Below are 56,849 nucleotides of genomic sequence, written 5' to 3' on the forward strand. Positions count from 1 at the left end.
TATGAGATATGTCAAAGGCACAGTGTTATTATCAGATATATGGAAACGGATAAAGGCCATATTCATTACATGATAGAGACAGAACCGACAATGTCTATTAGTAAGATTGTAAACCTGATGAAGAGCTATACAACATACCATATGTGGAAAAGATATCCCCAATATTTACGAAAACAATTTTGGAAAGAACATACCTTTTGGACAGATGGATATTTTGCATGTAGTGTAGGAAATGTATCGGAAGAAATGCTGAAAAGATATATAGAAAATCAAGGTTGAGAAAGGGGGTGCCAGTGGATGTTAAAGGCATATAAATACAGAATATACCCTAATAATGAGCAGAAAATACAAATTGCAAAAACATTTGGCTGTTGCCGTTTTGTATATAATCAGACACTGGCATACCGGAAAGAAGTATATGAGAAAGAGAAAAAATCGGTTAGTAAAACTGACTGTAACAATTACTGCAACAGACAATTAAAGAAAGAATATGAATGGCTGAAAGAAGTGGATAAATTCGCTTTGACAAATGCGATTTACAACATGGATGCTGCATATCAGAAATTTTTTAAGGAACATGCAGGTTATCCGAAGTTTAGGAGTAAACACGATAATCATAAGTCATATACAACAAATTTTACGAATGGCAATATAGCAGTAGATTTCGAGGGCAATAGAGTAAAACTGCCTAAATTAAAAAATGTAAAAGCAAAACTGCATAGAAATTTTAGCGGGCAGATAAAATCGGCAACGATATCACAAGTCCCGAGTGGAAAGTATTATGTATCCATTTTAGTGGAAACAGAACACGTGGAACTGCCGCATACAAATCAAAATACAGGAATAGATTTGGGCGTTAAGGAGTTATGTATTACTTCTGATGGAAAGAAATACGAAAATCCAAAAATTATCAGAAAATACGAAAAGAAACTGAAAAAACTGCAAAGACAGTTAGCGCACAAAGAAAAAAGAAGCCAAAACTACTACAAAGTAAAGAAAAAGATAGCATTATGTCATGAAAAAATAACAAATACCAGAAAAGATTATCTGCACAAGATGTCCCATGAGATTATCAGCGAAAACCAAGTGATAGTTTCGGAAAATTTGCAGATAAAAAACATGGTAAAAAATCATCATTTGGCAAAGTCCATAAGTGATGTATCATGGTATGAGCTGACAAGACAGTTAGAATATAAGGCAAAGTGGAATGGCAGAAAATATATCAAGATAAATACATTTTATGCCAGCAGTCAGTTGTGTTCAGCCTGTGGATACCAAAATACAGAGACGAAAAATCTATCCGTAAGGGAATGGATATGTCCTGTCTGTGGAACAAATCATGACAGAGATATCAATGCGGCAAAGAATATACTGGAAGAAGGATTAAGAGAAATAGCATAAAAATAATAATATAGGGCAGGGACTGCCCGAATTAACGCCTGTGGAGATAGTAGGGAGCAAAACATCCAGTGGATGTTTGTTCTGCTCCGACCGGAGTGGAACGTAGAAACGAGGTCTGCGAAGCAGGAAGCCCATTGGCTTTAGACAATGGGTAGTTCACAACAATACATTCCGCAGGATAAGCGGTTTAAGAACGGAGGAGTTATGAGAATTACGGATTTGCTCGATAAAAGAAGCGTGATGCTGGGGGCTGCGCCTTCGGACAAAAAGCAGGCGCTTGAACAGGCAATTTCTCTCATGGTACAGAGCGGCAAGATCGCTGACGAAGAAGCTTACAGGCAGCAGGCTTTTTTGCAGGCTATATTATTCTGCTGTTAAAGAAGGTTTGCGATAAGCTTCCGGAAAGCCTGAAAAAGCTTGCACCGGTTTTGTTTTACCCGGTATTGGGTATCCTGCTTATGGGCGGACCGTTCAACAAAGCGGCATATGTATTTGGAACCGCTTCGATTGCGGCAGGCAACTACGATATTATGGCAGCAGTTATGATCGGCGGAATGGTTCCTCCCTGTGCAATCGCCCTTGCTACCTTACTTTTTAAAGATAAGTTTACAAAAGAAGAAAGACAGTCCGGTCCGGTCAACTTCATTATGGGTCTGGCATTTATCACAGAGGGCGCAATCCCGTATGCAGCGTCCGATCCGCTTCACGTACTGCCTGCCTGCATCATCGGCGCAGGAATTTCCGGCGCACTCTCCGAGGTATTTCAATGTACTTTGATGGCGCCCCACGGCGGAATCTTTGTATTCCCGGTTGTTGGAAACGCGATGATGTATCTGGTAGCGCTCGTGATCGGAACGATTGTATCAACCGCACTCCTTGGATTACTGAAAAAGAAAGTTGCCTGAAACGGTTCCGATGGATAAAAAAGAATAGCTTTTTAGTTACAGTTCACTCGTACCGTTTGGGTGCAGATTTCATGCTCGCATGAAAATCTGCTTACAAAAAGGTATGAGTGAACTGTAATGTTTTTTAGGCTCAAAGGAAAAGAAGACGTCACATTGGATGGACATCACATGATGTTGTATGCTAACATAGGAAGCACCGGGGATCCTGCGATGGTGTGAAAACGGCGCGATCAGCCCGCGTACACAAACGTGATCGAAATGGAGATATTATGTTAACAGAAAAACGCCAGGAAGAAATTGTACGGCTGGTATATGAGCGGGAGAGCATCACAGCAGCGGAGCTGAAAGAAATTCTCCACAGTTCGGAATCGACGATCCGGCGTGATATCATTGCGCTCGATCAGGAGGGCAGGCTGACAAAGGTGTTCGGCGGGGCGATTGCACTGCGTACAGCCCAGATTGTCAACAAAGAACTTTCGATGGTGCAGAAAAAAGATCTCCAGATTGCAGAAAAACAGGCGATCGCGCGTTATGCCGCGTCGCTGATCGAGCGGGATGACTGCGTTTATCTGGACGCCGGAACATCGACCGGTTGGATGATCGAATATATCCGCGAAGCACAGGCAACCTATGTGACGAACGCGCTGTCCCATGCAAAGCGGCTTGCGGACAAGGGCTTCCATGTGATTTTGATCGGAGGGGAGCCAAAAAGCTCAACGGATACGATCGTTGGCGCAGAAGCGGTTGTGAATCTCCAGAAATACCATTTCAGCAAGGGATTTTTCGGGACGAACGGCGTAGAACAAAACGGCGGCTTTACGACGCCGGACGCGAGGGAAGCGATGGTCAAGCAGACTGCGGTGAAAAATACGCAGCTCGCAAACCGCTATTTCCTGGCGACGTCTTCCAAATTCGGGAAAGTGTACGCCGTGACCTTCGCAGGCTTCGAGGGCGGAGTGATCCTGACGGAAGCGCTCGTGCAGGAAAGTCTGCCGAAGAGCGTCAGGGTTGTCAATGTGAACCAACCGGAACAATAAAGTCCTGTCTGCGCAGGCACAGAGCAATAGAAGGGAGATTTTATCGCATGAAGGTTATGTTTGTAAATGGAAGCAGCCACCTCCACGGAACCACCATGGCAGCGATTGAAGAGATGGAAAAGGTATTCCGTGCAGAGGGGATTGAAACGGAGGTCATTCAGGTCGGCGGTAAGCCGATCGCGGATTGCTTGCAGTGCAATGTCTGTGGAAAGACCGGAAAATGTGTGTTTACAGACGACGGTGTGAATGAATTTGTGGAAAAGGCAAAGGATGCGGACGGCTTTGTGTTCGCAACGCCAGTCTATTTTGCACACCCGAGCGGACGCATTTTCGATTTCCTGGATCGCGCATTTTACAGCAGCAACGGTTATGAAAACTTCAAATTCAAGCCCGGCGCAGCAGTCGCAATCGCAAGAAGAGGCGGGACGACGGCTTCGCTGGACGCGCTGAACAAATATTTCGGAATCGCACAGATGCCGACCGCAGGATCGACTTACTGGAATATGGTGCACGGGCTGACGGCGGAGGACGCGCCGAAGGACGAAGAAGGGATGCAGACGATGCGCAACCTTGCAAAAAATATGATCTGGATGATGCGTTGCTTTGAAGCAGGTAAAAAAGCAGGCGTTCCGTATCCCGATATCGAGAAACAGTTTTGCACGAATTTTATCCGCTAAAAAAGACATACGCCGGAGCAGACAAAAAGAAAAGCTTTGCATAATTCCTCCTGTTTTCCACATACTACCCACATCACACAAATTATGGAAAGTATGTAGGAAGCAGGAGGAACTTTTTTATATGAAAGCAACAGGAATTGTCCGTCGGATTGATGACCTCGGACGCATCGTAATCCCGAAGGAAATTCGCAGAACGCTGCGGATTCGGGAAGCGGATCCGCTGGAAATCTTCACCGACCGGGAGGGAGAAATCATCCTGAAAAAATATTCTCCGATCGGGGAAATGACGACCTTTGCCAGGCAATATGCAGAAAGCCTTGCACAGGTCTCTGGGCATACGGTTTTGATTGCGGATCGGGATCAATTTATCGCGGCGGCAGGAGGCTGCCGAAATCTGATTGGAAAACCGCTGAGCCGGGAAATGGAGCAGCAGATCGAAAGCCGCCAGATTGTTCTTGCGACACGTGGAGACCACACATTTGTGCAGATCGCGCCGGAAGGCGTGGAGGAATATGTCTGCGAAGCAATCAGCCCGATTAACTGTGAGGGAGACGTGATTGGCGCGGTGGTTTTGCTGGGGCAGAGCAAAACGCCCGGTATGGGGGAAGTGGAACGAAAGCTGATTCAGTCTGCGTCCGGATTTCTTGGGCGGCAGATGGGGCAGTGACGCCGGGCAGCAGAGCCGTGGGTTGAAACCGGATCAAAAATGAGAACAGTGAGAATGACCTCGCCGCACCGGTGCGATTTTGTCACCGGTGCGGCGGGTTTTAGAATAGGAAGATACAGCAGAATTTTCAGACATGCTGCTTATATATCCTGCCGGGGTGTCAAATGGTTACATAAAATTTGAAAAAAATATAAAAAATTTTGAAATTCCGGAAAAATTTATCTGCATTCTACAATTGTCCCCACTGCAATCGTCAACGCCTGTACCATAAGTTCAAGACTCATACTGGGAGCATTGGAAACGGCGGCAGCAGCCTGATCTGGAAGATAGGGAACGTGGATAAAACCGCAGCGTGCAGAGTTTCTTTTTTCTGCCTGCGAGCTTTCATATAACGCAGCATAGAGCAGGTTGTTGCATACATAAGTCCCGGCGGAGTAGGAGAGCGCAGCGGGAATCCCAGCTGCGCGGAGCCGATCTGTGATCTGCCTGGTCGGAATCGTCGAAAAAAAGGCGTCAGGCGCGCTGCCAACAACCGGCTGGTCGTGCGGCTGGAAGCCTGCGTTATCGGGGGTGCGTGCGTCCCGCAGATTGATGGCGACGCGTTCGACCTGAATGGATGGACTGCCGCCGAACTGTCCGACACAGAGGATGGCATTCGGCTGATGTGCGTTGATTGCAGCCTTGAGCGCATCAATGGAAGCTTCAAATTCGGTCGGGATTTCGCATTTGATGATATCTGCGCCTGCGATCGAATCGTCCAGAGCGCGGACGGCTTCCCAGGAGGGATTGATGGTTTCCCCGCCGAACGGAGTAAAACCGGTTACGAGAATTTTCATGAGTGTGGGATTCCTTTTCTGTAATTATTTTATTTATATTATAAATCAAACCGCCCGGGCTTGCAAACCGCGGCGAAAGCGCCGCTGCAGGATTCCGTGTGCATTTGTTTGCATCCCTGTATCCTCTGTGCTATACTGTATACGGGTTTTTACGAGAAAACGAGGAAATTAACATGAAAACAATCGTAGTTACACTGGATAAAGAACATCCGGATGGGGAAGCGATTCTTCGGGCAGGCGAGATCATCAAAGCCGGCGGGCTGGTGGCGTTTCCGACAGAGACGGTCTACGGACTGGGCGGAGATGCGCTGAATCCGGAATCGTCACGGAAAATATATGCGGCGAAGGGGCGTCCGTCTGACAACCCGCTGATCGTGCACATCTGCCGGTGGGAAGATATTTACAAAATCGCGGATCCGGTTCCGGAAATCGCGCAGCGTCTGGCAGCGCGCTTTTGGCCGGGACCCCTGACGATGATTTTGAATAAAACCGCGCTTGTACCCAAAGAAACGACAGGCGGTCTGGATACGGTAGCGGTGCGGTTCCCGTCCGATTCCATTGCGCAGCGCTTTATCTGCGCGGCGGGTGGATTTGTTGCAGCGCCGAGCGCCAATACGTCCGGCAGACCGAGCCCGACGCTGGCGCAGTATGTAAAAGAGGACATGGACGGCAGGATCGAGATGATCTTAGACGGCGGCGAGGAAGTCGGCATTGGTCTGGAATCTACGATCGTAGACCTGACTGGAGACATTCCGATGATCCTGCGCCCGGGTTATGTGACGCAAAAGATGCTGGAAGAGGTTGCAAATCAGGTGGACGTTGACAAGACGATTTTGGATGCAAACTGCCATTTAAGACCTAAGGCACCCGGAATGCGTTACCGTCACTATGCACCGAAGGGAGACCTGACCATTATCGAGGGTGCGCAGGACGCGGTGAAGGAAGCCATCTGTGAAAAAAGCCGTCAGGCGACGGCAGACGGGCACCGCGTTGGTATCATCGCAACGGACGAGACGATGGAAGCCTACCGTCAAAACAGCAATGCGGCGAGTATCAAAAGCGTTGGGAGCCGTCTGGACGAAGCGGCGGTCGGCAGAAGCCTTTACCGGATTCTGCGGGAATTCGATGATGAAAATCTGGACATCCTGTTTTCGGAATCTTTTGCGGAAAGCGGCTTTGGACAGGCAATTATGAACCGGCTGCTAAAGGCGGCAGGTCATCATGTAGAACAGGTATGAGGAGGAAGATTGAAAAATTAAATTTTTCAATCTCGAGATTTGTGTCTGCGCGCACTTGACACAAACTCGGCATGCGCAAAAAGCGTGCGCAGAAATGAGAGGAAGAAAAATGATAGCATTGGCAAGTGACCACGGTGGATACGAACTGAAACAGAAGGTGATCGGATATCTGGAGGCAAATGGCTATACGTGCCATGATTTCGGCTGCTACAGTCTGGAATCCTGCGATTATCCGGAGTTTGGACGCGCTGCAGCAGAAGCAGTTGCAAAGGGCGAATGTGAAAAGGGAATCGTCATCTGTACAACCGGTATTGGTATTTCGATCGTTGCCAACAAGGTTCCCGGTATCCGCTGCGGACTTTGCGCAGACACCTATTCCGCAAAAATGACAAGAGAGCATAACGATGCAAACATGCTGGCAATGGGCGCTGGAATTGTCGGACCGAACCTGGCTCTGTCGATCGTAGAGACGTTTTTAAATACACCGTTTTCCGGCGATGAAAAGCATGTCAGAAGAATCAATAAGATTGAAGAAGAAGTAAAATAATGGTATGATGTTGGGAACATAAAACGAAGGAGGACAATGAAAATGTCAAAGGTAATGGTAATGGATCATCCCCTGATCCAGCACAAGATCGGTCTGATCCGCAAAAAGGAAACGGGTACAAAGGATTTCAGAGAGACGATCAGCGAAATCGCAATGATGATCTGCTATGAAGCGACCAGACATCTGGAGCTGGCAGATGTGCAGATTGAGACTCCCATCTGCAGCACAACGGTAAAAGAGATCAAAGGACGTAAAATGGCCATTGTTCCGATCCTGCGTGCAGGACTGGGGATGGTAGATGGTGCGCTCAAGATGATCCCGGCAGCAAAGATCGGTCATATCGGCCTGTACCGCGACCCTGAGACATTAAAGCCTGTAGAATATTACTGTAAGCTTCCGGCTGACTGCGCAGAAAGAGAAGTTTTCGTTGTTGACCCGATGCTGGCAACCGGCGGCTCTTCCGTAGCAGCAATTCGCATGCTGAAAGAAAAAGGCTGTAAGAAGATCCATTTTCTGTGTATCATTGCAGCTCCTGAGGGCGTAAAGGCAATGCAGGAAGCACATCCTGACGTAGACGTTTATATTGGCGCACTGGATGAGCACTTAAACGAGCACGGCTATATCGTACCCGGTCTGGGCGATGCCGGCGACAGAATTTTTGGCACCAAATAAAACCGGATTTTTATAAGGAGGGTGTATGAAGCGGGAGGATTATATTTCCTGGGATGAATATTTTATGGGAGTAGCCAAGCTCGCGGGAATGCGCTCCAAAGATCCCGGTACGCAGGTCGGGGCATGTATTGTGGGGCAGGACAACAAAATCCTTTCCATGGGGTATAACGGCTTTCCGATTGGCTGCTCTGATGATGAATTTCCCTGGGAGCGGGAGGGGGATACGTTAAAGACGAAGTATCCTTATGTGACGCACAGCGAGCTGAATGCCATTCTAAACTACCGCGGCGGAAGCCTGGCTGGGGCGAAACTCTATGTGACGCTTTTTCCCTGTAATGAATGCGCAAAAGCGATCATCCAGAGCGGAATCCGGGAAGTGATTTACGATTGCGACAAGTATGCGGAAACCCCGTCTGTCCGGGCATCCAAGCGGATGTTTCGGGCAGCGGGCGTGGCGTACAGACCTTACAGTAGAAGCGGACGGACCGTAAAGATGGAGCTTTGATGAGAGGGACAAAACAGGGATTCCGAAGAACAATTGCCAGCCTGCTTGTTTTTTCTCTCTGTATCGCTGCAGTTCCAGCGCTGCCGGCAAAGGCGGACAATAAGATCAACGAGCTGCAGAATCAGATCAAGGAAGAACAGAAAAAACAGAACGATACGAAGGACCAGAAAAAACAGACGGAAAACAATATCAATTCCCTGAACAATGTAAAAACCTCCCTGCAGGGGGAGTTAAACGGTCTGACGGATGACCTGACGCAGATCAGCAGCCGGCTGGAAGAAATCGAACAGAATATTATCGACAAGAACCAGGAAATTTCCGATACGCAGGAAAAGCTGGAGCAGGCGAAGGAGACGGAGAGCAGCCAGTATGCGGCGATGAAGCAGCGGCTGCGTTATCTTTACCGTGACAATAACCGCACGTATTATGAGATTTTATTCAGTGCGATGACGTTTTCTGAACTGCTGAACCAGAGTATTTATGTGGAAAAGCTCCATGAGTACGACCACAGGATGCTTTTGAGCTACAAAGCGCAGCGGGAAGCGATTGAAGAGATGGAGGCGAAGCTGGAGGAGGAAAAGGCGCAGTTAGATGATCTGCAGGCTCAGGCAAAGGAGCAGCAGGCGAGTATCATGACGAGCGTCAACAACACCAAAAACAGCATCAGCGCCTACAGCGGACAGATTGCGGAAGCACAGGCCCAGGCGGACGCCCTTGGCAATCAGATTGCAGAGCAGGACAAAAATATTGCAGCCCTCAAAAAACAGCTGCAGGAGGAAATCGCAAAATCCCGTCTTGCTGCGAAATCGGCATGGAGGGACATTTCCGAGGTGAGCTTTGCAGAGGGTGACCGGTATCTTCTGGCAAACCTGATCTACTGCGAAGCGGGCAACCAGCCCTATGCAGGGCAGGTAGCAGTCGGGGCGGTGGTCATCAACCGTGTGCTGAGCTCGGTCTATCCGAACACAGTATCCGGCGTAATTTACCAATATAAGCAGTTTGCACCGGTTCTGGACGGACATCTGGCGATTGCACTTGCAAACGACAGCGCGACGGCGGCATGTTATAAGGCAGCAGACGAAGCGATGTCCGGCTATACAAACGTCGGACGCTGCGTATATTTCAGAACGCCGATTGAAGGTCTGACCGGCACGCAGATCGGCGGGCATATTTTCTACTAAAAGCGGCTGAAATTACAGATGGTCAGCAGACGGTAATTGAAAGCTCTGTGCTGTTTATGCAGCTGCTATGGAATCTAAAATTTTTATAAACAGACAGATGACAGGATATGTTTGAAAATCTGTCAAGAACAGCAGGAATTTCTGCAGATTTCACAACTGCAAAAATCCTGCTGTTTTTTCATGCCTGCTTATTGCATAAAATGGACGGAAAAACGCGCGAAAACGTCGGGGAAAATGCCAGAAACTATTAAGACAATGCCAAGAAAACAGGTGGACAAGAAAGCGTAAAATGGGTATAATGGTAGACAGGGATTTCTCCAAAATGGCAGCTTAAAAAGAGCCAGTCAGAGCGAAAATCTCTTAAAAAACCGGTGCATGGCAGGAGGATTTTTGTGGCAAAGCACTCCTTTAACAAAACTGTCTGGCAGTGTCTGACGCTGATTTCACAGTTCGGAATTATGATGCTTGTTCCCACGGGCATGATGTTCGCCCTCGGCTACTGGCTGGATGGCAGGCTCGGGACGCAGTTTTTTGCAATTGTGCTGTTTTTTGTTGGCGTTTTGGCGGGATTTGGGAATATTTATCGGCTGGCGCGGCAAATTTATCAGAAGAAGGACAAAAAGGACAGGGAATGAGAAATTTTTTCAAAAAGATCGATGAAACCGTCCGGGAGATGTGGCTCGGCACTTTTTTGTGGGGATGTCTGTGCGAGCTGGTGTCCGTCTGGTGGGTAAAGGACAGGCTGTACAGCGGTCTTGGCATCCTGATCGGGATGCTGCTTGCCATGGCAGGAATCTGGCACATGTGGAAGGTGCTGGATACAGCGCTGGAGCTCGGGGACGGCGCACAGAAATATGCGACGTCGAAGAATCTTCTCCGGTATGCTGTGGTTTTGGTCGTGTTTGCAGTCCTGATGCTGACACATTTTGCAGACCCTCTAGCGGCGTTTGCAGGTTTGATGGGAATGAAAGCTTCGGCTTATCTGCAGCCTTTTATACGCAGATACAAAGAAAAGAAGAGGAGGTGAGACGATGACGAATGGTATTTTGCTAAATGGTTCGGCTGACATTGATTTTATGATTCACGGCGTCTTTCCCTATCAGTTTTTCGGACAGACGGTGTGGATTACCACAACCCATATCTGTCTCCTGATCGTACTTTTGCTGATCCTTGCGTTTGCGATTGCGGCAAACCGGGCGATGAAGCATGCTTCTGAAGTACCGGGATTTTTCCAGAACATCGTGGAGCTTGTGGTGGAAAAGCTGGACGGCATGGTAAAAATGGTTATGGGAAAGAATGCGGCGAAGTTCGCAAACTATATTGGAACCATATTCATTTTTATCCTGATCAGCAACTTTTCCGGTCTGCTGGGGTTACGTCCGCCGACGGCGGATTACGGCGTTACCCTGCCGCTCGGTCTGGCAACCTTTACGCTGATTCATTACAACAAGCTGAAGCATAAGAAGTTAAAGGGAGCGCTGGCAGAGCTGTGCGATCCGTGGCCAATCTGGGCGCCGATCAATATTATCGGTTATATTGCAGTTCCGGTTTCGCTGTCTTTGCGTCTGTTTGCCAATGTGCTTTCCGGCGTTGTTATGATGGCGCTGGTATACGGACTTCTGCGGGTGATCGCAATCGGCTGGCCTGCAGTGCTGCATGTGTACTTCGATCTGTTTTCGGGAGCAATTCAGACCTACGTGTTCTGTATGCTGACGATGACATACCTTTCTGATGCCATCGGAGAGGAAGGATAAACGAAAATACCAAAACTGTAACACAACAGAAGAATGGAGGATTTATCATGGAATTCAATGAAAACTTTATCTTAGGCTGTTCTGCAATCGGCGCAGGTCTGGCGGTTATCGCCGGTATCGGACCTGGTGTAGGTCAGGGTATCGCAGCTGGTCATGCTGCTGCTGCAGTTGGCAGAAACCCGGGTGCAAAATCCGATATCACCTCGACCATGCTGCTTGGTCAGGCGGTTGCCGAGACAACCGGTCTGTATGGTCTGCTGATTGCGATGCTGCTGCTGTTTGTAAAACCTCTGCTTCCCTGATAAGAGAATATTTCAAGAAGGAAGGAGGAGGGAAGAGTGCATAATTTAAACGCAGTATTGCTTGCGGCAGAAATGGAGCCCAGACTGTTTGATCTGGATTTCCAGCTGCTTGCGGATTCCCTGCTTACGATCATCGCTGTATTCGTGCTGTTTATTGCATTGTCCTATCTGCTCTTTAATCCTGCCCGCAAATTTATGCAGGACAGACAGAATAAGATCGCAGGGGAACTGGATCATGCAAAGACAGCCCAGGAGGACGCCGAAAAGCTGAAAGCAGATTACGAAGCCAGACTTGCCAATGTGGACAAAGAGGCGGATGAGATCTTAAGCGCAGCAAGAGCGAAAGCACTGGCGAATGAAGCGGACATTGTGGCGAAGGCGCGGGAGGAAGCCTCTCGTATTATCGCCCATGCGCATGTGGAAGCCGAACTGGAAAAGAAAAAAGCGGCGGATGAAATTAAGCAGGAGATGGTTGGTCTGGCAATGGATGCGGCTGGCAAGTTTGTCAGAGTTTCCATGGATGACAGAACCAAGAACGCTCTGATTGAAGAGACTCTTGCAGAAATAGGAGAAAATACATGGCTAAGCTAGTGTCACAGGTCTATGCGGAAGCACTGTTTGGCCTGGGCGTAGAGAATGGTCTGCTGGATACGCTTCTGGAGGAGCTAAACGGCATGTGTGAAATTTTAGGGAAAAATCCCCAATTTGTGACACTGCTTGGACATCCGGAGCTGGATCAGAAGGAAAAAACAGCGGTCTTTGACCGGGTATTTGACGGTAAAATCAGCAAAGAACTGAACGGATTTTGCCATCTTCTTCTGGAAAAAGGCAGATTTGGCGAGCTGTTTGCGATCCGTGAGGATTACGAACGCCGCTGTCTGGCTTATCATAAAATCGGAGTCGTGTATGTAACCAGTGCAGAAGAGCTTTCGGATACTCAGAAGGAGAACATCCGTCAGAAGCTTCTGGCTACGACTGACTTTGTATCGCTGCAGATTCATTATCAGGTGGATGCTGCGCTGATCGGCGGACTCAAGATCCAGATCGGCGACCGTGTTGTAGACAGCAGCATCCAGAACAGGCTGAAACGGATGAAAGACAGCCTGATGCGTGTGTCTTTATCCTGAAGCGGACTTACGCAGCAGAAAGAATAACGGGAAGGAAAATCTGTTCCCGTATCCTAGGAAGGGAGTAAAATCCATGAATTTAAGACCTGAGGAAATCAGTTCTGTTATTAAAGAACAGATTGAGCGATATGCCTCCAGGCTGGAAGTATCGGATGTCGGTACCGTTATCTGGGTAGCGGACGGCATTGCCAGAATCCATGGACTGGAGAATGCGATGCAGGGTGAGCTGCTGGCATTCCCCAATGATGTATTCGGCATGGTACTGAATCTGGAGGAGGACAACGTAGGTGCTGTACTGCTTGGTGCGGGCAGCATCAGTGAGGGTGATCAGGTCCGGACAACAGGACATGTAGTTGAGGTTCCGGCGGGCGATGCGCTGCTGGGACGTGTTGTAAATGCGCTGGGTCAGCCTATCGATGGCAAGGGACCCGTGCAGACGGATGCCTACCGCAAAATTGAGCGTGTGGCAAGCGGCGTTATTACCCGTAAATCCGTAGATACCCCTCTTCAGACCGGAATCAAGGCAATCGATTCCATGGTTCCGATCGGACGCGGACAGCGTGAGCTGATTATCGGCGACAGACAGACAGGTAAAACTGCAATTGCCATCGACACCATCATCAACCAGAAGGGCCAGGGCGTAAAGTGTATTTATGTCGCCATCGGCCAGAAGGCTTCTACCGTAGCTTCCATCGTAAATACGCTGGAGGAGTACGGCGCTATGGCATATACGACTGTCGTAGCTTCCACTGCAAGTGAGCTTGCTCCGCTGCAGTACATCGCACCGTATGCAGGCTGTGCAATGGGTGAAGAATGGATGGAAAAGGGAGAAGATGTGCTGGTCGTTTATGACGATTTAAGTAAGCATGCGGCTGCATACCGTACACTCTCCCTGCTGTTAAAGCGTCCGCCTGGCCGTGAGGCTTATCCTGGTGATGTCTTCTATCTGCATTCCAGACTTCTGGAGCGTGCAGCAAGAATGAATGACGAGCATGGCGGCGGTTCCCTGACTGCATTGCCGATCATTGAGACACAGGCAGGAGATGTTTCTGCATACATCCCGACCAACGTTATTTCTATCACGGATGGTCAGATTTATCTGGAAACGGAAATGTTCCATGAGGGCTTCCGTCCTGCAGTCAACGCCGGTCTGTCCGTATCCCGTGTAGGCGGTTCTGCACAGATCAAGGCGATGAAGAAGATTGCAGCGCCGATCCGTGTCGAGCTGGCACAGTACCGTGAACTGGCGGCCTTCTCCCAGTTTGGTTCCGAGCTGGATGCAGATACCCGCGAAAAGCTGGCGCAGGGCGAGAGAATCCGGGAGGTATTAAAGCAGCCTCAGTATCAGCCCATGCCGGTAGAATACCAGGTTATCACGCTGTATGTGGCAACAGGAAAATATTTGCTGGATGTAGAGGTTGACCAGATTACCCGGTTCGAACAGGAATTTTTCACATTCCTCGATAAGAAATATCCGGAAGTTCCAAAGGCGATCCGCACCGAGAAAGTGATTTCTGACGAGACGGATGCACTTCTGAAAAAGGCGATCACAGAGTTTAAGGCAGAATTCAAATAGGATGGAGAAGGGCAGGTGACAGGACATGGCTTCCATGAGAGACATTAAGAGAAGAAGAAGCAGTATCCAGAGCACCGGACAGATCACCAGGGCAATGAAGCTGGTTGCCACCGTCAAGCTGCAGAAGGCACGGGAAAAGGCGGAGCATACCAGACCTTATTCCGATGGGGTTTATCAGACCATGCAGTCCATCCTGGAGCGTTCTGCCGGGATCAGCCATCCGTATCTGCAGGGCGGGGATAACCCGCGCAAGGCAGTGATCGTGATGACATCCAACCGCGGACTTGCGGGCGGCTATAATGCGAATGTGGTCAAGCTGATCACACAGGGAAATTTTGACCTGAAGGAGCTTGACATTTATGCTGTCGGCAAAAAGGGCAAGGACGCGCTGCAGCGTGCAGGCTGCAAGATCAGCCTGGACTGCTCGGATATCTGCGAGGAACCTACCTATGCGGATGCGGCTGCTTTGGGCAGACGCGTTCTGACAAGCTTTGCACAGGGCGAGGTAGGCGAAATCTGGCTGGCCTATACTTCTTTTATCAATACAGTTGTGCATGAACCCAGGCTGATCCGTCTGCTTCCGGTTTCGAAAAAGGACGTGGATGAAAAGGTGGAACGGGAGGGTTCTGCAGGCTTAAAGCTTCAGATGAACTTTGAAGCGGAGGAAGAAAGCATTCTGGAAATGCTGATTCCCAAATATATGATCAGTATGATTTACGGCGGACTGCTGGAAGCAGCTGCCAGTGAAAACGGCGCGCGGATGCAGGCGATGGATTCTGCAACGGGCAATGCTGAGGAAATGCTGGAAGATCTGACGCTGCTGTACAACAGAGCGCGTCAGGGCGCGATCACCCAGGAGCTGACCGAAATTATCAGCGGTGCTGCGGCGATCGGCTAGCCGGCAGAATAGGAAACAAGGAGACAGTTTATGGCAGCAGAAAAAATTGGAAGGATCACACAGGTCATCGGTGCCGTACTGGATATTCGCTTCCAGGCGGGTGAGCTTCCGCTGATCAATGAGGCGATCCGGATTAAGCGTGAGGACGGCGGCGAGCTGGTTGCCGAAGTTTCCCAGCATCTGGGAGACGATACGGTAAGATGTATTGCCATGGGTTCGACAGACGGTCTGCGCAGAGGAATGGAAGCAATCGCAACCGGCGCTGCGATCAGTGTTCCGGTGGGAGAAAATACTCTGGGACGCATGTTCAACGTACTGGGTCAGCCGATTGACGAAAAACCGATGCCGGAGGGCGTCAGCTTTGAGCCGATTCACCGCAGCGCACCGAAATTTGAGGATCAGTCGACAAAAGCGGAAATGCTGGAAACCGGTATTAAAGTCGTTGACCTGCTTTGCCCCTATCAGAAGGGTGGTAAGACCGGTCTGTTCGGCGGCGCCGGCGTAGGCAAAACCGTACTGATTCAGGAGCTGATCCGTAATATTGCAACAGAGCACGGCGGCTACTCTGTATTTACCGGTGTAGGCGAGCGTACCAGAGAAGGCAATGACCTGTATTATGAAATGAAAGAATCCGGGGTTATCGATAAGACAACCATGGTATTCGGACAGATGAATGAGCCCCCCGGGGCAAGAATGCGCGTCGGTCTGACCGGTCTGACAATGGCAGAATATTTCCGTGATCAGGGCGGTAAGGACGTGCTGTTGTTTATTGATAATATTTTCCGCTTCACCCAGGCAGGTTCGGAGGTATCCGCTCTGCTGGGACGTATGCCCTCTGCGGTAGGGTATCAGCCTACACTGCAGACGGAAATGGGCGCTCTGCAGGAGCGTATCACATCCACCAAGAATGGTTCCATCACATCGGTTCAGGCAGTTTATGTGCCTGCGGATGACCTGACGGACCCTGCACCGGCAACGACATTTGCTCATCTGGATGCGACAACAGTGCTTTCCCGTTCCATTGTAGAGCTGGGTATTTATCCTGCGGTTGATCCGCTGGAGTCTACCTCCCGCATTCTGGATCCCAGAATCGTCGGTGAGGAGCATTATCGTGTAGCCAGAGGCGTACAGGAGATTCTGCAGAAGTATAAAGAGCTGCAGGATATCATTGCGATCCTCGGTATGGACGAGCTTTCCGAAGAGGATAAGCTGGTTGTATCCAGAGCGCGTAAAGTACAGCGTTTCCTGTCTCAGCCATTCTTTGTAGCTGGACAGTTTACCGGTCTGCCGGGCAAATATGTGCCGATTTCGGAGACCATCCGCAGCTTTTCCGAAATTCTGGAAGGCAAGCACGATGATATTCCGGAGAGCTACTTCCTGAATGCAGGAAGCATCGATGACGTGCTGGCGCGGGTACAGGAAAAATCCGCAGAGAAATGAGGTCGGCATGGCAGAGGAAAAAACCTTTCTGATCAAAATTATCACGCCGGAGCGTGTGTTCTATGAGGGAACAGCGATCATGGCAGAATTTAATACTTCGGAGGGAGAGATCGGTGTTTACGCCGGTCATATCCCCCTGACGGTAATTTTAAAGCCCGGTGTTTTGACCCTGACGGAAGAGTCTGGGAAGAAAAAGGCCGCGCTTCACACCGGTTTTGCAGAGATTTTGCCGGATCAGATTTCGATTCTGGCAGAAGCGGCAGAGTGGCCCGGTGAGATCGATATCAAAAGAGCAGAGGCTGCCCAGAAGAGGGCGGAAGAAAGATTGCAGGCCCATAGCTCCGATACGGATATGGCGCGTGCGGAGACAGCTCTTTTACGAGCCGTTGCAAGAATTGAGGCGCTGCGTTGACAGCGCCTCTTTTTCCTAAAATAATATTGAAAAAAGCGGAAGCAGCTTAAAAATAGCTGCAAAACGAAAGAATAGATGGATGCAGCCTGTGGGAGGAAGATCATGCAGAAAAGAATTTTGGACATTTTGCAAAATACGCAGAAGGTAATTATCGGAAAAGAACGGGTGACGAAGCTGCTGCTGACTGCTTTGCTGGCGGATGGACATGTGCTTTTGGAGGACGTGCCCGGAACAGGGAAAACAAGACTTGCCAAAGCACTGGCTGCCAGTCTCGGAATTGAATTCGGAAGAATTCAGTTTACACCGGATATGCTTCCGGCGGATATCACAGGCTTACATATTTATGACAGAGAGAGCGGGAAATTTGTGCTGAACAAAGGACCTGTTTTTACTAATATTTTATTGGCAGACGAGATCAACCGCGCGGCACCCCGGACACAGGCGGGTCTTCTGGAGTGTATGGAGGAGCGTCAGGTCACTATCGACGGAAAAACACAGAAATTAGAGCCGCCGTTTTTCGTAGTGGCGACAGAAAATCCGGTGGAGACTGCGGGAACCTTCCCTCTTCCGGAAGCGCAGATGGACAGATTTCTGATGAAGCTGTCCATGGGGCTGCCTACGAGAGAAGAAGAGGTGCAGATCCTGGATACGTATATGACGGAGGATCCGTTAAAGAAGCTGACAGCGGTGATAGATCAGGAGACCCTTGAGAGAATGCAGAAGGAAGCGATGGAGGTGTATGTGCACCCGACAGTGCGAGGCTATCTGGCGGATCTGTCAGCGGCAACGAGAAGCAGCGACCAGACTGTGATGGGTGTCAGTCCCAGAGGAACGATCGCACTGATGCGTGCCTCCAGGGCGTGGGCATATCTGGAAGGCAGAAGTTTTGTGACACCGGATGATGTCAAAGCGGTGGCCGGACCGGTCATGGCACACCGCGTGGTGCTTTCCTATGGACAGAATCGTTATGCAGATGCGCTGCGTCTGATAGAGGAAATTTTAAACACTGTGCCGGCTCCGACAGAAGATTTTTCGATCGCATAAGCGTATCAGAAAGGGCATAACGGTATGGTTATAATATGGATAATTCTGGGAGCCCTGCTGCTGTGGGAGATTCAGTTTGTATGGTATGCAAAGCACTGGGATGAGGAGCTGTTTGTATCCCTGGCCTTTTCCCGTAAAAGTACAGTGCGCGGGGAGAGCTGCGAGCTTTTGGAAACGATTGAAAACAGGAAACTTTTGCCGTTGCCCGTCCTGAAAGTAAAATTTCAGGTGTCGAGGCAATTGGCATTTGAGGACGCCGGGACGGAGAGCAGTGTGACGGATCAATATTACCGGAATGATGTTTTTTCGGTGCGTCCCTATACCAGGCACATCAGAAGTCTGCGGTTTACCTGTAAAAAAAGAGGATTTTACCGGATCAACGGCCTGGACGTTGTGGCGGGAGATCTGTTTTTGACCCATGAGTTGCCCAAAAGCCTGCCGGTGGATTCCCAGCTGTATGTCTACCCCAGACCATTTCGGGGAATGGATTTTAACGGCGCGCTGCGGCAGTTGAACGGCGAGGTTGCGACGAAACGGCATTTGCAGGAGGATCCTTTTGAATATCTGGGGATCCGGGAATATACGCCGCGGGATACGCTGCGGGATGTAAACTGGAAAGCGACCGCAAGAAGCGGGGAATTAAAGGTCAATCAAAAGGGCTGCACCGCCCAGCGCTCTGTCCGGCTGGTGGTAAATCTGGAGGACGGTGCGATTTTACGTCAGGAGGATCTGCTGGAAGCTTCAATTGAAATGGCGGCAGCGGCAGCGGAGCTATTTATCGGACAGGGCATCAGAACCTCTCTGGAAACCAACGGACCGGATCTTCTGACAAAAGAGGCGGTCTGCCTGAAAGCATCCTGCGGCGCGGGCCATCTGGACAGCATTTTCCGTGGACTGGCCCGGATAGACTTGGAGAAGCCGGCACCTTCCTTTGAACCGATCCGGGAGCGGCTGGAAGAAATGGAAGACAGGGAAAGCCTTTGTACGATTTTCTTTTCTGCGGATGCACGACCGGAATTTCAGCAGCTGCTGGAAAAATTCAGGAAAGAAAAACGAGAATTTATTTGGTTCTGTCCGGTAAACCGTATAATCCGGCCAGAAATAAATGCCGGTATCCGCCCTTATACCCGTTTGATTGATGTGGAAGAAGGAGGGCGGTTATGAAACAGAATCTGCAAAGAATCTCGGAGTGGATCGAACTCTTTTTAAACTATGCAGTGGTTTTCTGCATCGAAATTGCACTCAATGCACTGATCGGGGATCGTGTGCCGGTGGGTGTGTGGCTGGTTGCAGCCCTGTACCCTGTCTGCTTTTATCTGTTCCGTAAAAAGCTGAAGCATTTCTGGATATTCTTTCTATTGCATCCGGCAGTCGTTGTGTTTGCAACGCTGATGGTAAAGAGCTGGCCGGTAGGTGCAGTTGCGATTGCGGTGCTTGGTGTATTTTATGGTCTGCATTCCATCCGTCTTCGAGTGCATCAGGTGATACGGGAACGGGAGTTCCCGCTGCCTGCAGCGGCAGTGGTGGTGATCGCAGCATTTTTGGTCTGCAGCTATAAGCAGTCCCAGACGGATTGTATGCTTGTTTTGGGAAGCTTTTTTGTATGGCTGCCCGGAATACTGATCAAGCGCTATGCGGACAATTATCTTTCTTATGTAAAAATAAATGCGGGCAGTGCCGGTGTGATTCCGGAAAAAAATATTTTCCGGACGGGAATTATTGTTGTGGCACTGTATTCCGTAGTCTGTGTCGCCCTGCTGATTGTGTGCTGTACGACACCTCTTGTGGATAAGTTGACCGAAGGTGCCATATGGCTGGGGAAAATACTTCGATGGTTGATCGTATGGCTGCTGACAATGCTTTCCGGAGAACCGGAGAAGGCTGTTGAGCAGGCAACAGTGAGTGTGCCGGAAATGGAAATGGGCTGGGGAGAGTTCGAGGAGGTTCGCCCCACACCGGTTTGGATAGAAGTGCTTGGAAAGCTTGTTTTCTGGTCAATTGTGGTGGCATTGATCGTCGCAGTGCTTGTGAGCATTGTCCTTTTGTTCCGCTGGATGATCAAAAGCTTCTATCAGACTGACAGGGGACGTAAGGAGACTCTCGAAGCTGGCGTAGAAGAAAAAACGGAGTCCATCGCCTATAGGGAGAAACGGAAAAGAGCACAGCTTTTTATCGGTATAGAGCCATCTGCGAAGATCCGGCGGGCCTATAAAAAGACCATAGAAGGCGCCTTTGGCAGGCGGCAAAAGAAAAAGGAACAGGAAAGGAAAGAGGCAGTGTGGCTGGGGTTGGCAAACAGCTTGACTGCGCAGGAGCTGACCCGGCAGGCATGGGGGGACACCGGACATGAAGACTGGGAGCAGCTGACGGAGTTGTATGAGCAGGCGCGCTATGGCGGCACAGAACCGGAACGGGAGCAGGCGCGGGCGGCTGTAAAACTTTCCGGGAAGATTCTGCATATGATAAAGAAAAAATAACAGCCGGGGGATGCAGATGAACTATTACCCCAAAATACTTCCCTTTTATATGACCTATCCGATGCCTCTGATATGGGAGGAAGAGGATACGGTCATGCGCGATCTGGAATATCTGCAGGAGCTTTATCCGAGGCAGGCAAAAAAGTACCGCAAACGGATCGAAGAGCTGCTGGAACGGTTTGACAGTGAAGGCAGCGTCCTTTATGATGAATATCCGGACAGAATGACCCTGTATAAAATGGCGCAGGACATTTATGCGGTGCTGGAGCAGGAGGAAAAATGCGAGCAGGCAGAGGCTGCGGCAGTGGCGGCCGCGCCTGCGGACGGTGGAGAAGTGAGCACGACAGGCGATCGTATATCTGCAGGCGCTGCAATGAACTCTGCGGTCAGAACAGCGGAGGCTGCGCCGCTGCTTGGCCCTGAAAGCATGGAGCTGATTCAGGTTCTGCTCTACGGAGAAATTTTCAGACGCAGGCAGAAAAGGGGCTTTCGGAAATTTTAAGTTGTACAGAAGAGAATAAAGCTTTACAATAGAGCCGGAAGAAGATAATATGCTTCTTCCGGTTTTATTATCGTATAGGAAACTTCGTTTCCATACGATAATAAACGCTCTACGAGGATGCGCACTCGGCGCAAGGGTAGATGGTTGCTAAAGCAACCGCGCCTCGGCGCGAGAATGTGCCAAGGCACATTCTTTTTTTAGGGAGAAAAGAAGATGAACAAAGTAAGACAGCTGTTGGAAGAGAGCCTGACCGGCGGGCTTTACCAGATGACATTGAGTGGCGCCACCGGCGAAGCGACGGGGTGCAGCAAAAAGAAAATTCGCCCGGTTCTGTTAAAGGACAGGATTTTGTTTCAGATCACCGCATATCGCGGGACGCAGGTATTTCATGAAAATCACACGGCGGAGGAGACGGCAGCGATTCTGGAAGCCGATCTTTCGGGCAGCTTTAAACAGCTGCAGGTTGAGACAACCTCTTTTGAGGCGACGGTGCTGGTAAGCAAAAAAGGGAAAATGACGGTGCGCAAAAAGCAGCGCAGCGTTTCGGAAGATAACGTTAAGGTTTCGTTGTCCCACAACAGAAAGAAACGCTATATTCTGGAAGAAGGACGTCCGGTTCCCTTTCTGGTGGATCTGGGAGTGCAGACCAAAGAAGGAAAAGTGATAACGTCGCGGTACGATAAGTTCCGTCAGATCAACCGTTTTCTGGAGTTTATTGAGGACATCTGGCCACTCCTGCCCAAGGATCGTCCGGTGCATATTATTGACTTTGGCTGCGGTAAGTCTTATCTGACTTTTGCCATGTATTATTATCTGCATGAATTAAAGGGACTGACACTGGAAGTGACGGGACTTGATCTGAAAAAAGACGTGATCGTGCATTGCAACGAGCTGGCGAAGAAATATCATTATGAAGGGCTTTCGTTTTTGCATGGAGATATTGCAGATTATACGGGAACGGACAGCGCGGACATGGTTGTGACGCTGCACGCCTGCGACACGGCGACCGATTATGCCCTGTATAAGGCGATGAAATGGCATGCGGGTGTTATTTTATCCGTGCCCTGCTGTCAGCATGAGGTCAATAAGCAGATCGCATGTGAGCCGCTGGAGGGCGCGCTGAAATATGGTTTGATCAAAGAGCGGCTTTCGGCATTGTTTACAGATGCCCTGCGAGCCGATCTGCTGGAAGAAAATGGCTATGATACCCAGGTGTTGGAGTTTATCGATATGGAGCATACTCCTAAAAATATCCTGCTTCGTGCAGTGCGCAGAGTAGACGCAGGGATGGCGAATGGACAGAGCGGTTTGACGGAAGCAGAGCAGAAGTCCGGGCAGTGCAGCAAAGAACCGGGCTATAAAAAGCCGGATAGCAAAAGGCTGGCGGAAACCCTGCAGATCCATACGACGCTGCAGAAGCTTCTGGAAGGAGAGTTGGTTTGAAGAAAACGGTTATCAAGGGCATTGCCTTTGTTGTGATATTTGTGATTTCGCTGGTTGTGATCAGCATGGTCGCCAATCAGGGAAATGGGGATATGACTGCACCGATGCCGGCGGCCAGTCTGCCCACAATGGCAATTGTGGAAGACGGTCAGGAAATCAATCAGATGTACGGATACACAATGCAGATGGATACGGCGGATATGCGGGAAAGCATTACGCCGATCAAAACAGCGCGTCAGATCAGCGCAGTGGTGCACGGGTACGGTACGGAAATTGCGGGCGTTTCCTATGAACTGCGCAGCATCGACGGAAGCCGTCTGATTGAAAATACGGAGCTGACCGGGACGCAGGAGGGAGACGACCTGTATCTTTCCTTCCGGTTAAAGGATTTGATGAAAGAAGGCGAGGAATACAGCCTGATTTTTCTGGTGAATCTGGATGAAAGCAGACAGGTGCGTTATTATACGCGGGTCATCCAGGCGGATTATTACCTGACGGAAAAACTTGATTTCGTGACGTCTTTTTCGGATGCGACCTTTGATGCAGAGGTTTTTGCGGAAAAAGGCTATGCCAAAAAGCTGGAAACGAATTCAGATGGCGACAATTCCTCTTTTGCCCATGTGGGCATTCATTGTACGTCGTCCCAGGTAACCTGGGGAAGCCTGGATGTGACGCGGATAGAGAAGCCGCAGATCTGGGTAAAAGAAATCGCACCGCAGACAGCTTCCTTTGTTTTGAGCTATCCGGTGTCTTATACAGAGGGAGGCAGTCAGGTCAGCGCGTCCGTGACGGAGTATTACCGGGTGCGTTATACAGGGGACACAATGTACCTGCTGGATTATGAACGGACTGCCACACAGTATTTTACGGAAAAATCATCAAGATTTACGGAAAGCGGATTACAGCTTGGAATTACAGATAAAAATGTCGTCATGAAAGAAAGCGATGGCGGAAATGTATTTGCCTTTGTACAGGCTGGAGCGCTTTATGTATACAACAGTGCTGACAATCGCCTGGCGCGGCTGCATTCTTTCCGGGACGAGGACAACGACGATCTGCGGGCGCGCTATGAAAACCACAGCTATGAGGTTTTGCAGGTCGATGAAACCGGAAACGTGACGTTTCTGGTATACGGTTACATGAACCGCGGCCGTCACGAGGGCGAGTGTGGTGTTTCGGTCTGCTACTACAGCAGTACACTGAACGTGACAGAGGAAATGGTGTTTATTCCTTATAATAAAAGTGCCGGGCTGTTAAAAGCTGATCTGGAAACGCTTTCTTATGTAAATGGTAAAAACGACCTCTATCTGATGGTGGACGGCAATATCTGGCATATCGGGCTGGAGGACAAGTCCAGCGAAATCGTAGTTTCCGGGATTAGCACGGCTGGCTGCAGGGTTGCGGAAAACGACAGTATGCTGGTATGGCAGAAGGATCTGAAGGATTATGGCAGCACGCTGGAATTCATGAATTTAAACAGCGGAAAGCTGACGGAACTCAAGGCGGGCGAAGGCAATTTTATTCAGGCGCTCGGCTTTATGGGGGAAGACCTGATCTACGGAATTGCGTCTGCAGAGCAGGTGCAGGAGGATGCGGTTGGCAATCAGCTGTTCCCGATGCATCAGATCAGGATCCAGGATTTTGAGGGAAATATTTTAAAATCCTATGAGCAGGCAGGGGTTTATGTGACGGGCTGCCGGATTGAGGAAAACCAGATCAGTCTGGAGAGGATTTCCCTTGCGGACGGAAGGGTGACGGAGCTTTCGGAGGATCAGATTTTATATAATGATGAGATACCGGAGAGCAAAAATTATGCGGAGACAGCGTCCACGCAGGAGACAGAAAATATCGTACGAATTGTATTAAATTCCGTTCCGGATGCCAAAAAGGTCAAAATCCTCACTCCGAAGGAGGTCATCTTTGAAGGAAGCCGGGAAATTGTACTGAACGGGGAAGAGGATCAGAACCGTTATTATGTATATGGACAATATGGTGTGATCGGAATCGAAAAAGACCCTGCCGCAGCGGTGCGCAGAGCCTATGAAGCAGCTGGCGCGGTAACGGACGAGGCGGGCAGATATTTGAACAAACGCGACCGCCTGCACAGCTCGAACCAGATCATGGCGATTGATGGGGACTATGCGGACAATGAAAGAAGCAGCCTGGCGGTGTGCCTGGATACGATTTTCCAGTATGAGGGAATGGTGAAAAACAGCTCCTCGCTGCTGGCAGCCGGGCAGGACGTGCTGACGATTCTGGAAGAAAATTTAGACAATCGGACGGTGTTAAACCTCCAGGGCTGTACGTTGGATATGGTGTTATATTATCCTGACCGGGAAATCCCGGTGCTTGCAGTGATGCAGGACGGCAGTGCAGTGCTGGTGATCGGCTTCAACGAGCAGAATGTCGTTTTGATGGACCCGCTGACCGGAACTGTTTACAAAAAGGGCATGAACGACGCGCGGAGCATGTTTGAAGAAAACGGGAACCGGTTTATTGCATATTCATGACAATAGAATGCTCGCAGAGCGTGCATTCTATTGCAGGTAAAGAAAAAAGGTATCGTAACCTCCAAAAAGCGGAGGACGATACCTTTTTTGTGTTTTTGCCGTTTAAACGGGGAACAACTGGTTTTTGTATTTTTTCAGCGCAGCCAACAGAATCAGTCCGAAGATACCGCAGGAAATGATTTCCCCTGCCGTTACGGTAATCACGGAAAACCACATCGGAAGGATGCCGTAAGCGTATTTTAACACAGGCGGGATAATCACGGCGTTTGCCAGGATAGGCGGCAGAGGGGACAGCCAGGTGAAAAGCTTTTTCTGCTTTTCGTCCTTGCCGAGGGCTGCTTTTCCAAGCATCCATGTGCCGATTGCACCGATCAGGGTTGCGAGGGAACCAAAAATGATATCGGGCAGCATGGCACCGGTCACGAGGTTGGCGATCAGACAGCCGATAAAGAGTCCGGGAACTGCGGCGGGAGTCAGAAAGGGAAGGACGGTGAGGGCTTCCGAGAAGCGAACCTGAATGTTGCCGCTGGCGATGCCGAGGGCATTGGCGATCATCGTAAGAACGACGTAGAGGGCAGCAATCATCGCTGCCTGTGTGAGGTACAGAACATTTTTGTTTTTCATTTGTTTTCTCCTTTAGTTTTGTTTTACGAGTGGAAGGTCACGAACACTCGGTATGATTCATGACGACAGAATTTTGCAGAGCGCATATTCTGTTGTCATGCCTGTACAATCATATAGCAGGAAATGCAGATTGGCAAGCAGAAAATTACAGGTAAGGGTATTGAAGGGGGAAAAGTTACAGTTCACTCGCACCATTCGCAAAAGCGCATCTTCGATGCTTTCCGCTGCTTCGCAGCTCATTTTTACTCATAAAATGGTGCTCCCTTCGTGGTTTCTTGTGCACAGATTCTCATGCGAGCATGGAATCTGCGCACAAGAAACCACGAGTGAACTGTAATTAATATTTTCGATTCCCTTTTTCCTCAGTCTGTTATATGCTAAGAATATACTTTTTATTTCATAGGAAAATGCGTCCTATGAAATAAAAACGCCTCGTACGGATCGCACTGCAGCGGAATGGAAGAATGTCGCTTGCGCGACCCGCCGCAGGCGGAGAATCCTGCTTCGCAGGATTCTTTTTTATCGTATAGGAAACTTCGTTTCTATACGATAAAAACGCTCCGCGAGGATGCGCACTCGGCGCAAGGGTAGATGGTTGCCGAAGCAACCGCGCCTCGGCGCGAGAATGTGCCAGGGCACATTCTTTTTTACAGAAAAAGTGAATGCGACGGGGCATGCAGACAGGCTGTGGCAGCGCATTCGATCAAGGGAAAGGACAGGAAAAAAACATGAGGGATTATCAGACTTATATCGGGGAAATCTGTGATACACTTTTGTTTCCGGCAGAGGCGAAGGAGACAATGGAACAGGCGTGGGAGAAAATCTGCGCAAATGCGGCGGCAAAAGAAACGTTTCTGAAATGGCTGCTCGTATACGAGGCGGACGGCAAGCTGGATTATAAAGAGGTATTAAAGGCGGCAGACACTGCGGCAAAGGAAGCAGGGATTGCATCCTATACGGCGGATCTGTTGATTTATCTGCTGATGACGGCGCACTTAAAGGAGCGGTATCAGGAAAAAGGAATTTCAGAGCAGATCTGGCTGGATTCCTGTATGGATTTAAACTGGAAGCTGTATGAATGCCGCAAAATGTATGGAATCTGGGGAAGCTTTGTATCGTGGTGGTTTGACGGTTTTTTTGAGATGACACGGTTTGCACTGGGCAGACTGCAGTTTGAGCTGATGGATTTCCCGGAAAGCTATGAAAAGACCGGACATGTGCGCCCGGAAGGCATGACAAAGGTCATCAATATGCACATTCCGTCCTGTGGACCGTTGAAAAAAGAGGACTGCGAGGCATCGTTTCGGCAGGCGGCAGCGTTTTTTGCGGACGCGTTTCCGGGAGAGGAAATCGCCTTTTTCTGTGAATCGTGGCTGCTGTATCCGCGCCATCGCGAATTTTTAAGCCCGGATTCCGGAATTGTGCAGTTTATGTCCTTTTTTGACATTTACAAAACGGAAGAAGGGGATGGTGATCTGTGGAGAATTTACAACCGGGAATATGATGGAAACCCGGAAGCCCTGCCGGAGGAAACCACGATCCAGCGCGGCTACAAGAAACTGTTGCTTTCGGGCGGACATGCCGGATACGGAGAGGGAATTTTCTTCCGAAAAAAGAAAGAAATGCTGTAAACGGTGGTGCACAGGCACAGGGAAGGTTCGTGCATTGTAAAAAGTACGAAAACGGAAGAGGAAACAGTTGCGACACCCAAAAAGCATGGTATAATGAGAATATTGTGGCGTAAAGTGTTCTGCGGACAGCTGCAGAATACGGAAGAACAAAAAGCGCTTCATTGTACACAGGAGGAGAATTTATGTTGAAAAAAGCACCCATGAAGTTTGATAAAGAGCTTTTTAAGGGTACCGTACTGAACAATATCAAGACTCTTTACCGCAGAACGCTGGAAGAAGCTACCGAACAGCAGATTTTTCAGGCAGTATCCTATGCGATTAAGGACGTTGTTGTAGACAACTGGATGGCGACTCAGAAAGAGTACGAAAAAAAAGATCCGAAGATCGTCTACTATATGTCCATGGAGTTCCTGATGGGTCGTGCGCTGGGCAACAATCTGATTAACCTGCGCGCTTATAAAGAAGTGGCGGAGGCTCTGGACGAGCTTGGCGTAGATTTAAACCTTGTCGAGGATCAGGAGCCCGATCCCGCGCTGGGTAACGGCGGTCTGGGACGTCTGGCAGCATGCTTTTTGGATTCTCTTGCAACCTTAAACTATGCGGCATACGGCTGTGGTATCCGGTATCGTTACGGTATGTTCCGTCAGGAGATCCGCGATGGTTATCAGGTAGAAGTGCCGGACAACTGGCTGGCTGACGGCTATCCCTTTGAGCTGCGCCGTCCCGAGTATGCAAAAGAGGTAAAATTCGGCGGCTGGGTAAGCTCTTATGTGGATGAAAACGGCCGTACCATTTTCAAGCAGGAAGGCTATCAGTCCGTACAGGCTGTTCCTTACGATATGCCGATCGTCGGCTATGGCAACGGCATTGTCAACACCCTGAGAATCTGGGATGCGCAGCCGGTAGAGTGCTTCAGCCTGGATTCCTTTGACAAGGGAGATTATCAGAAAGCCGTAGAACAGGAAAACCTTGCACGCAATATCGTTGAGGTTCTGTATCCAAACGATAACCATTATGCAGGTAAGGAGCTGCGCTTAAAACAGCAGTATTTCTTTATTTCTGCATCTGTACAGGAAGCAGTAGACAAATATATGCGCACCCATACAGATCTGCATAAGTTCCATGAAAAGGTCGCATTCCAGTTAAATGATACTCATCCGACCGTTGCAGTAGCAGAGCTGATGCGTGTCCTGATGGATGACCATGATTTGTCCTGGGACGAAGCATGGGAAATCACCTGCAAGACCTGCGCATACACCAATCATACGATCATGTCCGAAGCGTTGGAAAAATGGCCTATCGAGCTGTTCTCCCGTCTGCTTCCCAGAATTTATCAGATCGTAGAAGAGATCAACAGAAGATTCGTTCTGCGCATTCAGCAGATGTATCCTGGCAATCAGGAGAAGATCCGCAAAATGGCGATCATCTACGACGGACAGGTTAAGATGGCGCATCTGGCAATCGTAGGCGGTCATTCCGTAAACGGCGTTGCACGCTTACACACTGAGATCCTGGAAAAACAGGAGCTGAGAGACTTCTACGAAATGATGCCGGAGAAGTTCAACAACAAGACAAACGGTATCACACAGAGAAGATTTTTACTGCATGCAAATCCGCTGCTGGCTGACTGGGTAACGGATCATGTCGGAGACGAGTGGATCACAGATCTGCCGGCACTTTCCAGGCTTCGCATTTATGCGGACGATGAAAAAGCTCAGCAGGAGTTCATGAACATCAAATATCAGAACAAGGTTCGCCTTGCAAAATATATCCGTGAGCACAACGGTATCGAAGTGGATCCAAGATCCATCTTTGACGTACAGGTAAAGCGTCTGCATGAGTACAAACGTCAGCTGATGAATATCCTGCACATCATGTACCTGTACAACGAGTTAAAGGATCATCCGGATATGGATTTCTATCCGAGAACCTTTATCTTCGGCGCAAAGGCTGCTGCAGGCTATAGAAATGCGAAGCTGACCATCAAGCTGATCAACAGCGTGGCGGACGTTATCAACAACGATCCGGTTGTAGATGGCAGAATCAAGGTTGTCTTCATCGAAAACTACCGCGTATCCAATGCGGAGTGGATTTTCGCAGCGGCAGATGTATCTGAGCAGATTTCCACCGCCAGCAAGGAAGCTTCCGGTACCGGCAACATGAAGTTCATGTTAAACGGTGCGCTGACCCTGGGCACGATGGACGGTGCGAACGTCGAGATCGTAGAAGAGGTCGGCAAGGAAAATGCCTTCATCTTCGGCCTGAGCGCAGAGCAGGTTATCCAGTACGAAAACTACGGCGGCTACAACCCGATGGATATCTTCAACAACGATCAGGATATCCGCCGCGTGCTGATGCAGCTGATCAACGGAACCTATTCCCCTCAGGATTCCGAGCTGTTCAGACCGCTGTATAACTCCCTGTTAAATACGCAGGACACTGCGAAGGCAGATACTTACTTCATTCTGGCGGACTTCAAGTCCTATGCAGAAGCACAGCGCCGCGTAGAAGCAGCTTATAAGGATGAGAAGAACTGGGCAAAGAGCGCGCTCTTAAATGTAGCGTGCGCAGGCAAGTTCAGCTCTGACCGTACGATCGAAGAGTACGAGCGCGATATCTGGCATCAGGAAAAAGTGATTCTTCCGAGCAAGCCGGAACTGTCGAAATAAACAGAATAATAAAGTAAACCACGTTTTTAACGGAGTATAGTGTGAAAAATAAGCGTGATCGCTTATTTTTCACACAGCTATTTGTGCCGCAGGCGTCACAAAGTAGCTATGATCGCAGAGCCGAACTGGACGTTCGCCTCGCGATTCCTTCGGCGCAAAGCGCCTGCGGAATGGAGATTTTTACGAAAAACGGCATGGCAGTTTCTGCTATGCCGTTTTTTTATCGTATAGGAAACTTCGTTTCTATACGATAAAAACGCTCCGCGAGGATCGCACTGCGGCGGAATGGAAGAATGTCGCTTGCGCGACCCGCCGCAGGCGGAGAATCCTGCTTTGCAGGATCCTTTTTCATAAAAGGTACCTCTTGTGGGAAAGCAATGTACAAACGATGTAAAATGTTGTAAAATTATGAGCACAAGAGAAAAACAAGCGACGCCGAAGGCGGCATTTGTTTTTCTTGTGCCATTAGAGAACGAGCAGCCTGCGCAGCAGGCGGTAAAGCGCGTCAGCGCGGGCTCGTGATATAATGTGATAAGTTACAAAAGGAGACGGACAGGAGAGTTATACGGAGGGTGAAATACAATGGAGCACTTGAATAAGAAAGAAGAGATCTGCCGGAAAGTGGCGGAGAACTTTCGGTTTGCAGGGAAAATTACAAAGATGAGTCCCTATGGCAGCGGTCATATCAACGATACGTTTATGCTGACCTGTGAGCTTGAGGACGGCAGCAACAAGCATTATATTTTGCAGCGCATGAATGACGATATTTTCCGGAATCCGAAGGAACTGATGGAAAATGTTGTAAATGTTACAACGTTCTTACGGAAAAAAATTATTGCAGCCGGCGGCGATCCGGAGCGTGAGACACTTAACATTATCCTGACAAAGGATGGCGCGAACTATTTACAGGATGAAACAGGTGATTATTGGAGAAGCTATGTATTCATTGATGATGCGACCTGCTTTGATCTGGTAGAAAAGCCGGAGGATTTTTACAACAGCGCGGTTGCATTCGGACATTTTCAGCAGCTGCTGGCAGATTATCCGGCAGCAACCCTGCATGAGACGATCAAAAACTTCCACAATACGGTAGACCGTTTTCACAACTTCTTAAAAGCAGTAGAGGAAGACGTAGTCGGACGTGCAAAGGACGTGCAGGCAGAGATCGAATTTGTCAAAGCGAGAGAGGCAGACTGCCATATCATCTGCGATGCGCTGGCAAACGGAGAGATCCCGCTGCGTGTTACCCACAATGATACCAAGTTAAACAATGTTATGATTGACAATAAGACCGGCAAAGGTCTTTGTGTCATCGATCTGGATACTGTTATGCCGGGAAGTGCGCTGTACGATTACGGCGATTCGATCCGTTTCGGCGCAAGCACTGCTGCAGAGGACGAGCAGAACCTGGATCTGGTATCCTGTGATATGAACTTATTTGAAATTTATACCAAAGGCTACACGGAAGGCTGTGCAGGCAGCCTGACGGAGAAAGAAATTCGCCTGATGCCGATGGGCGCGAAGCTGATGACGCTGGAATGCGGTATGCGTTTCCTGACGGATCATCTGCAGAACGATATTTATTTCAAGATCCACCGTGAGAACCATAACCTCGACCGTGCAAGAACACAGTTCAAGCTCGTTGCGGATATGGAAGCAAAATGGGATCAGATGAATGCGATTGTGGAGAAATATCTCTGATGCCTGCGATTCATGTGATGATGAAGCCCGCATCCGGCCTGTGCAACATGCGTTGTCAATATTGTTTTTATGCGGACGAAATGGAAAAGCGCAGCCAGGCTTCTTATGGCATTATGAGCTTTGCCACGCTGGAAAACGTGATCAGACGGACACTGGAATTTGCAGAAGGCTCCTGTACGATCGCGTTCCAGGGCGGGGAACCGACGCTGGCAGGGCTGGATTTTTTCCGGGAATGTATTCGTCTGGAACAAAAATATAATACCAAAAATGTTACGATTTCCCACGCATTGCAGACGAACGGCTATGCGCTGAATGAGGAATGGTGTCAGTTTTTTGCAAAAAATCATTTTCTGATCGGTCTTTCTGTGGATGGAATCAAGGCGACGCATGATCTGTACCGGAAGGATGCTGTAGGAAAAGACACCTATTTCCGCGTTTTGGAATCAGCGAAGCTTTTGGAAGCTGCCGGTGTGGAATTTAACGTGCTGATGGTGGTAAACGGCAAGACGGCGCCGAAGATTCGCCGGATTTATGAAAATTTCCGGAAGCTGGGATTTTCGTGGCAGCAGTATATCGCCTGTCTCGATCCCATCAGCGAACGCCAGGGGCAGGAGGAATATTCTCTTTCCCCGGAGATGTACGGAAGGTTTCTGATCGAGCTGTTCGAACTGTGGGATCTGGATTTACGGCAGGGAAAACAGCCCTATATCCGCCAGTTTGAAAATTATGTCGGGATTTTACTGGGACAGTTCCCGGAATCGTGCGAGCAGCGGGGCGTCTGCAGCTTCCAGAATATCGTGGAGGCGGACGGCAGCGTGTATCCGTGTGACTTTTATGTACTCGACGAGTATCGGATCGGAAATTTAAATGAGGATTCGTTTGAAACGATTCATGAGAGACGATTAAAGCAGGGATTTGTGGAAGCTTCCTGCAATCATACAGAAGAATGCCGCGCCTGTCCTTATTTCATGATCTGCCGGGGCGGCTGCAGGCGGCACCGGGAGCAGCCGGGAAGCAGACCGGGAGAAAATTACTTCTGCCAGTCCTATCGGATGTTTTTTGATGCATGCCTGCCGAGACTGCAGGAGATCGCGGCAGCGATCCGCTCGCAGGGGCGTGTGTAAGTGACACACCCTTCGCAGATTGTTACAGTTCACACGCGCCATTCGCAAAAGCGCGTCTTCGACGCTCTCCGCTGCTTCGCAGCTCATTTTTGCTCATAAAGTGGCGCTCCCTCCGTACCTTTTTGTAAGCAGATTTTCATGCGAGCATGAAATCTGCTTACAAAAAGGTACGAGTGAACTGGAAACATAAAAGGCTTGCAAGTGCAGCCTTTTTTCGTTATACTACTTTAGTATAGCAAAGTGAAAAAGGAGGTTCCTATGGTTACATTGGCAAACGGCGGCGCCTGGCTGGTAAACGGCGCTGAAATCATAGCGGACGGTCCCAAGGCGCAGGCAGAGCTTGCGGCAAAGACCGGACGGACAGTATCCAAAGAAGAAGCAAAGAAGCAGACCATTGCGTACGGAATTTTAGAGAATCACAATACTTCCGGCAACATGGAAAAGCTGAAAATTAAATTTGATAAGCTGACAAGCCATGATATTACCTTTGTCGGAATTATTCAGACCGCGCGCGCATCGGGGTTGACGAAGTTCCCGATTCCTTATGTTCTGACCAACTGCCACAACTCCCTGTGTGCGGTCGGCGGAACGATCAATGAGGACGATCATTTATTCGGACTGACTTGTGCAAAGAAATACGGCGGCGTTTATGTACCTCCTCATCAGGCGGTTATCCACCAGTTTGCAAGAGAAATGCTCGCAGGCGGCGGCAAGATGATCCTTGGCTCTGATTCCCACACCCGTTATGGTGCGCTGGGAACGATGGCGATGGGCGAGGGCGGTCCGGAGCTGGTAAAGCAGCTGTTGAACCAGACCTATGATATCCGTATGCCTGAGGTTGTCGGCGTTTATCTGACCGGCAAGCCGGAAAAAGGCGTTGGTCCGCAGGACGTTGCTCTGGCGATTATCGGCGCTGTTTTTGCAAACGGTTATGTAAAAAATAAAGTGATGGAGTTTGTTGGCCCCGGCGTTGCAAATTTAAGTGCGGATTTCAGAATCGGCATCGACGTTATGACGACAGAGACAACATGTCTTTCTTCCATCTGGCAGACAGATGACCAGATCCGCGAATTTTATGAAATTCACGGAAGAGAGGCAGAGTATAAAGAGTTGGCACCCGGACAGACGGCGTACTATGACGGCCTGATTGAGGTTGATTTATCAAAGGTAAAGCCGATGATTGCAATGCCGTTCCATCCGAGCAATACCTATACGATTGAAGAGCTGAATGCGAACCTGACAGATATCCTTGCAGATGTAGAGAAAAAGGCTGCAGTCAGTCTGGATAATGCGGTACCTTACAGCTTGAAGGATAAAGTGCGTGACGGCAGATTTTATGTGGATCAGGGAATCATTGCAGGCTGCGCAGGCGGCGGCTTTGAAAATATCTGTGCGGCCGCGGACATTTTAAAGGGCAGCTATATCGGAAATCAGGAGTTTACATTGAGTGTGTATCCGGCTTCCATGCCGATTTATATGGAACTGATTAAAAATGGCTGTGCGGCGACGATTCTGGAAACGGGAGCTGTTATGAAGACTGCGTTCTGCGGTCCTTGCTTCGGTGCTGGCGATACGCCTGCAAACAATGCGTTCTCGATCCGTCATTCTACAAGAAACTTCCCGAACCGCGAAGGCTCCAAGCTGCAGAACGGCCAGATTGCTTCGGTAGCTCTGATGGATGCCCGTTCGATTGCGGCGACTGCGGCAAATCAGGGACGCCTGACAGCGGCGACTGAATTCGACGGACCCATCGGCAAATATCAGTATCATTTTGATTCGAAGATTTATCAGAATCGCGTATTTGATTCCCATGGTGTGGCAGATCCCTCTGTGGAAATCCATTTCGGTCCTAATATCAAGGACTGGCCGACGATGTGCGCGCTTCCGGAAAATCTGGTGCTGCAGGTCGTTTCCGAGATTCACGATCCGGTTACGACGACAGACGAGCTGATTCCGTCCGGAGAGACAAGCTCTTACCGCTCCAATCCTCTTGGACTGGCAGAGTTTACCCTGTCCCGCAAGGATCCTGCCTATGTCGGACTGGCAAAGGAAATCCACAAGGCGCAGGAAGCTTTGATGGATGGCAAGGATCCAGTGACTGTAAAACCGGAGCTGGCAGAAATTATGGATGAAATCCATGTGCAGTTCCCGCAGGCTGCAAACGACAACATCGGGTTCGGTTCCACGATTTTCGCAGTAAAGCCCGGAGATGGTTCTGCGAGAGAGCAGGCTGCAAGCTGCCAGAAGGTGCTGGGCGGTTGGGCAAATATTGCAAACGAATATGCGACCAAACGTTATCGTTCCAATCTGATCAACTGGGGCATGCTTCCGTTCGTCATTCCGGACGGAGATCTTCCGTTTACCAACCATGATTACCTCTTCTTCCCCGGCATCCGCAAGGCGGTAGAGGAAAAGGCTGCAGAAATTACAGGATATGTGGTAGATGCAAACGGCTTGAAGCCGTTTACCGTAACCCTCGGTGAGCTGACCGATGAAGAGCGCCAGATCATCCTGAAAGGATGTCTGATTAACTATAACCGCGTGGAAAAATAATACGCGGGGAGCTTTCTGCATAGAAGCGTGCGTCTCTGCATAGACTGCCGTATAGGAAAATACCGGCAGCAGCGGAGGGTTCATGATGCAGGAAACAATGGAAAAAAGAGCAAACAGAACCGTAGGAAAGAGCCGTCAAAAGGACTTTTTTGCGGTTCTTCTTTTTTTCTTTCTGCTGCCGTATACCTGCAGCAGTGTAGTGCGGACAGGGCAGGAAAAAACGGTGGAAACCATTGTGCCCGTATCCGGCAGGACAGTCCGGATGCAAAGTGGAAGCGACGTCCGAACGATGACGGAGGAAGCGTTTCTGATCGGCGCGCTGGCGGCGGTGATTCCTGCAGAATATGAACCGGAAGCGCTCAAAGCCCAGGCGGTGATTCTGCGCAGCAGCTGCGTCGCGGGAGGGCATCTGGAGGGGACCGTGTTGGAGAATGGCACGACCGGAGCAGCGCAGGAGAGCATCTCTCAAAGTAGTGTGAGCGCCGTTGAGCCGCGGATTATCGACAGTAATAGCGGTTTTTCGTACCTGGACAAGGCGCAGCGCAAGCGTCTGTGGGGCGAGCAGGCAGACGTGTTGGAGGAGCGCTGCAGGGAGGCGGTGCGCGCTTCTTCGGGCTATGTTCTCGAATGGCAGGGAGCGGCTGTCAGCGCGCCTTTTTTTCGCCTGAGCGCAGGGCGGACAAGGAGCGGGACAGAGCTTTTCGGACAGGAGTCGGACTGGTGCAAAAGCATCGCCTGTCCGGTAGATGAGGCTGCAGAAGATTTTTTACAGGAAAAGAGCATGAAAACAGAGCGGTTTTTCGGGATGCTGGAGGCAGAAGGCGTATCAGTGGAAAAGGATGCCCCAAAGCTTGTACTGACGCGGGACAGCGCCGGATACGTATTAAATGTCCGCGCGGGACGGTCATCCATAGAGGGAGAACGGTTTCGGCAGCTGTTTGAGCTTCCGTCGTCGTGTTTTTTCCTGGAAGAACAGGGCGGGAAAATGGTGATTACGACAAAGGGAATCGGGCACGGGATCGGATTGGATCAATATTATGCCAATGCGCTTGCGAAGCAGGGAGCTTCCGCAGAAGAAATTTTGGAGCTGTTTTTCCCGGGACTTTTGAAAAAATCGGAATAAAACGGTTGAATTGCGCTCAAACTAAGCCTGAACACAGGAAACAGGAAAGGATGAGCGTGATGAGAAGAAAAAGAACAGGCGGAAAAAACAGCGCATACCGCAGAGAAAAAGCGATCATAACAGCTTCGGTTGTTCTGGTGCTGGCGGCGATGACAGTGACGGGCATTTCTGTGTACCGCAATCATCAGAAAAGCCAGGAAGAAGAACAGCATATTGTAGATTTCTCCAAATTGGAGGAAGAGACGCAAAGTCCTGTGGCACAGGCACAGAATCAGTCTGCACAGAATGTGACCGGCAGTGATAAAGACAGTGGGGAGCTGGATTATGACCCCTATTATGCGCAGAAGGATAAAGATCTGAGTGCGCCTGCAAAAACAGGCGGGGAATCGGGCGCAGGAGCAGCTGGAGAACAGGAAACGGGAAGTCAGCCGACGGAGGAGCCCAAAAATCGCAACATCGGCTATGCAGAGTATCGAAACGAAGCGTACAACAGCGACGGAAGTTCGAGCGAACTGGCATCTGGCGGCGGTCAGGCGGATGCGGCAGACACTGACAAAAAAGCGAACGGAACAACCGCGAGTCAGGATGCAGCCGACAATCAGGACGAGGCGCTTACAGCGTCTGCGAATATCGCAGTGCAGGAGAGCCAGCTGTCCTTTGGAGAAAGCAGTAAGCTGGCATGGCCGATTGCAGGCAACGTTCTGTTAAATTACAGCATGGACAAGACAATTTATTTTCCGACGCTGCAGCAGTACAAATATAATCCGTCGATTGTAATCAGCGCAGCAGAAGGAACAGGCGTGGCATGCGCAGCAGATGGAATTGTGGAATCTGTGTATGAGGATGCGCAGACCGGACAGACTGTTGTGATGCGTCTTGGAGGTGGATACGAGCTGACCTATGGACAGCTGCAGGAAGTGACTGTGGAAGAGGGAGACTATGTGGAAACCGGCGCGGTGATCGGACATGTGGCGGAGCCGACAAAATATTACTCGGTAGAGGGCTCCAATGTTTATTTTAAACTGACAAAGGACGGGGAAGCGGTCAATCCGCTGGATTATCTGGGATAAAAATTCCCGGTAGCCCGGTTCCAAAAAGGAGCCTGACTGCCGGGAATTGTATTACATAGTTTTGTCGAACTTTTTACGTACTTCGATATAGGAAAGTATCGCCTCTACTGTGCCATCAAAGCCGAGACGGGAGCTGTCCAGAGACAGGTCGTAATTCTGGGCGTTTTTCCATTCCTGGCCGGTGTAATACTTGTAGTAGTGGGCACGGTATTCGTCGGTCTGAGCGATGAGCTTCTGAACGTCAGAAACAGAAAGACTGTTGACCTTCATTGCTTCCTGCAGACAAAAATCTTCGGGCGCGTGGACAAAGACACGGACAACGCCTGGAACATCTGCAAGGATATGGTCGGCGCAGCGTCCGATGATAACGCAGGAGCTTTCCTCTGCGAGCTGGCGGATGATTTTTGCCTGATAGCGAAAAAGGTTGTCATCCTTTGTAAAACCTGCGCTTTCCGGGGAAAGCGGGGAGGCATTTTTGAAGCCGCCGGTAAGGAACGCACGCAGAGAGCCGTGCTTTTTTTTCTCATCCTGGAACAGAGTGGGATGAATGCCGCTTTCTTCGGAAGCGAGCGAAATAATCTCCCTGTCGTAGCAGGGAATGTCCAGACGTTTTGCCAGCATTTTGCCGACGGTACGTCCGCCGCTGCCGTACTGACGGGCGATGGTAATTACTGTGTTTGACATAATTGTTTCCCCCTTATTCGCCGAGATAAGCTTTCTTGATCGCTTCATCATGTAAAAGTGCCTGTGCATCATTTTCCTTTACGATGCGTCCTGTTTCGAGGACATAGGCGCGGTTTGCGATGGAAAGCGCTTTTTTTGCGTTCTGTTCTACCAAAAGGATGGTAACGCCCTGTTTGTTGATCTCCTGAATGATATCAAAAATTTCAGAAACCAGAAGCGGGGACAGACCCATGGAGGGCTCGTCCAACAGCAGGATGCGGGGATTTGCCATCAGCGCGCGTCCCATTGCAAGCATCTGTTGTTCACCGCCGGAAAGAGTTCCTGCCAGCTGGCGGGTACGTTCCTTTAAGCGGGGAAACCGCTCATAAACCATTTCCAGGGAATTGTTGATTTCCTGCTTGTCTTTTCTGGTGTAAGCGCCCATTTTCAGGTTTTCCAAAACCGTCAGGTTGGAGAACATCCGGCGTCCTTCGGGGACGTGGGAAATTCCCTGCTTCACGATTTTGTGCTCCGGCATTCTGGAAATCTCCTGATCCTGAAATCGGATCGAACCGGACTTTGCGCTCAGCATGCCGCTGACAGTCTGCAGGGTGGTGGTTTTGCCGGCACCGTTTGCGCCGATCAGTGCGACGATCTCGCCTTCGTTTACCTGAAAGGAGATGTCTTTAAGGGCGTGGATCACGCCGTAATATACATTGATATTTTCTACAGTGAGCATTGCCATAAAAGAAGCCTCCTTTAATCGCCCAGATATGCCTTGACAACGGCAGGATCGTTTAATACCTTATCAGGAGTGCCTTCTGCCAGCAGACGACCGAAATTCAGGACATAGAGGTATTCACAGATACCCTGTACCAGCTTCATGTCATGCTCGATCAAAAGGATGGTGACCTGATACTCCTTGCGCACCAGACGGATCGTATCCATCAGCTCTCCGGTTTCGTTGGGGTTCATGCCGGCGGCAGGCTCATCCAGAAGCAGAAGCTCCGGTTTGGTTGCAAGCGCACGGGCAATTTCCAGTTTACGCTGTTTGCCATAGGGCAGGTTGGATGCCAGCGTCTGAGCAGAATGCTCCAGCCCGAAGACTCGCAGGATCTCCATGGAACGTTCGGTCATTTCTTTTTCTTTTTTGTGGTAGCTTCCCACATGTAAAAGGCTTTCTGCAAGGGAATACTGCACCTGATTGTTTAAGCCGGTCATAACGTTGTCCAGAACACTCTGCTGCGGGAACAGTCGGATGTTCTGGAAGGTGCGGGCAACGCCCATGCGGTTGATTTCGTAAGGCTTTTTGCCGATCAGATTTTCACCGTTTAAGCGGATGCCGCCGTCTGTGGGGCGGTAAACGCCAGTCAGCATGTTGAATACGGTGGTTTTGCCGGCACCGTTGGGTCCGATCAGGCCCACCAGGCCGCCTTTTTCGATGGACATGGTAAGATCATCAACGGCCCGCAGACCGCCGAAGGAAATACCGAGTCCGGTTACTTCGAGAGTTGCCATATCAGTTTACCCCCTTTCCAGCTGCCTTTTTCGCAGTCCGTTTTTCCTTCTGTGCGCTGAAATATTCTGTCAGACGCTTCTTTGCACCGGAATTGTTGAAGATCATCATAACGATCAGCAGGATCGCATAGATGAGCATCCGGTAGTCGTTCATGGAGCGCAGAAGCTCAGGAAGCACGGTTAAAAGTGCAGCGGCGATGATCGAGCCCCAGATATTTCCAAGACCGCCCAGAACGACGAATACCAGAATGAGGATCGAGGTATTAAAGTCGAATTTGGATGCGGTGACGGTAGAGAAATTCATGGCGTAAAGGGTGCCTGCCATACCTGCAAAAACGGCGGAGATCACGAATGCCAGCAGCTTATAGCGGGTTACAGAAAGTCCGATGCTCTCTGCGGCAATCTTGTTGTCGCGGACAGCCATGATGGCACGGCCGGTACGGCTGTGGATCAGGTTCAGGACTAAAAACAGCGTGATCAGGATCAGGACAACGCCGGAAGAAAAGGTGGAAAGCTTCTGGACACCTCCGACACCCATGGGGCCGTTGATGATCATGGAACCGCCCTCTGCAAGGGTAAAATGCTGTTCCAGAAGGCTGAAGTGCAGTCCTTTTTCATCCAGACCGATATAGAGCACGTTGATAATATTCTTGATAATTTCACCGAATGCAAGGGTAACGATGGCAAGATAGTCACCCTTTAAACGAAGTACGGGGATGCCGACGATGAGTCCTGCAATTCCGGCAAAAAGGCCGCCGACGATCATGGAAATGGCAAGGCGCAGAGGGCCGTTCGGAATCGCAGCGGCAAGGGAGGTGGAAACCACGATGCCGGTAAAAGCGCCGACCGACATAAAGCCGGCATGCCCTAAAGAAAGCTCGCCTAAAATGCCGACGGTAAGATTTAAGGAGATCGCCATGACGATGTAGGCACAGATCGGAACCAGCTGTCCCTTTAAGGAAGAGGTGATGTTTCCGGTTGCGATCATGGTCTGGATCAGGATAAAGGCGAGAATGACGATCGTATAGGAAATTGTGCAGTCTTTTCTGGCTGACAGAATAGGTTTGAGTTTGTTCATGCTGCTACCTCATACTTTCTCGCTGACGTGTTTGCCCAGCAGACCATCCGGCTTTACGATCAGGACCACGATCAGAACCGCAAATACGATCGCATCGGACAGCTGTGTGGAAATGTACGCTTTGGAAAAGATCTCAATAATGCCGAGCAGGATACCGCCGATCATTGCGCCGGGAATGGAGCCGATGCCGCCAAATACAGCTGCAGTAAATGCCTTGATGCCGGGCATGGAGCCTGTGGTGGGCATCAGGGTCGGATAGGCGGAGCAGAGCAATACACCTGCGATGGCCGCCAGACCGGAGCCGATGGCAAAGGTCAGGGAAATGGTTGTATTGACATTGATACCCATCAGACCTGCAGCAGCCTTGTCTTCAGAAACTGCGCGCATCGCCGTTCCCATTTTTGTCTTGTTGGTGAAAAGAGTCAGACAGATCATGATCAGGATGCAGGCAAGGATCGTAACGATCGTGACGCCGGAAACGATCAGCTGTCCGTCAAAAAGCTTTAAGGTCCAGCTTCCGGTTACGGAAGAAAAGGTTTTCGGGCTGGAGCCCCAGATCAGCAGGGCGGCATTCTGCAGAAAATAGGAAACGCCGATGGCGGTGATCAAAACTGCGAGGGAAGGAGCCTGACGCAGAGGCTTATATGCCAGACGTTCTACAACGATGCCGAGAACCGTGCAGACGATGATGGAAAAAAGGACAGATACCAGCGGAGAAAGTCCGAGATAACTGGTGGTACAGAAGGAAATATATGCGCCCACCATGATGACGTCTCCGTGGGCAAAGTTCAGCATCTTGGCGATACCGTATACCATTGTGTATCCCAGTGCGATGATCGCGTATACGCTTCCAAGACTGATGCCGTTGATCAGGTGTGATAAAAAGGTCATAAGCTACCTCATTTCTCTGTATGACGCAAGGGAGCGCCGTATCAAAAACGATAACGGTGCTCCCTTGCGCATTGATAAAATCAAAATTAAAGGGTAAGTATTACTCCATGCCGACGTAAGCGCCGTTTTTGATCACCATACCCTTAGGAGTCTTGGATACAGCACCGGTGGAATCCCAGGTGATGCCTGTACCGGTTAAACCGTCATAGGTCAGAGTCGGGAAGGCTTCGATCATCTTGTCGCAAAGCTCCTCTGCAGACATATCTGCGGTAGCGCCGGATGCCTCCAGAGCCGCTTTATAAGCATATACACAGTCATAAGCATCTGCTGCGAACTGGTTCGGAACATCGCCGTAGAGTTCCTGGTATTTGGTTACAAAGCTCTGGGTCTTTTCATCTGTCGCATCAGCGTTGAAGGGAGTCAGCAGCATAACGCCTTCTGCCAGAGAGGTGTCAAAACCTTCCAGGGTCAGGATACCATCCATACCGTCTACGCCAAAGAAAGTGGGTTCATAGCCCATATCCTTTGCCTGCTTTAAGATCAGGGAAGCGGGCTGATAATAGATAGGAAGGAAGAGCAGGTCAGCACCTGCATTCTTTGCTTCGGTCAGCTGTACGGAGAAGTCATTGGAGCTTGCATCTGTAAAGGTGGTTGCGGAAACGATTTCCAGACCCTTTACATCTGCTTCTGTTTTGAATTTCTCGTAGACGCCGCTGGAGTATACATCGTCATTTCTGTAGATGACAGCGACTTTTGTGCCGAGCTTCTGATCTGCAATATAATCAGCGGATGCAAGACCCTGGTTGGGGTCAGCAAAACACATCTGGAATACATTGTCCTTGCCCTCTGTAATAGCGGTAGAGGAAGCGGAAGGAGTCAGACCAAAGATACGGTCAGCAAAGTGCTCTGTACTGGTTGCTTCACAGGGCTTTGTGGTAACGGAAGCCAGGGAAATCTGCATGCCCCAGTCCTTTAATGCGTTGTAAGCGGAAACTGCTTTTTCCGGGTCGTTCTCGTCGTCCTCATATTTGAGTTCGAACTGTACGGAACCGCCTGCTTCGTTGATCTCGTCAACGGCGATCTGTGCGCCGTTCTTTACAGCGTTGCCGTAGATTGCTGCCGCGCCGGTCAGGGGAGAGGTACCGCCGATTTTAAATACATTTACGCCTTCTGCAGAAGCAGAAGAATCTGCTGCTTCGGTAGCAGCGGCAGCAGTGGTTTCAGCGGAAGCGTCTGCTGCAGTGTCAGCTGCTGTAGAGCCGCAGCCTGCGAGCATAGCGCTGCACATGGCGGCTGCCAGTAAAACACTCATGGATTTTTTCATAATAGTTCCTCCTTTTCAAAAGAAAAATGCCTTTCCTGGAAGAAATGTCTTTTGTAGAAAGACATCTGTCTTTGTAACGTGTCTGTATTATACACCTATTTGCAGAAAGGTGCGAAAAAATTTTACAAAAAATTAATATTTCAGCGCTTTAACTGGATAATACGGTAAAATATATCGGTATTTTAGGCAAACTGACTGCTGATTTTCCTTTACGGAGCAGTGGATTGAGCGTATACTATGGCATGAAGTAATTTTGGAAAACAGTAGAAGAGGAGAAAGACATGAAGGTTGTAGTATTAGCAGGCGGAATCAGCACGGAACGTGACGTATCCCTGATTTCCGGCAAGATGATTTATCAGGCGATGAAGAGACTGGGACATCAGGCTGTCCTGCTGGACGTTTTTCTTGGAATGGAACGGGACGACATTGATCATATTTTTGAAAGTGATGAGGATTTTTCTGCAGGAATCGAAGCGATTCATGAGATCAATCCCGATATCAGTGCGGTAAAGGCACTGCGGAAGGACGGCGGCAAATGTTACTTTGGCCCCAACGTGATCAAGATCTGTCAGATGGCGGACGTTGTCTTTTTAGGACTGCACGGTGCAGACGGAGAAGGTGGAAAGGTGCAGGCGGCATTTGATCTGCTGGGAATCCGCTACACCGGCACAGACTTTGTCAGCGGCGCGCTGGCGATGGATAAGTGCCTTGCAAAAGAACTGTTTATGCAAAACGGGATTCCGACCCCAGCAGGCTTCCGCCTGAAAAAAGGTCAGGAGCCGGGAGAAGGCCAGCAGCCGAAGTTCCCCTGCGTGGTAAAGGTAAGCTCCGGTGGTTCGAGCATCGGCGTTTCCATCGTGCAGAAAGAAGAGGACTATCAGGCAGCACTCGATGATGCATTTTTATATGGAGACGAGGTCGTTGTAGAAGAATATATCAAGGGCAGGGAGTTAACCTGCTGCGTGCTGGACGGCAAAGCACTTCCGATCGTGGAAATCGCGCCGAAGGAAGGCTTTTACGATTACAAAAACAAATATCAGGCGGGCAGCACCATTGAGATTTGCCCCGCGCCGATCGGCGAAGAGAGTACCAGAAAGATCCAGAAGATTTCAGAGCGTGTATTCGATGCCCTGCGCCTGCATAAATATGCCCGGATGGATTTTATGATGGATGAGGCCGGAAACGCCTACTGTCTGGAGGCGAATACGCTCCCCGGCATGACGCCTACCTCCCTGATTCCTCAGGAAGCTGCGGCGGTCGGCATCAGCTATGACGAGCTTTGTCAGAAGATTCTGGATATGGCGTTTGAGGATTGAAAAGGATGCAGCTTTTCAACTGCAAAATGGAGACCAAAAGTGATATGAAAAATATGACGATATGGAATATTGCAAGAGCCTGTAAGGGGCATCTGGCTGTGCCGGCGGGAAAGCATACCGGAACCTGTCCGGCGGCGGGAATGGCTGTAATCCGCGGCTATTCCGGCAAAGAAGCGGCAGGAATCGTAATCGATTCCCGCAAAGTGGAACCGGGCGATATTTTTGTGGCAATCCGCGGAGAACGGGTGGATGGTCATCAGTTTATCCGGGAAGTTTTTGACAAGGGCGCGATTGCAGTTGTGTGTGAAGAAGAACCGGAAGAACTGCCGGGTCCCTGCATCCGTGTGGAGGACAGTCTGGCTGCGCTTCGGCAGATCGCTGCGTTTTACAGAGAGCAGATGCCAATTCCGATCGTTGGGATCACCGGAAGCGTCGGCAAGACCAGTACAAAAGAATTTGTCGCGTCAGTGCTTGCACAGAAATACAAGACACACAAGACGCAGGGCAATTTCAACAACGAAATCGGCGTGCCGTTGACACTGCTTGCCATGCCGGAGGATACGGAGGCTGCCGTTGTGGAGATGGGCATCAATCATTTCGGGGAGATGCACCGTTTAAGCGAGATGGTAAAGCCGGATATTTGCGTGATGACAAATATCGGTCAATGCCATCTGGAATTCCTCGGAAGCCGGGACGGTATTTTGAAGGCAAAATCCGAGATTTTTGACTTTATGAATCCTGAAGGGACGGTCTGTGTCAACGGAGACGATGACAAGCTCATGACAATTGGGGAAGTACACGGCAAAAGGCCGGTTCACTTTGGACTTTCTCCCGAAAACGATATTTACGCAGACACCATCGCAAGCCGTGGACTGCTGGGCAGTACAGCGACAATCCACACGCCGGACGCTGCGTTTGACGTACAGATTCCGCTGCCGGGCGCGCATATGGTGTTAAATGCGCTGGCGGCGACTGCAGTTGGTTTACAGCTCGGACTGACGACAGAGCAGATCGCAGCCGGAATCGCTGCCGTGCAGGCAGTAAGCGGCAGAAGCCGTGTTGTGCAGGCGGGGGATCTGGTGCTGATCGACGACTGCTACAATGCAAACCCGGTTTCGACCAAGGCTGCGCTGGATCTGTTAAGTCTGGCAGAAGGACGCAAAGTTGCGGTGCTCGGTGATATGTTTGAGCTTGGAGAGAAGGAAAGGGAGATGCACGGGCAGGTTGGCGCATATGCCGCAGAACAAGGCATAGACTGCCTGTATTGTGCAGGAAGCCTTTCGGAAGAGATGTACCGGGCAGCGAAGGAGGCTGGAATTTCTCAAGCGGAACATTTCACAGATACCGACGCACTGCTTGCAGCATTGCCTGGACTTCTGCATCCTGGGGATTCGGTACTGATCAAGGCTTCCCACGGCATGGGGTATGCAAAAATCGTAGAAGCATTAGAAAAATAGGAGGTCAGATATGGGGTGTACAACAATACTGGTCGGGAAAAAAGCGACCTATGACGGATCAACGATGATCGCGAGAAACGATGATTCCGGCGCCGGACATTTTACAGCGAAGAAGTTTGCAGTGGTTTCTCCGGAGCAGCAGCCGAAAACCTATCATTCCGTGCTCTCTCATGTGACCATCGAACTGCCGGAGAATCCGATGCGCTATACAGCGATGCCGAATGCGGTGGAGGGAAAAGGTATCTGGGCTGCCAGCGGCGTCAATGAGGCACATGTTGCGATGACTGCTACTGAGACGATCACCTCAAATCCGCGCGTGCTGGGAGCGGATCCGTTGGTCGTCTATCAGCCTGCAGCGGATGGAAAGGAAGAGATTGCCGGAGGAATCGGGGAAGAGGATCTGGTTTGTCTGGTGCTTCCTTATATCAGAAGCGCCAGAGAGGGCGTTTTACGTCTTGGCAGCCTGTTGGAGCAATACGGGACATATGAGATGAACGGAATCGCTTTTCAGGATAAAGACGAGATCTGGTGGCTGGAAACCATCGGAGGACATCACTGGATGGCAAGAAGAGTGCCGGATGAGGTTTATGTCGTGATGCCAAACCAGCTCGGAATCGACAGCTTTGATCTGGAAGATGCTTACGGAGAACAGAAAAATTTCCTCTGCTCTGCAGATTTGAAAGAATTTATCGAAACCTACCATCTGAACCTTTCGATGGACGGTTCGCTGAATCCGCGGGATGTCTTCGGCAGTCATGACGATGCAGATCATGTATACAACACACCCCGGGCATGGTTTATGGAGCGGTATCTGAATCCGAACACCTATCGCTGGGACGGTGCGCTTGCTGATTTTACACCGGTTTCCGACGATCTGCCGTGGTGCATGGTTCCGGAGAAAAAGATCACTGTCGAGGATGTGAAATATGTCCTGTCCGGTCACTATCAGGGGACGCCGTATGATCCCTATGGATCCTATGGCGATAAATCCATGCGTGGTGCATACCGTTCTATCGGCATCAACCGAAATGATTTCATGGCGTTGATCCAGATCAGACCGGATATGGAAGCGGACTGCAGGCCGGTGGAATGGATTGCCTACGGGTCCAATGCATTTAACGCCCTTGTTCCGTTTTATGCAGATGTGGAGGAAACACCGGAGTATTTAAACAACACGACCGGGCGGGTTTCGACAGAGAACTTTTACTGGTCGAGCCGTCTGATCGCAGCGATGGCGGACGCTTCCTATAATAAATCTCTGTTCCATGTGGAGCGTTATCAGGAAAGGGTTGCAGCAAAGGGACACGAGCTGATCAACCGCTATGATGCACGTTTGGCAGCAGAACAGGATCCGGCGGCAAGAAAAGCGCTGCGGCAGCAGGCAAATGCGGAGATTGCTGCGATGCTGCAGAAGGAAACAGACGATACGCTTGATAAGGTGTTGTTTGAGCTGAGCAGCCAGATGAAAAACGCATATTCCAGATCAGATGCATAAAAAAACGCGCCGTCAGGCGCGTTTTTCTTTCTTGTTCAGGTAGAGATAAAATCCAACGTTCAACAGGATGCCGACAGTTGTGGAAACCGGTGCGGCAAGTCCGATCCTTGTCAGGCTGGCGTTTGGCTGGATACTCATGAAGTAAGCGAAGGGGAGACGGACGCAGAGGGTCTGGATCAGTCCCTGGAGCATAACCCAGAGCGTTTTGTTGTTGCCGTTGAAGTAGCCGATCATGCTGAATAAAACAGCGGTGACGATGGTTTCTGGCGCAAAGCCTTTTAAGTACGCGAAGCCGTTTTGGATAACGGCAGCGTCTGTGGAAAAGAAAGATGCGAGCAGGTCACCCTTAAACCAGATAAGGGTAAAGACAAGGCAGCCGAAGATCAGACCAATGCCGATTCCGGTGAACATGGATTTTTTGGCCCGTTTCAGATTGCCTGCACCGACATTCTGGGAAACGAAGGACGCCATGGACTGCATCAGGGAGCTGGGGATCAGCATTGCAAAGTTGACGATTTTGCAGGCGACACCATAGCCGGAGGAGGCTTCCAGGCCGAGGCGGTTGACAAAGGCGCAGAGGGCGAGGAACGAAACCTGGGTCAGAAATTCCTGCAGGGCGAGAGGAAGTCCGATGCTTAAAAATTTGCTGCACTGGGAATTGAAGCCAAGATCGCTTTTGCCAATGTGGAAGGGCAGCTGCTTTTTGAAAAGAATAACCACCGCAAAGACAACGCTGACCGCCTGTGCAAATACGGTTGCAAATGCTGCGCCCGCTGCGTCCATGTGCAGACCGGCAACCAAAACGAGGTCGCCGACGATGTTGACGATACATGCGACGAGGACGAACAGGAGCGGAGATTTGCTGTCGCCAAGTCCGCGGAAAATCGCCGACAGAAGGTTGTAGGCGACGATGAAGAAAATACCGCTGCCGCAGATACGAACATAACTTGTGGTCAGAGTGACTGCTTCAGCAGGAGCCTGCATGAGTACAGAGATGGGGCGGGCAAAGAAAACCATCGCTGCGAACAGGCAGACAGAAAGCAGTGTGAATACAACCGCCGCGCCGCCGATGACGGAGCCGATCTGTTCCGGGTTCTTTTCCCCGAGATAACGGGCGATCAGGACTGTGACGCCCATTGCGAGCTGTGTCACAACAAAGGTGACGAGGTTTAACACCTGGCTGCCGGTGGAAACCGCAGAAAGCCCGGAGGTGGAGCCAAATCTGCCGACGACGAGCAGATCGACCGCGCCGTAGGCGGCCTGAAGTATCAGCGCGCCCAGAATCGGAATCATAAAAGGTACCAGTTTCTTTAAAATATTTCCCTGTGTAAAATCTGTCTTATCACTTGTCAAGGTCGTTTCTCCTTTCACACATTACTTGATAAAATATTTCAATGGTACGGATGGTACATTCCGCATCTTCGCCGGAGATGGCCTCCAGATCGGGCAGCAGGGCGTTAAAAACCTGTTCGTTGTACTTGGCAGAGAGCTTTTTGCCTTCGTCTGTAATGAAAAGGTACATGATGCGTGCATCCTCTTCGGACGGCTTTTTGGTCAGATAGCCTTTTTGCTCCATCTCCTTTACTGTCCGGGTCACGCCGGGACGCGGAAGATTCAGCGCATCGCTGATGTCGGATACTTTTACGGAAGTTCCGTTTTTTTCCATTTGTTCGATGACATCCAGAAAATGGATATAGGATGGTGTCACGCCGTCCGGCAGCGGCGGGAGCATATCGCGGATGCGCTTTGCCTCATAGCAGGCGTCCAGCAGCCGTTTGATGAGTTCGATTGTCATAAAATCCTCCATTCCGCAGGCGCTTTGCGCCGAAGGAATCGCGAGTCGAACGTCCAGTTCGGCTCTGCGATCATAGCTACTTTGTGACGCTTGCGGCACAAACAATAGAATGCACGCTCTGCGAGCATTCTATTGTCATGAATAGCTGTATGAAAAATAAGCGATCACGCTTATTTTTCATACTAAATCCCTCTATATGATTATCTTTGATAATTACCATTGATAATAATATAGAGGGATTTGAAATTTGTCAAGAAAAAATTTTGTGAGAAAATCCAGTGCAGTGCGTTAGGAGCGGCGACCGACAGTGGTTTTACGCTGTGTTGCCGTTGTGCTTTCGCATACCATTGGGGCGCACGGATTGCGATTGGGGCATAGCGGATTGTTTTTTTAACGAGGTCTGCTAAGATGAAAAGGTAGTAGCAGAACATCTGTGGGATGGAGGATAAAATGCCGCTTGTTGGATTGTGCGGAGAGCCGAAGGAAGCCCTGGAAAAAATTGAATACATAATGCAGGCGCTTTTCCTGCAGGGGCAGTTTTCGGAAGAAGATCCAGTCCAGGCGGAAAAAAACAGACAGACAGAGTTTGTGCGGATCACGGAAAAATCTGCGGAAGCGTTGGAAGCTCTGGATTGTCTGATCTGGTGGGGCAGCTGTGAAAATGTCCTGTCGGAGGAAGCAGACAGCCTGTTGGAAGAATATCCCCGCCTTGCGGTGATTTTTGTGGCGGACAGCTCGGAAGCGGTGTTTGATGCACTGACAAAGCCTTTTTTTCATGTGGTGCGGGGATATGCGCTGGAACAGGATTTGAAGGCGGCGCTTGCAAAATTGAAAAAACAGAGGCGCACGGGCAGCGGTTACCGGAGCTTTCCGTATCGGGAAAGCCCTTCGTCCGACGGCAGAATCCGGGTGCGGGAAAAGGAAATCCTGTATCTGGAAAGTATGCGGCACGAGATCTGGGTGCACTGCGAAAAGAAGGTGTTCCTGACGTCGGAAACGCTCGGATACTGGGAGGAAAAGCTGCGCGTCAGGTCGTTTTTACGCGTCCACAAAAGTTTTCTGGTCAATCCCGGGCAGATCAGCCGGATTGGAAGGGAAATGATAGAGCTGGAGGATGGCAGCAGGCTTCCGGTTAGCCGCTACCGCTATCCGGAAGTCATGGCGCGCTACGAGGCGTGGATCCGACATGCGGAATTTCTGGAGTGAGACAGCGAGTGAATCAAAATAGAGAAGAGAGGGAAAACAATGGAAGAGATGATTTCGGTCAATAATCTGCGGAAGGAATTTTCCTATTATAAAAAGGGCGCGGGGCTGCAGGGATCGTTAAATAACCTGTTCCACCGGCAGATGCTGACAAAGGAAGCGGTAAAGGACATTTCTTTTTCCGTGGAAAAAGGGGAAATGATGGCGCTGCTGGGACCAAACGGCGCAGGAAAGACGACGACATTAAAGCTTCTGTCCGGTATTTTGTATCCGACATCCGGGGAGGTTCTGGTGAATGGCTTTGTGCCCTGGGAACGGAAAAATGAGTTCAAGCGAAGCTTTGCCATCGTCATGGGTCAGAAAAATCAGCTGTGGTGGGATCTGCCTGCCAGCGACAGCCTGTATCTGAATAAATGCATTTACGATGTGGATGACAGGGAATACAAAAAGACCGTGGACGAGCTGTCGGAGCTTCTTGGCGTGCGGGAGCTGATGAATATTCAGGTGCGCAGACTTTCTCTCGGAGAACGGATGAAGATGGAAATCCTGGCGGCGCTGATTCACCGCCCCGGCATTCTGTTTTTAGATGAGCCGACGATCGGTCTGGATATTGTGTCCCAGCAGAAAATCCGTGACTTTTTACACTATTACAACGAACAGACGAAAACAACGGTCATTTTAACGAGCCATTATATGCGGGATATCGAAGCACTTTGCAGCCGGGCAGTCATTATTAACAGCGGCACGCTGGTTTACGACGGCGCGCTTTCTGATATCAACCACAGAATGGGGGATAAACGCCTGCTGACCCTTTCTTTTTCCAGCCCGGTAGAAAACGGGAAGCTGTCCGTATTCGGGCGGGTGCGGGAAAATAAAGATCTGACGGCAGTTCTGGAAATCCCGAAGGAGCGGATCAAGGAAACGGCATCGCAGATGCTTTCCCTGTTTCCGGTGGATGATTTTACTGTGACAGAGGTTCCGCTGGAAGAGAGCATTGCCAGAATTTTCACCGGGGAGGTGGCAGGATGAAGCTGTATCGATGCGTGTATCAGATGGGAGTGGAAACCGCTCTGGAATACCGGGCAAATATGGTGCTGACATTGTTGAGTACGATTTTTCCAATCATCATTCAGACCTTTTTGTGGAATTATCTGTACGGTAACGGGGATGCGGGAGCGATGACGGGCTATAGCTATACGGAAATTATCGTGTATACGCTGCTTGCCGGGCTGGTGTCGAAGCTGGTTATTACCGGGTTCGAATATCAGATCAACGAGGACATCAAGGACGGCGGGCTGAATAAATATCTGATCCGCCCGGTCAACTACTGCGGCTACCGGTTCTGCAGCTATCTCGGGGAAAAGATGCCGCAGCTGATTTTACTGCTGATCTGTACGTCTGTACTGGTTGCATTGTCAAGCATATTTCTCGGACTGAAGCTGTCTTTGTTTCGAATCGTGCTGTTTTTGGTGGGGCTGGTTCTGGCAGTGATCCTGAATTTCTTTATCTTTTACTGCGTGGCGCTGTTGAGCTTCTGGCTGACGGACGTGCATCTGCTGTTCGGAACAGTCAGCGTGGTGCTGGTTGTTGTCAGCGGCGGCGTGTTCCCCATGGATATTTTCGGAAAAACGGCGGCGCTTCTGATCTCTCTGCTTCCGTTCGGGTATACGACGCAGTTTCCGGTCAACATTATCAATGGAAAGCTTTCGATGGGAGCAATTGGCACCGGAATGCTGTGCCAGCTTGCGTGGATCGCATTTTTCTGGGGACTGGGGCAGATGATGTGGAAAAAAGGACTGCAGCGCTTTGCTGCGGTAGGAGGCTGACGGATGGAAAAGAAAACTGGTATTTTGAATACATTTATAAGGTATGGAAAACTGCTGTTCGTATTTCTGAAAATGTCCCTGATGGCGCAGCTGGAATACCGGATCAACTTTGCAGCGGGCGTTTTGGTGGAAACCGGTTGGTTGTTGATCAAGCTTTTGTATGTGGCGGTGGTTTACCGGGCAGGCATCAAAATCGGAGTCCTGACGCCGGATCATATTTTATTGTTCATTGGGGTGTACATTCTGCTGACCGGCGTTTACATGCTATATTACCCGAACTTTACGTCATTGACGACGATGATTCGGGATGGAAAACTCGACATGTATCTGGTAAAACCGGTTGCGGCGCAGTTTCTGGTGACAATGCAGCGACTGGATCTGTCGCTGCTTGTGCCGGATGCGGCTGCGGGAATCGTCATGATCGGGATCGGCTGGCATCGGGCAGGACTTCCCGTGACGGTCGGCTCGATCGCAGGCTTTCTCTTTTTCCTGATCTGCGGCGCGCTCCTGACCTACAGCCTGTTTTTGCTGCCGCATCTTTTGGTGTTCTGGACGACGGCAACGAACGGCATCGCGGATCTGACGGCGGCAGTTTGGGACTTCAACAACATGCCGCAGCTCATTTACGGCAAGTGGATGCAGCGTATCGGAACGTTTCTGTTGCCGGTGTTTGTCATCACGAACTTTCCGGGCCTGTTTCTGATGGGCGAGTTGTCTGCTCCGATGGCGGTCTGGGGCGTCGCTGCACCAGTCGTGTTCTTTTTGATCGCACGGGCGGTGTGGAATCAGGCAGTGAAGAATTATACATCGGCAAGCACGTAAGAAGCTTCTAATCCTTCGACTATTCCAGCAGATCTTCCACGCGGCAGCCCAGCGCATTGGCAAGACTGATTACAACATTCACCTGCGCTTTGCTGATATCGTTCTGCCGTTGCTCATAGAGCTGAATCATGCGAAGTGTGACGCCGGATGCGTCGCTTAACTGCTGTTGGGTAAAGCCGCGTGCTTTTCGGATTTCATACAGTCTGGTTTTTCTGCGGGCTTTGTTTCTGGAGAGAATTTCATTTGCTGCCTCGACGAATTTGTTTTCATTGGCTCCATGGAGGATATACATGGACATCACAGTGGAAAGTGTAAGCCCGTCTTTTACGATATCTTCAAAGCGTCTGCCAGTGTGCCACTGATAGTAGGCAAGAACCATGATAGATTGTGAGCTTATCTGACATGGAAGTACCTCCTTTAAAAAATATCGCCAGAACGATAGTTTTACCACGATATTCATATTATATCGACAGAACGATAGTTTTGCTGTTTGCCTATATTATATCGTTCCAACGATAGTGCGTCGATGAGGCGTAAAAAAACAGGCGTTGCAATTACGCCTGTTTTTTCGACATTATTTCTTTTCAAACCCATGAATCCAGTCCGCCTTGCGGTAATAAAGGAAAAATAGAATCGAGCTTAGGGTCCATGTCAGGGGATAAGCCCAGAAGATTGTATTGATGACAGGGAAAATGCGGACAGCGATCGTGATGTAGGTCACACGGATAATGCACCAGCAGCAGAGCATGACGAACATCGGTACAGTTGCCTTGCCTGCGCCTCGCATGATGCCTGCGATGCAGTGGGAAAATGCCAGCAGGAAATAAAACAGTGTAATCGTATGCGCCTGCAGCGTTCCGTAAGCGACGACCTCAGGGTCGCTGTTGAATGCGGCAATCAGGTAGGGGGACAGGAAATAGACACAGATACCGACGATTTCCGCAAGGGTGATGGAGCAGAGGATGCCGAAGCGTGCGCCTCTTTTGGCACGGTCATACTGCTTTGCGCCGAGGTTCTGGCTGATAAAAGTGGTCAGTGCCAGAGAAAAACAGGTGATCGGTAAAAAGCCGAAGCCCTCGACCTTGGAATAGGCACCGCAGCCAGCCACTGCCATTTTTCCAAAGCTGTTGATGTTAGACTGAACAACAACATTTGCCAGGGCGATAATGGAGTTTTGCAGACCTGCGGGCAGACCGTTTGAAATGATTTGCTTTAACATGATCGGGTCGAAGCGGATGCGGGACGGAACCAGACGATATTCCTCCGGACTTCTCAGCAGGCGGAGCAGGCACAGCAGGGCACTGATAAACTGGGAAATGATCGTGGCGAGTGCAGCACTTCCAACGCCGAGCTTGAGTACGCCGACAAACAAAAGATCGAGCACGATATTGACGATAGATGAAAGGATCAGGTAGTTGAGGGGATGTCTGCTGTCCCCGATGGACTGCAGGATACCGACAAAAACGTTATAGAGGACGAACGCCAGCGAGCCCATAAAATAAATCCGGAAATATAACAGGGAATTGGGCAGGACGTCTGCCGGTGTGCCCATCCAGACCAGCATCTGCGGCGCGAGGATCAGACCGATGATCGTCAGCAAAATACCGGCGACAATCCCGAAGGCAACATCCGTATGGATTGCACGCTGCAGACGGTCGATCTGTCGTGCTCCATAATAGCGGGCGACTACAACACCTGCGCCCATTGCGATACCGTTGAAAAATCCGACCATCAAAAAAATCAGACTTCCGGACGAACTGACGGCAGCGAGTGCGTCGCTGCCGAGAAAGTTGCCGACGATCAGGGAGTCGGCGGTATTATAAAGCTGCTGGAACAGATTCCCGAGAAAAAGCGGAAATGCGAAGGTGACGATCTTTTTCCAGATCGATCCTTCTGTCATCAAGGTAGAAGATGCAGTACGGTTCATTTATTTTCTCCAGAAAGTAATTTCATGTTCTTTTCATAGGTTTCAGAAATACGTGCAACAACCTGGGAGGTCAGAGCCTTCTGCTGTGTGCGGTCGAGATTCTTTGTTTCGATGGGTTCTCCATATTCGATGATAACCTTTGTCTTGCGGATGCAGGGAGAATGGGCTTCGAAGATCTGTTCTGCGTTGGCGATCGTCATCGGAACGATCGGGCATTGAGCCTTTTCTGCGATTTTTAAGCTGCCGGCATGGAACTCAAGCAGAGGAGCATCGGTGCGGTTGCGGGTTCCTTCCGGAAAAATGCAGATGGACACGCCGTTTTTTATCTCCTCGATTGCTGCATGAATCGTCTTCATACCAGCCTTGAGATCGCTGCGGTCAAGGAACAGGCAGTGCAGGTTTTTCATCCAATTGGAAAGCAGAGGAATCTTCAAAAATTCGACCTTGGAAATATAACCGGTGGTGCGGGGCACACGGACATAGGTCATAACGATATCGAAATAGCTGCGGTGATTACCGACATAGAGAACCGGGGTATCCTTCGGAATGCGATCCTCTCCGATGTAGGTGACGGAAACGCCGGACAGGCGCAGCACCATGCGGAACGCCCAGTTGACAATCGCAAGGCTGGAACGATCCTTTAACGGCAGATTGAATTTGCCGATGATCCATTCTGCGATCAGGAGCGGGATGCTGAGGATCAGAAACAGAATGACAAATAACGCGGTAATAATAAAGCGAATCATAAAACTCTCCATTCTGCAGGCGCAGATGCGCCGGCTACCTTCTTTATTTTCAGTATACCTGTGCCGCTGCAAAAAAGCAAGACGCGCGTACAGGTGTTCTGCGAGGGAGCCACAGTTCACCCGCGCCATTCGCAAAACGCATCTTCGATGCTACCCGCTGCTTCGCAGCTCATTTTTGCTCATGAAATGGCGCTCCCTTCGTGCCTTCCTGGCAGCAAATTTTCCTGCAAGCACGAAATCTGCTGCCAGGAAGGCACGAGTGAACTGTGGCGACATACTCCTGACGTCGTATTCATATATATGAAACAAACAGGATATCGATCGAAAGGACGGTCTTATTATGAAAAAAATAGTTCGGACGCTGTGCCTGATCTGGCTGGGAATATTCGGATGCGCTGGAATACTGCTTTTTACAGGATGCAGCTGGAAACAGGAAAAGCCGGAGAAAACAAACCTCGCATTCACAGTCGTGGACGAGGCGCGGCTGCCGGAGGAGCTGTTAAAGCTTGTGACGGAAAAGAAAGAAGCATCGTTTAAAATGACGTATGCGGACAGTGGTTATCTGTACCTGTGCGTGGGCTACGGAAAGCAGGACAGCGGTGGCTACAGTATTACAGTGGACGATCTGTATACAAGCGGGGAGATGATTTATCTGGATACGAGCCTGATCGGTCCGAAGCAGGCAAAGGAGCTGGGTGAAACGCCATCCTATCCATATATTGTAATAAAAACACCGTTTGAGGACAAAACAGTGGTGTTTGACTGAAGAACATGGTAAAATGCAGAAGATACAACAGACATTTGGCAGCTGTCGGACGCGGCTGCTTTGCAACAGCGGAGGCTGACATGATTTTAGTTCAAAATTGCCGCATGATCGATCCGGCTTCGCAGACGGATAGCTTGCGGGATATCCTGATCGGTGAGGACAGGATTACAAAAATCGCAGAGGCAGGAACGATCGACCCTGCACAGATTACAAAAGAAAAAGAGGACGAGCTTCGCATCCTGAATGCGGATGGCCTGATTGCAGCGCCGGGGCTGGTGGATACCCATGTGCATTTCCGTGATCCGGGTGCAGAATATAAGGAAGATATCCTGACCGGCGCGGTGTCGGCAGCGGCTGGCGGTGTGACGAGCGTTGT

At 50.0% G+C, this 56,849-nt stretch carries 57 protein-coding genes and 1 pseudogene (1 of these 58 running past the window's edge); 45 read left to right on the forward strand and 13 right to left on the reverse strand.

The features are described 5' to 3' along the window. From tnpA to ACLTOQ_RS09725, 7 genes and pseudogenes are all read left to right on the forward strand, one after another. On the forward strand, positions 1 to 279 hold a 279-nt coding region (tnpA, locus tag ACLTOQ_RS09695; RefSeq protein WP_412319321.1), incomplete at its 5' end, for an IS200/IS605 family transposase. Between the two features lie 18 nt (positions 280 to 297). Continuing rightward, positions 298 to 1,401, forward strand: coding sequence for an IS200/IS605 family element RNA-guided endonuclease TnpB (gene tnpB, locus ACLTOQ_RS09700; protein WP_412319292.1), 1,104 nt, complete (start codon positions 298 to 300; stop codon positions 1,399 to 1,401). 204 nt (positions 1,402 to 1,605) lie between these two features. Further along, positions 1,606 to 1,779, forward strand: coding sequence for a PTS sugar transporter subunit IIA (locus ACLTOQ_RS09705; RefSeq protein ID WP_412319322.1), 174 nt, complete (start codon positions 1,606 to 1,608; stop codon positions 1,777 to 1,779). Then, a pseudogene (locus ACLTOQ_RS09710) lies at positions 1,743 to 2,306 on the forward strand (fructose-specific PTS transporter subunit EIIC); the annotation flags it as partial. The gene ACLTOQ_RS09705 and the pseudogene ACLTOQ_RS09710, both read left to right, overlap by 37 nt. A 269-nt stretch (positions 2,307 to 2,575) precedes the next feature. Beyond that, positions 2,576 to 3,343 (forward strand): DeoR/GlpR family DNA-binding transcription regulator, encoded by a 768-nt coding sequence (locus ACLTOQ_RS09715; RefSeq protein WP_412319323.1) that lies wholly within the window; start codon positions 2,576 to 2,578, stop codon positions 3,341 to 3,343. Between the two features lie 47 nt (positions 3,344 to 3,390). Continuing rightward, complete coding sequence (locus ACLTOQ_RS09720) at positions 3,391 to 4,020, forward strand: flavodoxin family protein (protein WP_412280167.1); 630 nt, start codon at positions 3,391 to 3,393, stop codon at positions 4,018 to 4,020. Positions 4,021 to 4,141: 121 nt separating this feature from the next. Then, the gene (locus tag ACLTOQ_RS09725; protein ID WP_412319324.1) at positions 4,142 to 4,687 is read left to right on the forward strand and encodes a stage V sporulation T C-terminal domain-containing protein; all 546 of its coding nucleotides are present in this window, start codon (positions 4,142 to 4,144) and stop codon (positions 4,685 to 4,687) included. 218 nt (positions 4,688 to 4,905) lie between these two features. Here ACLTOQ_RS09725 and pcp read toward each other — a convergent pair whose 3' ends face one another. Continuing rightward, positions 4,906 to 5,523 carry a pyroglutamyl-peptidase I gene (gene pcp / locus ACLTOQ_RS09730; protein ID WP_349174513.1) on the reverse strand — a complete coding sequence of 206 codons (618 nt, stop codon included), beginning with the start codon at positions 5,521 to 5,523 and terminating at the stop codon, positions 4,906 to 4,908. A gap of 173 nt (positions 5,524 to 5,696) precedes the next feature. On the opposite strand from pcp, the gene ACLTOQ_RS09735 reads away from it, so the two are divergent. The 21 genes from ACLTOQ_RS09735 (at position 5,697) to ACLTOQ_RS09835 (ending at position 25,151) form a co-directional block, all read left to right on the forward strand. Beyond that, positions 5,697 to 6,761, forward strand: coding sequence for an L-threonylcarbamoyladenylate synthase (locus ACLTOQ_RS09735; RefSeq protein WP_021914088.1), 1,065 nt, complete (start codon positions 5,697 to 5,699; stop codon positions 6,759 to 6,761). Positions 6,762 to 6,870: 109 nt separating this feature from the next. After that, complete coding sequence (rpiB, locus tag ACLTOQ_RS09740) at positions 6,871 to 7,308, forward strand: ribose 5-phosphate isomerase B (RefSeq protein WP_021914089.1); 438 nt, start codon at positions 6,871 to 6,873, stop codon at positions 7,306 to 7,308. A gap of 42 nt (positions 7,309 to 7,350) precedes the next feature. Beyond that, the gene (upp, locus tag ACLTOQ_RS09745; protein WP_117962714.1) at positions 7,351 to 7,980 is read left to right on the forward strand and encodes a uracil phosphoribosyltransferase; all 630 of its coding nucleotides are present in this window, start codon (positions 7,351 to 7,353) and stop codon (positions 7,978 to 7,980) included. Positions 7,981 to 8,005: 25 nt separating this feature from the next. Then, a complete protein-coding gene (locus ACLTOQ_RS09750) occupies positions 8,006 to 8,485 on the forward strand; it encodes a deoxycytidylate deaminase (RefSeq protein WP_021914091.1) in 480 nt (159 codons plus the stop codon). Next, complete coding sequence (locus ACLTOQ_RS09755; protein WP_337427177.1) at positions 8,485 to 9,666, forward strand: cell wall hydrolase; 1,182 nt, start codon at positions 8,485 to 8,487, stop codon at positions 9,664 to 9,666. Before ACLTOQ_RS09750 ends, ACLTOQ_RS09755 begins: the two co-directional genes overlap by 1 nt. A 392-nt stretch (positions 9,667 to 10,058) precedes the next feature. Then, on the forward strand, positions 10,059 to 10,301 hold the full coding sequence (locus ACLTOQ_RS09760) for an AtpZ/AtpI family protein (RefSeq protein ID WP_021914093.1): 243 nt from the start codon (positions 10,059 to 10,061) through the stop codon (positions 10,299 to 10,301). After that, complete coding sequence (locus ACLTOQ_RS09765) at positions 10,298 to 10,693, forward strand: ATP synthase subunit I (protein WP_337598164.1); 396 nt, start codon at positions 10,298 to 10,300, stop codon at positions 10,691 to 10,693. The genes ACLTOQ_RS09760 and ACLTOQ_RS09765 overlap by 4 nt, the downstream gene beginning before the upstream one ends. A gap of 4 nt (positions 10,694 to 10,697) precedes the next feature. After that, positions 10,698 to 11,420 (forward strand): F0F1 ATP synthase subunit A, encoded by a 723-nt coding sequence (atpB, locus tag ACLTOQ_RS09770; RefSeq protein ID WP_021914095.1) that lies wholly within the window; start codon positions 10,698 to 10,700, stop codon positions 11,418 to 11,420. Between the two features lie 47 nt (positions 11,421 to 11,467). Continuing rightward, a complete protein-coding gene (gene atpE / locus ACLTOQ_RS09775) occupies positions 11,468 to 11,722 on the forward strand; it encodes an ATP synthase F0 subunit C (protein ID WP_021914096.1) in 255 nt (84 codons plus the stop codon). Positions 11,723 to 11,758: 36 nt separating this feature from the next. Then, positions 11,759 to 12,313 (forward strand): F0F1 ATP synthase subunit B, encoded by a 555-nt coding sequence (gene atpF, locus ACLTOQ_RS09780; protein ID WP_021914097.1) that lies wholly within the window; start codon positions 11,759 to 11,761, stop codon positions 12,311 to 12,313. Next, a complete protein-coding gene (gene atpH / locus ACLTOQ_RS09785; protein ID WP_021914098.1) occupies positions 12,301 to 12,849 on the forward strand; it encodes an ATP synthase F1 subunit delta in 549 nt (182 codons plus the stop codon). The genes atpF and atpH overlap by 13 nt, the downstream gene beginning before the upstream one ends. A gap of 73 nt (positions 12,850 to 12,922) precedes the next feature. Continuing rightward, entirely contained in the window at positions 12,923 to 14,425 is a 1,503-nt protein-coding gene (gene atpA / locus ACLTOQ_RS09790) for a F0F1 ATP synthase subunit alpha (RefSeq protein WP_021914099.1), read from the forward strand. Between the two features lie 25 nt (positions 14,426 to 14,450). Further along, complete coding sequence (atpG, locus tag ACLTOQ_RS09795; protein WP_412319325.1) at positions 14,451 to 15,323, forward strand: ATP synthase F1 subunit gamma; 873 nt, start codon at positions 14,451 to 14,453, stop codon at positions 15,321 to 15,323. Positions 15,324 to 15,353: 30 nt separating this feature from the next. Next, entirely contained in the window at positions 15,354 to 16,763 is a 1,410-nt protein-coding gene (gene atpD / locus ACLTOQ_RS09800) for a F0F1 ATP synthase subunit beta (RefSeq protein ID WP_021914101.1), read from the forward strand. Positions 16,764 to 16,770: 7 nt separating this feature from the next. Beyond that, positions 16,771 to 17,175, forward strand: coding sequence for an ATP synthase F1 subunit epsilon (gene atpC, locus ACLTOQ_RS09805; RefSeq protein ID WP_117962741.1), 405 nt, complete (start codon positions 16,771 to 16,773; stop codon positions 17,173 to 17,175). A 102-nt stretch (positions 17,176 to 17,277) separates the two neighbouring features. Further along, positions 17,278 to 18,219 (forward strand): AAA family ATPase, encoded by a 942-nt coding sequence (locus tag ACLTOQ_RS09810; RefSeq protein ID WP_412319326.1) that lies wholly within the window; start codon positions 17,278 to 17,280, stop codon positions 18,217 to 18,219. A 24-nt stretch (positions 18,220 to 18,243) separates the two neighbouring features. Then, positions 18,244 to 19,383: a DUF58 domain-containing protein gene (locus ACLTOQ_RS09815; protein WP_412319327.1), complete on the forward strand. Its 1,140-nt coding sequence runs from the start codon at positions 18,244 to 18,246 to the stop codon at positions 19,381 to 19,383. Continuing rightward, positions 19,380 to 20,696, forward strand: a complete 1,317-nt coding sequence (locus ACLTOQ_RS09820; protein ID WP_412319328.1) for a DUF4129 domain-containing protein — start codon at positions 19,380 to 19,382, stop codon at positions 20,694 to 20,696. Before ACLTOQ_RS09815 ends, ACLTOQ_RS09820 begins: the two co-directional genes overlap by 4 nt. A gap of 16 nt (positions 20,697 to 20,712) precedes the next feature. After that, positions 20,713 to 21,198: a hypothetical protein gene (locus ACLTOQ_RS09825; protein WP_412287712.1), complete on the forward strand. Its 486-nt coding sequence runs from the start codon at positions 20,713 to 20,715 to the stop codon at positions 21,196 to 21,198. 213 nt (positions 21,199 to 21,411) lie between these two features. Continuing rightward, positions 21,412 to 22,641: a class I SAM-dependent methyltransferase gene (locus tag ACLTOQ_RS09830; protein ID WP_412319329.1), complete on the forward strand. Its 1,230-nt coding sequence runs from the start codon at positions 21,412 to 21,414 to the stop codon at positions 22,639 to 22,641. Then, complete coding sequence (locus tag ACLTOQ_RS09835) at positions 22,638 to 25,151, forward strand: hypothetical protein (RefSeq protein WP_412287714.1); 2,514 nt, start codon at positions 22,638 to 22,640, stop codon at positions 25,149 to 25,151. Before ACLTOQ_RS09830 ends, ACLTOQ_RS09835 begins: the two co-directional genes overlap by 4 nt. 102 nt (positions 25,152 to 25,253) lie before the next feature. On the opposite strand, the gene ACLTOQ_RS09840 is transcribed toward ACLTOQ_RS09835, so the two are convergent. Next, entirely contained in the window at positions 25,254 to 25,775 is a 522-nt protein-coding gene (locus ACLTOQ_RS09840) for a QueT transporter family protein (RefSeq protein ID WP_117962694.1), read from the reverse strand. Between the two features lie 728 nt (positions 25,776 to 26,503). On the opposite strand from ACLTOQ_RS09840, the gene ACLTOQ_RS09845 reads away from it, so the two are divergent. From ACLTOQ_RS09845 to ACLTOQ_RS09880, 8 genes are all read left to right on the forward strand, one after another. After that, positions 26,504 to 27,406, forward strand: a complete 903-nt coding sequence (locus ACLTOQ_RS09845) for an acyltransferase domain-containing protein (protein WP_412288064.1) — start codon at positions 26,504 to 26,506, stop codon at positions 27,404 to 27,406. A gap of 182 nt (positions 27,407 to 27,588) precedes the next feature. Next, positions 27,589 to 30,075, forward strand: coding sequence for a glycogen/starch/alpha-glucan phosphorylase (locus ACLTOQ_RS09850; RefSeq protein WP_349174796.1), 2,487 nt, complete (start codon positions 27,589 to 27,591; stop codon positions 30,073 to 30,075). Between the two features lie 41 nt (positions 30,076 to 30,116). After that, positions 30,117 to 30,329, forward strand: a complete 213-nt coding sequence (locus tag ACLTOQ_RS09855) for a hypothetical protein (protein ID WP_147365081.1) — start codon at positions 30,117 to 30,119, stop codon at positions 30,327 to 30,329. A gap of 328 nt (positions 30,330 to 30,657) precedes the next feature. Beyond that, positions 30,658 to 31,776 carry an aminoglycoside phosphotransferase family protein gene (locus tag ACLTOQ_RS09860; protein WP_337598154.1) on the forward strand — a complete coding sequence of 373 codons (1,119 nt, stop codon included), beginning with the start codon at positions 30,658 to 30,660 and terminating at the stop codon, positions 31,774 to 31,776. Continuing rightward, positions 31,776 to 32,900, forward strand: a complete 1,125-nt coding sequence (locus tag ACLTOQ_RS09865; RefSeq protein ID WP_412287735.1) for an anaerobic sulfatase maturase — start codon at positions 31,776 to 31,778, stop codon at positions 32,898 to 32,900. Before ACLTOQ_RS09860 ends, ACLTOQ_RS09865 begins: the two co-directional genes overlap by 1 nt. A 258-nt stretch (positions 32,901 to 33,158) precedes the next feature. Beyond that, entirely contained in the window at positions 33,159 to 35,453 is a 2,295-nt protein-coding gene (locus tag ACLTOQ_RS09870) for a hydratase (RefSeq protein WP_117960536.1), read from the forward strand. A gap of 82 nt (positions 35,454 to 35,535) precedes the next feature. Next, positions 35,536 to 36,576: a SpoIID/LytB domain-containing protein gene (locus ACLTOQ_RS09875; RefSeq protein WP_412319330.1), complete on the forward strand. Its 1,041-nt coding sequence runs from the start codon at positions 35,536 to 35,538 to the stop codon at positions 36,574 to 36,576. Between the two features lie 59 nt (positions 36,577 to 36,635). Next, complete coding sequence (locus tag ACLTOQ_RS09880; protein WP_412319331.1) at positions 36,636 to 37,646, forward strand: peptidoglycan DD-metalloendopeptidase family protein; 1,011 nt, start codon at positions 36,636 to 36,638, stop codon at positions 37,644 to 37,646. 51 nt (positions 37,647 to 37,697) lie between these two features. On the opposite strand, the gene ACLTOQ_RS09885 is transcribed toward ACLTOQ_RS09880, so the two are convergent. From ACLTOQ_RS09885 to ACLTOQ_RS09910, 6 genes are all read right to left on the reverse strand, one after another. Further along, the gene (locus tag ACLTOQ_RS09885; RefSeq protein ID WP_021914213.1) at positions 37,698 to 38,330 is read right to left on the reverse strand and encodes an AAA family ATPase; all 633 of its coding nucleotides are present in this window, start codon (positions 38,328 to 38,330) and stop codon (positions 37,698 to 37,700) included. Between the two features lie 13 nt (positions 38,331 to 38,343). Beyond that, on the reverse strand, positions 38,344 to 39,054 hold the full coding sequence (locus tag ACLTOQ_RS09890; RefSeq protein WP_021914212.1) for an ABC transporter ATP-binding protein: 711 nt from the start codon (positions 39,052 to 39,054) through the stop codon (positions 38,344 to 38,346). A 14-nt stretch (positions 39,055 to 39,068) separates the two neighbouring features. Beyond that, positions 39,069 to 39,827, reverse strand: coding sequence for an ABC transporter ATP-binding protein (locus ACLTOQ_RS09895; RefSeq protein ID WP_412319332.1), 759 nt, complete (start codon positions 39,825 to 39,827; stop codon positions 39,069 to 39,071). 1 nt (position 39,828) lies between these two features. Then, entirely contained in the window at positions 39,829 to 40,905 is a 1,077-nt protein-coding gene (locus ACLTOQ_RS09900) for a branched-chain amino acid ABC transporter permease (protein ID WP_118495871.1), read from the reverse strand. A gap of 9 nt (positions 40,906 to 40,914) precedes the next feature. Beyond that, positions 40,915 to 41,796, reverse strand: a complete 882-nt coding sequence (locus tag ACLTOQ_RS09905) for a branched-chain amino acid ABC transporter permease (RefSeq protein WP_117960524.1) — start codon at positions 41,794 to 41,796, stop codon at positions 40,915 to 40,917. A gap of 100 nt (positions 41,797 to 41,896) precedes the next feature. Further along, on the reverse strand, positions 41,897 to 43,120 hold the full coding sequence (locus tag ACLTOQ_RS09910) for an ABC transporter substrate-binding protein (RefSeq protein ID WP_308728715.1): 1,224 nt from the start codon (positions 43,118 to 43,120) through the stop codon (positions 41,897 to 41,899). 281 nt (positions 43,121 to 43,401) lie between these two features. Between ACLTOQ_RS09910 and ACLTOQ_RS09915 the strand changes: the two genes are divergently transcribed. From ACLTOQ_RS09915 to ACLTOQ_RS09925, 3 genes are read left to right on the forward strand one after another with little or no spacing between them, the layout of a single operon-like run. Next, positions 43,402 to 44,436, forward strand: coding sequence for a D-alanine--D-alanine ligase (locus tag ACLTOQ_RS09915; RefSeq protein WP_118495873.1), 1,035 nt, complete (start codon positions 43,402 to 43,404; stop codon positions 44,434 to 44,436). A gap of 44 nt (positions 44,437 to 44,480) precedes the next feature. Continuing rightward, positions 44,481 to 45,893: a UDP-N-acetylmuramoyl-tripeptide--D-alanyl-D-alanine ligase gene (locus tag ACLTOQ_RS09920; protein WP_412319333.1), complete on the forward strand. Its 1,413-nt coding sequence runs from the start codon at positions 44,481 to 44,483 to the stop codon at positions 45,891 to 45,893. Between the two features lie 10 nt (positions 45,894 to 45,903). Further along, positions 45,904 to 47,388, forward strand: a complete 1,485-nt coding sequence (locus ACLTOQ_RS09925; RefSeq protein ID WP_412319334.1) for a C69 family dipeptidase — start codon at positions 45,904 to 45,906, stop codon at positions 47,386 to 47,388. A 12-nt stretch (positions 47,389 to 47,400) separates the two neighbouring features. On the opposite strand, the gene ACLTOQ_RS09930 is transcribed toward ACLTOQ_RS09925, so the two are convergent. Both ACLTOQ_RS09930 and ACLTOQ_RS09935 read right to left on the reverse strand, forming a co-directional pair. Beyond that, complete coding sequence (locus ACLTOQ_RS09930; RefSeq protein WP_412319335.1) at positions 47,401 to 48,741, reverse strand: MATE family efflux transporter; 1,341 nt, start codon at positions 48,739 to 48,741, stop codon at positions 47,401 to 47,403. Next, positions 48,731 to 49,183, reverse strand: a complete 453-nt coding sequence (locus tag ACLTOQ_RS09935) for a MarR family winged helix-turn-helix transcriptional regulator (protein WP_412319336.1) — start codon at positions 49,181 to 49,183, stop codon at positions 48,731 to 48,733. Before ACLTOQ_RS09935 ends, ACLTOQ_RS09930 begins: the two co-directional genes overlap by 11 nt. A 450-nt stretch (positions 49,184 to 49,633) precedes the next feature. On the opposite strand from ACLTOQ_RS09935, the gene ACLTOQ_RS09940 reads away from it, so the two are divergent. The 4 genes from ACLTOQ_RS09940 to ACLTOQ_RS09955 are packed head-to-tail and all read left to right on the forward strand — an operon-like array spanning position 49,634 to position 53,034. Then, positions 49,634 to 50,389: a LytR/AlgR family response regulator transcription factor gene (locus tag ACLTOQ_RS09940; RefSeq protein WP_412319337.1), complete on the forward strand. Its 756-nt coding sequence runs from the start codon at positions 49,634 to 49,636 to the stop codon at positions 50,387 to 50,389. Between the two features lie 39 nt (positions 50,390 to 50,428). Continuing rightward, on the forward strand, positions 50,429 to 51,415 hold the full coding sequence (locus ACLTOQ_RS09945) for an ATP-binding cassette domain-containing protein (protein WP_412319338.1): 987 nt from the start codon (positions 50,429 to 50,431) through the stop codon (positions 51,413 to 51,415). Next, complete coding sequence (locus ACLTOQ_RS09950; RefSeq protein WP_412319339.1) at positions 51,412 to 52,212, forward strand: ABC transporter permease; 801 nt, start codon at positions 51,412 to 51,414, stop codon at positions 52,210 to 52,212. Before ACLTOQ_RS09945 ends, ACLTOQ_RS09950 begins: the two co-directional genes overlap by 4 nt. A gap of 3 nt (positions 52,213 to 52,215) precedes the next feature. Further along, on the forward strand, positions 52,216 to 53,034 hold the full coding sequence (locus tag ACLTOQ_RS09955) for an ABC transporter permease (protein ID WP_412319340.1): 819 nt from the start codon (positions 52,216 to 52,218) through the stop codon (positions 53,032 to 53,034). Between the two features lie 19 nt (positions 53,035 to 53,053). Here the strand turns inward: ACLTOQ_RS09955 and ACLTOQ_RS09960 are convergent, their stop codons facing one another. The 3 genes from ACLTOQ_RS09960 to ACLTOQ_RS09970 all read right to left on the reverse strand — a co-directional run bounded on the left by ACLTOQ_RS09960 (position 53,054) and on the right by ACLTOQ_RS09970 (position 55,707). Continuing rightward, positions 53,054 to 53,494: a helix-turn-helix domain-containing protein gene (locus ACLTOQ_RS09960; RefSeq protein ID WP_412319341.1), complete on the reverse strand. Its 441-nt coding sequence runs from the start codon at positions 53,492 to 53,494 to the stop codon at positions 53,054 to 53,056. Positions 53,495 to 53,608: 114 nt separating this feature from the next. Beyond that, on the reverse strand, positions 53,609 to 54,961 hold the full coding sequence (locus ACLTOQ_RS09965) for an MATE family efflux transporter (RefSeq protein ID WP_262586886.1): 1,353 nt from the start codon (positions 54,959 to 54,961) through the stop codon (positions 53,609 to 53,611). Further along, positions 54,958 to 55,707 (reverse strand): lysophospholipid acyltransferase family protein, encoded by a 750-nt coding sequence (locus ACLTOQ_RS09970; RefSeq protein ID WP_412319342.1) that lies wholly within the window; start codon positions 55,705 to 55,707, stop codon positions 54,958 to 54,960. The genes ACLTOQ_RS09965 and ACLTOQ_RS09970 overlap by 4 nt, the downstream gene beginning before the upstream one ends. Before the next feature lie 340 nt (positions 55,708 to 56,047). On the opposite strand from ACLTOQ_RS09970, the gene ACLTOQ_RS09975 reads away from it, so the two are divergent. Both ACLTOQ_RS09975 and ACLTOQ_RS09980 read left to right on the forward strand, forming a co-directional pair. Beyond that, entirely contained in the window at positions 56,048 to 56,473 is a 426-nt protein-coding gene (locus tag ACLTOQ_RS09975) for a protease complex subunit PrcB family protein (protein ID WP_412319343.1), read from the forward strand. A gap of 80 nt (positions 56,474 to 56,553) precedes the next feature. Next, positions 56,554 to 56,849, forward strand: the 5' portion of a protein-coding gene (locus ACLTOQ_RS09980) for a dihydroorotase (RefSeq protein ID WP_412319344.1). Its footprint extends 997 nt past the window's final position; 296 of the gene's 1,293 nt are visible here — the first part of the coding sequence; its start codon is at positions 56,554 to 56,556; its stop codon lies off the right edge, out of view.

The organism is Gallintestinimicrobium sp., from assembly GCF_046968865.1.
Classification (GTDB): Bacteria; Bacillota; Clostridia; order Lachnospirales; family Lachnospiraceae; genus Gallintestinimicrobium; species Gallintestinimicrobium propionicum.

Coding starts and splice junctions, on each gene's coding strand:
- tnpB (WP_412319292.1), top strand. CDS start 298: ATGTTAAAGGCATATAAATACAGAATATACCCTAATAATGAGCAGAAA.
- ACLTOQ_RS09705 (WP_412319322.1), top strand. CDS start 1,606: ATGAGAATTACGGATTTGCTCGATAAAAGAAGCGTGATGCTGGGGGCT.
- ACLTOQ_RS09715 (WP_412319323.1), top strand. CDS start 2,576: ATGTTAACAGAAAAACGCCAGGAAGAAATTGTACGGCTGGTATATGAG.
- ACLTOQ_RS09720 (WP_412280167.1), top strand. CDS start 3,391: ATGAAGGTTATGTTTGTAAATGGAAGCAGCCACCTCCACGGAACCACC.
- ACLTOQ_RS09725 (WP_412319324.1), top strand. CDS start 4,142: ATGAAAGCAACAGGAATTGTCCGTCGGATTGATGACCTCGGACGCATC.
- pcp (WP_349174513.1), bottom strand. CDS start 5,523: ATGAAAATTCTCGTAACCGGTTTTACTCCGTTCGGCGGGGAAACCATC.
- ACLTOQ_RS09735 (WP_021914088.1), top strand. CDS start 5,697: ATGAAAACAATCGTAGTTACACTGGATAAAGAACATCCGGATGGGGAA.
- rpiB (WP_021914089.1), top strand. CDS start 6,871: ATGATAGCATTGGCAAGTGACCACGGTGGATACGAACTGAAACAGAAG.
- upp (WP_117962714.1), top strand. CDS start 7,351: ATGTCAAAGGTAATGGTAATGGATCATCCCCTGATCCAGCACAAGATC.
- ACLTOQ_RS09750 (WP_021914091.1), top strand. CDS start 8,006: ATGAAGCGGGAGGATTATATTTCCTGGGATGAATATTTTATGGGAGTA.
- ACLTOQ_RS09755 (WP_337427177.1), top strand. CDS start 8,485: ATGAGAGGGACAAAACAGGGATTCCGAAGAACAATTGCCAGCCTGCTT.
- ACLTOQ_RS09765 (WP_337598164.1), top strand. CDS start 10,298: ATGAGAAATTTTTTCAAAAAGATCGATGAAACCGTCCGGGAGATGTGG.
- atpB (WP_021914095.1), top strand. CDS start 10,698: ATGACGAATGGTATTTTGCTAAATGGTTCGGCTGACATTGATTTTATG.
- atpE (WP_021914096.1), top strand. CDS start 11,468: ATGGAATTCAATGAAAACTTTATCTTAGGCTGTTCTGCAATCGGCGCA.
- atpH (WP_021914098.1), top strand. CDS start 12,301: ATGGCTAAGCTAGTGTCACAGGTCTATGCGGAAGCACTGTTTGGCCTG.
- atpA (WP_021914099.1), top strand. CDS start 12,923: ATGAATTTAAGACCTGAGGAAATCAGTTCTGTTATTAAAGAACAGATT.
- atpG (WP_412319325.1), top strand. CDS start 14,451: ATGGCTTCCATGAGAGACATTAAGAGAAGAAGAAGCAGTATCCAGAGC.
- atpD (WP_021914101.1), top strand. CDS start 15,354: ATGGCAGCAGAAAAAATTGGAAGGATCACACAGGTCATCGGTGCCGTA.
- atpC (WP_117962741.1), top strand. CDS start 16,771: ATGGCAGAGGAAAAAACCTTTCTGATCAAAATTATCACGCCGGAGCGT.
- ACLTOQ_RS09810 (WP_412319326.1), top strand. CDS start 17,278: ATGCAGAAAAGAATTTTGGACATTTTGCAAAATACGCAGAAGGTAATT.
- ACLTOQ_RS09815 (WP_412319327.1), top strand. CDS start 18,244: ATGGTTATAATATGGATAATTCTGGGAGCCCTGCTGCTGTGGGAGATT.
- ACLTOQ_RS09820 (WP_412319328.1), top strand. CDS start 19,380: ATGAAACAGAATCTGCAAAGAATCTCGGAGTGGATCGAACTCTTTTTA.
- ACLTOQ_RS09825 (WP_412287712.1), top strand. CDS start 20,713: ATGAACTATTACCCCAAAATACTTCCCTTTTATATGACCTATCCGATG.
- ACLTOQ_RS09830 (WP_412319329.1), top strand. CDS start 21,412: ATGAACAAAGTAAGACAGCTGTTGGAAGAGAGCCTGACCGGCGGGCTT.
- ACLTOQ_RS09840 (WP_117962694.1), bottom strand. CDS start 25,775: ATGAAAAACAAAAATGTTCTGTACCTCACACAGGCAGCGATGATTGCT.
- ACLTOQ_RS09845 (WP_412288064.1), top strand. CDS start 26,504: ATGAGGGATTATCAGACTTATATCGGGGAAATCTGTGATACACTTTTG.
- ACLTOQ_RS09850 (WP_349174796.1), top strand. CDS start 27,589: ATGTTGAAAAAAGCACCCATGAAGTTTGATAAAGAGCTTTTTAAGGGT.
- ACLTOQ_RS09860 (WP_337598154.1), top strand. CDS start 30,658: ATGGAGCACTTGAATAAGAAAGAAGAGATCTGCCGGAAAGTGGCGGAG.
- ACLTOQ_RS09865 (WP_412287735.1), top strand. CDS start 31,776: ATGCCTGCGATTCATGTGATGATGAAGCCCGCATCCGGCCTGTGCAAC.
- ACLTOQ_RS09870 (WP_117960536.1), top strand. CDS start 33,159: ATGGTTACATTGGCAAACGGCGGCGCCTGGCTGGTAAACGGCGCTGAA.
- ACLTOQ_RS09875 (WP_412319330.1), top strand. CDS start 35,536: ATGATGCAGGAAACAATGGAAAAAAGAGCAAACAGAACCGTAGGAAAG.
- ACLTOQ_RS09880 (WP_412319331.1), top strand. CDS start 36,636: ATGAGAAGAAAAAGAACAGGCGGAAAAAACAGCGCATACCGCAGAGAA.
- ACLTOQ_RS09885 (WP_021914213.1), bottom strand. CDS start 38,330: ATGTCAAACACAGTAATTACCATCGCCCGTCAGTACGGCAGCGGCGGA.
- ACLTOQ_RS09890 (WP_021914212.1), bottom strand. CDS start 39,054: ATGGCAATGCTCACTGTAGAAAATATCAATGTATATTACGGCGTGATC.
- ACLTOQ_RS09895 (WP_412319332.1), bottom strand. CDS start 39,827: ATGGCAACTCTCGAAGTAACCGGACTCGGTATTTCCTTCGGCGGTCTG.
- ACLTOQ_RS09900 (WP_118495871.1), bottom strand. CDS start 40,905: ATGAACAAACTCAAACCTATTCTGTCAGCCAGAAAAGACTGCACAATT.
- ACLTOQ_RS09905 (WP_117960524.1), bottom strand. CDS start 41,796: ATGACCTTTTTATCACACCTGATCAACGGCATCAGTCTTGGAAGCGTA.
- ACLTOQ_RS09910 (WP_308728715.1), bottom strand. CDS start 43,120: ATGAAAAAATCCATGAGTGTTTTACTGGCAGCCGCCATGTGCAGCGCT.
- ACLTOQ_RS09915 (WP_118495873.1), top strand. CDS start 43,402: ATGAAGGTTGTAGTATTAGCAGGCGGAATCAGCACGGAACGTGACGTA.
- ACLTOQ_RS09920 (WP_412319333.1), top strand. CDS start 44,481: ATGAAAAATATGACGATATGGAATATTGCAAGAGCCTGTAAGGGGCAT.
- ACLTOQ_RS09925 (WP_412319334.1), top strand. CDS start 45,904: ATGGGGTGTACAACAATACTGGTCGGGAAAAAAGCGACCTATGACGGA.
- ACLTOQ_RS09935 (WP_412319336.1), bottom strand. CDS start 49,183: ATGACAATCGAACTCATCAAACGGCTGCTGGACGCCTGCTATGAGGCA.
- ACLTOQ_RS09940 (WP_412319337.1), top strand. CDS start 49,634: ATGCCGCTTGTTGGATTGTGCGGAGAGCCGAAGGAAGCCCTGGAAAAA.
- ACLTOQ_RS09945 (WP_412319338.1), top strand. CDS start 50,429: ATGGAAGAGATGATTTCGGTCAATAATCTGCGGAAGGAATTTTCCTAT.
- ACLTOQ_RS09950 (WP_412319339.1), top strand. CDS start 51,412: ATGAAGCTGTATCGATGCGTGTATCAGATGGGAGTGGAAACCGCTCTG.
- ACLTOQ_RS09955 (WP_412319340.1), top strand. CDS start 52,216: ATGGAAAAGAAAACTGGTATTTTGAATACATTTATAAGGTATGGAAAA.
- ACLTOQ_RS09960 (WP_412319341.1), bottom strand. CDS start 53,494: ATGAATATCGTGGTAAAACTATCGTTCTGGCGATATTTTTTAAAGGAG.
- ACLTOQ_RS09965 (WP_262586886.1), bottom strand. CDS start 54,961: ATGAACCGTACTGCATCTTCTACCTTGATGACAGAAGGATCGATCTGG.
- ACLTOQ_RS09970 (WP_412319342.1), bottom strand. CDS start 55,707: ATGATTCGCTTTATTATTACCGCGTTATTTGTCATTCTGTTTCTGATC.
- ACLTOQ_RS09975 (WP_412319343.1), top strand. CDS start 56,048: ATGAAAAAAATAGTTCGGACGCTGTGCCTGATCTGGCTGGGAATATTC.